Here is a 42,988-nt window from a genome sequence, read left to right on the forward strand (position 1 = left end):
GCACACCGCCAGCTCGGGCAGCACCACCAGATCGGCGCCTCGACCGGCCGCCTCGCGCACGGCGGCGACGAGAGGACCGTGATCGTTCGTGCCGATCGACGCGGGGATCTGGCAGGCCGCCACGACCACCACCGGGCTCAGTCGTCCTCGGTCGCCGTGCCGAGCACCGCGGCCGGTGCGACGTAGCCGTTCGGGTCGATGACCCGGCCGGCCGCTCGGGCTGCGGCCACCACCGCGGGATCCCACTCCAGCACCGCGCGGTGGTCGCCACCGGTGACCACGAGCAGTTCCCCGGCACCCTCCAGCAGGGTCACCGACCGCCACGCGCCCGCGGGCACCGAGAGCGAGTCGAGCTCGCCGAGCTCCACGGTCACCTCCTCGGCACCCGTGTTGACGTGCACCGCCCACCGGCCTCCCTTGGCCGTGAGCACCTGGGTCTCGTCGTGGCGGTGCCGCAGCACGCCCTCCCCCGGTGTCGCCCGCAGCCACGCCACGGAGAACCCGTGCGGTTCGTGCAGACGCGGTGCGGCCTGGCGGTTCTCACTGAGCCCGTACCCGATGACGAGGCTCAGCTCGGCTCCGCCACCGGGCAGCAGGGAGCAGAGGAACGGCTCGTGCGTCCACACCCGGTCGGACGGGTGCGTGACGCGGGTGCGGAACTGCTCGACCGAGAACTCGTCGAGATCGTCGATCTCGGCCTGGCTGATCGGGGTCACCAGCGCGACGTCGTCCGGGAGCTCGTCGCCCGCGACCGTGTCGATCAGCCGGTTGTCGGCGGTGAGGTGCAGTCCGTGCCCGGCGGCCTCGCGGAGCACCGAGGGACCCCAGATGATGCCGCCGGTGTCGTCGCGGCCGAGCACGGTCAGCAGGATGCCGTCGTCGGCGCCGACGTTGGTGAACCCGCGGAAGATCCACGGGGGAACGGAGATGACGTCCCCGTCGGCCGATCGGTACTCGCCCTGCTGACCGTCGGCGCCCCAGCGCAGCTGGAACTCGCCTCCGAAGTTGATGAACACCTCGGCGGTGAAGTGCAGGTGCAGGCTGTTGGTGACGCCGTTCGGCATGCCCGCCGCGCCGAGGTTGAAGCCGTGCGGCTCGCGCAGGTTCACGAACTGGTTGGCGCTCTGCGAGACGCCGGGACCGATGAACGAGTAGTTGTCCTTGAGGTCCGAGCCGGGGGTCCGGCAGTCGATGAACGCCGCTTTGCAGGGAACCCAGTCGGATCGCCGGACCGTGCGCCGGGAGATCTCCTCCGGTGGGACGACGGTGTTGCCCATGAGACCTGTCCTCATCTGCTCAGTAGATGTTGGCTTCGGCGGACGGGCCGTCGCCGCGGGTGCCGTTGATCTGGGCGCGCAGCGCGATCTCGTCGTACACGCGCATCTCGCGCACGATCCGCCCGTTCTGCACGAGGAACTGCGAGGCGCCGAGCAGCGTGATCGGTGCCCCGGTGACGGGCCCGAAGGCGGGGGTGCCGTGGTACGTGCCGGTCATCGTCCACATCACCGCGATGCGCAGGCCCGCGTACCGCTCGGCGTGGTTGGTCTGGACGTCGCGCACCTCGAAGCGCGCGTTGGGGAACGGCGCCACCAGCGACAGCAGGTCGCGCTGGTACCCGTCGGGGCGGACGATCGTCTGGTCGCCGACCGTGTGCAGGAACAGGTCTCTCACCGCGAACTCCGGGAGCTTGTGCAGCCGGCGCTGGTTCCAGACCTCGTCGACGAACTCCAGCACCATCTCGCACTCCGGGCGGAAGTCGTCCGGCCGCGGCCCGCTGTCGCCCGCGGCGAGCACGTCGGCGGGAGCGGGATCGAGCATCGAACCCTGGTACTTGCGGAACACCACGGCGCGGGCCGCCTCGTCGGGGTCCTGGCCGCGCTGCAGGCAGGTGGCCAGCTCGTCGCGCACCACCCACTCCTCGACCATCCGGCCCCGGCGGTAGAGGCAGTTCGCGATGGTGCGCCTGCGGACGCGGATCTGCCTGCCGTCCACCACGTGCGGATCGCTGGCGAACACCAGGTGCGAGCTGAGGAACGCGTCGTCGCCCCGCGCTTCCCACACGACGTCCTCGGCCTGGCCGACGTGCTGAGGGGTGCCCGCGATGCGCATCAGGCTGCCCTCGATGACCCCTTCCCGTCCGACGACGGTGCCCAGTCCACCGTGGACGATCGAGTCGGGCTCGTAGTTGTCGACGATGTAGGAGATGTCGCGCTGCACCCAGATCCGGTCGGTCACTTCGCGGATGAAGTCGTCCGGGTCCTCGTACGGGCGGTAGGCGACGGGGTCGAGCGGCATGAGCAGGTCCTCCCCTTGCGCGGAGCGGGCGATCCTGGACACCCGCGTGCGGACGCCTCGACTGTATACGTATGCATTGGCGGCCACAAGTGAGCGCCGTCGCACCGGAGGACGATCAGGCGTGGAGGATCAGGTGCGGGGACGCGACGTCGTCGACCGCGCGACGTAGCGCGACGGGTAGACGGCTTCCCGGAACGGCGCGTCGGGCTCCTCGACGCGCGCCACGATCAGGCGGGCCGCCTCCCGGGACATCCCGTCGAGGTCGTAGGCCACGGTGCTCAACCGGATCAACGGCCAGCCGGACGTCGGCAGGTCGTCGAATCCCACGATCGACACCTCGGCGGGCACGGCCACGCCCAGTTCGGCGGCGGAGTTCAGCGCGCCCAGGGCCACGACGTCGTTGCCGCACAGCACGAGCGTCGGCGGGTCGTCGCGGTCGAGCAGCTTGCGCGCGCCGTCGAAACCCGTCGCGAAGTCGAACGGGCCGTGCAGGACGTCGCGGTGGGCCAGCGCGATCCCGTGCTCGTCGAGCACCGAGCGGACGGTGTTCTCGCGCAGCTCACCGGTGCTCGTGTTGCGCGGACCGAAGATCGCGCCGATCCGCTGGTGCCCGCTGCCGAGCACGTCGAGCAGCAGCGCGCGGATGCCGGCCTCCGGGTCGACCGTGACGGAGTCGGCTCGGACGCTCTGCGCGGTGCGGTTGAAGTAGACGAACGGCACCCCGCGGTCGCGCAGCCTGGCCGGCAGCAGCGAGTCGACCGTCGTGGTCGCGAGCACGACCCCGCACAGGCCGTGCCCCATGATGTGCTCGGTCACGGGACCGCTGTCGGTCGACTCCGTGATGAGCACGAGCTCGTACCCCAGCCGTTCCAGCTCGCGGTGCAGCGGGGCGATCACGTACCCGTAGAACTGGTTCTCCAGGTCCGTCACGACGAGGCCGACCCTGGTCGACCGGCCGACGGCGAGCGCGCGGCCGATGGAGCTGGTCGAGTACCCGAGCGCGGACGCGGCGTCGCGCACCCGCTTCTTGGTGGCCTCCGAGACCTTGGGGTCGTCGCGCAGCGCGCGCGAGACCGTCGGCTGGGAAACACCGGCGAGCCTCGCCACGTCCCGACTGGTGATCATTCCCCCGCCTCCTTCAGACCGACGAAGCATAGTCGCAGGCCCACCTGCCGACATCGCCTTGACGGCGAGCCGACCACCCCGTTCAATGCCAGACATACGTATGTTATCGAAGGGAGTGGCATGGCGCACGAGCTGAAGAAGGCGGCGGCGACCTCCGCGCACGACCGGTCCGACCCCGCCGTCGGCGAGCGCGTGGCCGCGATCGTCGCCGACGTCCGGCACCGCGGCGACGCGGCGGTTCGCGAGTACTCCGCCCAGTTCGACGACTGGAGGCCCGACTCCTTCCGCCTCGACGAGAAGGCGGTGGCGGCGCTGGTGGCCTCCCTGCCCGAGCAGGTGATCGAGGACATCGCGTTCGTGCAGCAACAGGTGCGGCACTTCGCGACCGTCCAGCGCGAGGCGCTGCGCGACGTCGAGGTGGAGACGCTGCCCGGAGTCCACCTCGGGCACCGGCACGTCCCGGTCGGGTCTGCCGGCGCGTACGTGCCCGGCGGCCGGTATCCGCTCACCGCGTCGGCTCACATGACGATCGTGACCGCCAAGGCCGCCGGCGTGCCGCGGGTGATCGCGTGCACCCCGCCGATCCGCGGCGAGATCCCGGCCGCGACGGTCGCGGCGATGAGCATGGCGGGCGCCGACGAGATCTACCTGCTGGGCGGCGTGCAGGCGGTCGCGGCGATGGCACTGGGCACGGAGTCGATCGACGCGGTGGACCTCATCGCGGGTCCCGGCAACGCCTACGTCGCGGAGGCCAAGCGGCAGCTGTTCGGCGAGGTCGGCATCGACCTGTTCGCCGGCCCGACGGAGATCCTCGTCATCGCCGACGGGACGGCCGACCCGTTGACCGTGGCCGTGGACCTGTTGTCGCAGGCCGAACACGGCCCCGACTCCCCCGCCGTGCTCGTGACGACGTCGGCCGAGCTCGGCGCCGCGGTGCTGGACCTGGTGGAGCGTCTGCTGCCGGGCCTGGTGACCAACGACCTGGCGGGCCCCGCGTGGCGTGATCACGGCCGGATCATCGTGTGCGACGACGAGGACGAGATGTGGCGGATCGGCGACGCGCTCGCCTCCGAGCACGTCCAGGTGTTCACCGCGAACCCCCGTGTCGCGCTCGACCGGATGCGCAACTACGGCGCGTTGTTCCTCGGCGAGGGCACGTGCGTGTCCTACGGCGACAAGGTGATCGGCACCAACCACGTGCTGCCCACGATGGGCGCGGCCCGCTACACCGGTGGGCTCTGGGTCGGCAAGTACCTCAAGACCGTGACGTACCAGGAGGTCCGCGATCCGGCGAGCAGCGCCGAACTCGGCCGGGTGTGCGGGCGGGCGGCGCGGGTCGAGCTGTTCGAGGGACACGCCCGATCCGGAGACCTGCGCGCGTGGCGGCACGGCGGCGACCGTTTCGAGTGGATCGACGCGGTGCTGAGGTGACCGGCCCGCGCGGGCGAACCGCCCTGGTGACCGGGGGCGGCACCGGGCTGGGCGCGGCCATCGCGGCCCGTCTGGTGGCGGAGGGAGCGCGGGTCGTCCTCGCGGGCCGCCGCGCGGATCCGGTGCGCGCCACGGCCGAGCGGCTCGGGTCCGCCGCCCGCGCCGAGGTGTGCGACGTCGCGGACCCGGACTCCGTGACCGCGCTCGCGGACCGGCTGCGCGACGAGGAGATCTCGGTGCTGGTCAACAACGCCGGGGTGGCCGGGCCCGTCTCCCCGCTGGTCGAGGTCGAGCCCGGCGAGTGGGACGCGGTGTTCGCCGTGAACGTGCGCGGCACCTACCTCGTGTGCCGCGCGTTCCTGCCGGACATGATCGCGCGGGGCCACGGGGACGTCATCAACGTGGCGTCGGTGTCGGGCAAACGTCCGCTGGCCCGCCGCACGCCGTACTGCGCGTCGAAGATGGCGGTGCTCGGCCTGACCTCCACTCTCGCGTTCGAGGTGGGCCCGCTCGGCGTCCGGGTGAACACGCTGTCGCCCGGTCCGGTGCACGGCGACCGCATGGACCGCAACTTCAGGCTGGAGGCCGAGCGCACGGGCACGTCGGTCGACGAGGCACGGGCCGAGTTCGTCCAGCGGGCCGCGCTCGGCCGGATGATCACCGAGGACGAGGTGGGCGCGGCGGTCGTCGCGATGCTCTCGATGCCGGGCCTGTGCGGCTCCGACGTCGACCTGTCGGCGGGGATGGTCGCCTGATGACCACCTCGCTCAAGGAACGGCTGCGCGCGGGCGACAAGCTCGCGGGTGCGCTGGTGCGCATGCCGTCGGAGGACGTCGTCGAGATGCTCGCGGTCGCGGGACTGGACTTCGTGCTCGTCGACTGCGAGCACGGCCCCGCCGACGTCGGATCGCTGCGGCACCACATCGCCCTGGCGCAGGTGCACGGCATGCCCGTGCTGGTGCGCATCGGCGAGGGCGAGCACCACCTCGCGGCCCGTGCGCTCGACCAAGGGGCACAAGGGATCGTCGCCCCGCACGTCGAGTCGGCGGCCGAGGCCGAGGCGCTGGTGCGCGCCGTGCACTTCCCCCCGCTGGGCACACGGGGGTTCGCCACGTATCCACGGGCGGGCCGGTTCGGGACGGTGACCGCCGCCGGCCACCGCGCCGCGGCGGAACGGTCCACGCTGGTGATCGCGATGCTGGAGTCGCCGGCGGCGATCGCCGGTGCGGCGGAGATCGTGTCCGTCGCCGGGATCGACGGCTACCTGGTGGGCACCGCCGACCTGGCCGCGTCGCGCCGCGACGACGACCCGTCGGTGGCGGAACTGCTGGCGGCGGTCCGCGCGGACAGGGGTACCGCGTCGGTCGCCCGTGTCGATCTCGTGTCCGGAGTGGACGGAGCGGCCGCGGCGTTCGGCGGCGGCGCGCAGGTGGTCGTCCACAACGTCGCGGACGTGGTGATGCGGACGTTCCGCGAGCTCAGCCTGCACTGAACCACCGCTCGAGGACCTCGCCGACCCCGGCGGGGTCCTCGAGCGGCGCCAGGTGCCCGATCCCCTCCAGCACGACCAGCCGTGAACCCGGCACCAGAGCGTGGATCTCCTCGTGCCGCGCGACCGGACAGAGACGATCGCGGGCGGCGGACACCACGAGGGTCGGCACGCGAATCGCGGCCAGACCCGGTCGTTCGTCGACGCGGGTGGCCTGCAGCGCCAGCTGCCGGTCGAGCGTCTCCTCCCCCACCTCGGAGGCCATCGTCAGCGCGAGCTCGTCGAGGGCCGACGTGCGAGTGTGCAGGAGTACCGGCAGCAGAGCGCGCTGCACCTCACGCGCTGTGGTCCCGGCGGCGAGGGCCTCACGCTGAGTCGCCCACGCTTCCCGCTGCTGCTCGGTGGGCCCGCGGGCGTTGGTCGACATCAGGCACAACCTGGTCACGCGCGACGGGGCCCTTCTCACGAGCGCCATCGCGACGATCCCGCCCAGGCTCAGCCCGGCGAGGGCGAACCGGTCGGGCAGGTCGTCCAGCAACGCGTCGACGCAGCCGTCGAGGGTCGGCCGGTCCAGACGCCCGTGGACCGCCGGCAGAGGCGGCCACAGCCGCGGCGAGCAGTTCATGCCGGGCAGGAGCACCAGGGGCTCCGCCGGGCTCACCCCTTGACCGAGCCGCTGTTGAGGCCCGCCACCAGGTAGCGCTGCGCGATGAACGCGAACGCGACGACCGGCAGCGTCAGCAGCATCGCCGCCGCCCCCGCCTGTTGCAGCATCGGCAACGTCTGGCCCAGCTGCGTCGCGATGAAGACGGGAACCGTCCTGGCGGCCACGTCCGTGAGGATGTTCGCCGTCAGGTACTCCTGGAACGCGAACAGGAACACGAAGATCCCCGCGGTCAGGATGCCCGGACCCATCAGCGGGATCATCACCTTGCGCAGCGTCGCGAGCCGGCTGCACCCGTCGAGCATCGCCGCCTCGTCGAGCTCCTTGGGGATCTCCGCGAAGAAGTTGCGCAGCAACCAGATGCTGAACGGCTGGTTGATCGCCACCAGCGCGGCCGCCACGGCGAACGTCGTGTCGTAGACGCCGAGCGCGCGGGACAGGTCGTACATCGGCAGCACGACCGCCAGGCGCGGCAACGCCCGGAAGACCAGTGCCAGCACCAGCAGCGCGGCGCTGACCCAGCTGGGGAAGCGGGACAGCGCGTACGCCGCGGGCAGCCCGATCAGCAGCGCCGCGATCGTGCTCAGCACGGCGACCACGAGGGTGTTGACGAGGTAGTCGGCGAACAGCGTGGTCTGCCAGAGGTCGACGAACGCCGTCGCCGTGGGTTCGTAGGTGAAGACCGGCGGGTTGAGGAACGCCACGTCGGTCGGCTTGGTGACCGACATGGCCGTCCACACCACCGGGCTCACCATCGCCCAGCAGACCAGCACCAGCACGCCACCGATCAGGTACTTCGTGGCGGACCTGCGCGGGCGGCGGGTGGCGGCGGCGCGCGGTGCACCGTCCGGTGTGGACGGTTCGGCCCTGGTTCCTTGCTCTCGCAGTGTGGTCATGCTCGCGTGGCCTCCTTGGCGATGCCGCGGATGAAGGGGTAGAGCATGATCACGATGAGCAGGATCAGCAGGACGCTGATGGCGCTGCCGAGCCCGAGCTGCTGGCCGCCGTCCTGGAACGCGACGTTGTAGATGTAGAGCATGATCGACTCGTTGCCGAGCTGGGTCGCCTGCGGCGACAGCGGAATCAGCTGGTCGAACGTCCGCAGCACGTCCATGATCGAGATGATGCCGACGAACCCGAGCACGCCCCGGATGCTCGGGATGATCACGCTCCAATGTGTCCGGAACGTGGACGCCCCGTCGATCCGGGACGCCTCGATGACCTCGCTGGGCACGCCCTGCAGGCCGGCGATGATCACCAGCATCGAGAACGGGAGCAGGAACCAGACCGTGGCGAGCGCGATCACCACCCGGTTCGGCCACGTCTCGACGAACCAGAGCACCTCGTGACCGGTCAACGCCGACACGACGTAGTTGACCACGCCGCCGAAGTTCGCGTCGAACAGCCAGGAGAACATCGTCGCGCCGACGATGTTGGGCACCACGTAGGAGATCAGCAGGAAGCCGAGCACGAACGGTTTGCTCCGCCCCAGCCCGTTGACCATCACCGCCAGCAGGTAGCCGCCCACGATCAGCGCGACCACCACGACGGCGGTCAGGCCGACGGTGAACAGCACCGCCCGGCCCAGCCGCGGGTCCGACAACGCCGCGGCGTAGTTGTCGAACCCGACGAAGGTGCCCGTCTCGCCGTAGTTCACCCGTTGCAGGCTCCACTCCACCGTCCGGTAGAGCGGGAGGAGCAGCAGTCCTCCCATCACCAGCACGCTCGGAGCGACCAGCCCCAGGAACTCTCGTCTGCGCATGACGGACACCTCGCTGCCGGATTCGCTACTTCTTGTACTCGGCCAGGATCTTCGCTGCGATCTGCTGCATCTGCGCGGTGCCGTCGGCGACCGAGGTCTTGCCGAGCACGACGTCCGCGACCACGGACCGGGTGTCGTTGCTGATGCGGGAGGTCCACGGGTGGGGTTCGGCGGGCGGAGCCTTGCCGATCGACACCTGGGCCGCCTCCGCGTACGGGCTGCTGGCCGCGGTGACGATGCCGTCGCGCGCCGGGTACGCGGCGGGCACGGAGGCCTTCGACGCGTCGGCGCTCACCGAGGCGGCGATCATCTCGAACAGCATCGACGGGTCGGCCGCGGAGTTGACCGGGATCGACCAGCCGTCCACCGAGAGCGTGTTGTAGAGGACGTCGCCGCCCGCGACGGACGGCGGTGGGGCGAACGCGAACTGCTGGGAGAACCTGCTGTTGGACGCCTGCGTCAGGTCGTTCATCCGCCCGGAGAACATGATCGCGATCGCCGCCGACCCGTTGTACATCTGCTGCTGGACGCGCGGCTGGTCGAACGTGGTGACCTGCGGGTCCATGAACGGGAGCAGGGCGCGGAGCTCCTCGAACGCCTTGGCCGCCTGGGGTTTGTCGAAGTTCGGCGTCATGGTGGCCGTGTCGACGTAGTTGACGCCCAGGGAGCCGAGCGCGGCGTCGTAGGCGACGCCGATGTCGTTGCTCGCGAGCAGCGGCAGCGCGACCGGGTACTTGATCTGCCCCGCCTGCTGGATCTTGCCCGCGGCGTCGCGCAGCTCGGCGAACGTGGTCGGCGGCTTGAGGCCCAGCGACTGGAAGACGTCCTTGCGGTAGGCCATGACGTACATCTGGGCCTGCATCGGCAGGCCGTAGAGCTTGCCGTCGTAGGACATCGCCTGCCGCATGGCCTTGCTGATCTCACCCAGCCCGTACTTCTGCTCGAACTGGGCCACCAGGTCGTCCAGCGGGCGCAGCTTCTGCTGCTGGGCGTACTTCGGGATGACGAACCCGTAGGTCTCGACGATGTCGTAGGTGCCGGTGTCACCCGCCAGCGTCGCGGTCGTCTTCTGCACCTGGCCGGCGAAGTCGATCGGCTCGTGCTTGACGGTCACCTGGTTCTTCGAGCAGCTCTTCACCATCGTGTTGGTGAACGGGTCGATGGCCGAGGAGTTGTAGGCCAGCACGTTCACGGACATGGCCTTCGAGGGTGCCGGGAAGTCGCACTCGACCTGCGTCGCGGTCGAGGACGACGTCCGGGATCCCGCGCCACATGCCGTCAGCAGCAGTACGCCGGAGATCGTCGTGGCGAACGCTCTCACCACGGTGCTGCGGGGTTTGGCCATCGCTGAGCTCCTAGCATCGGGGGATGAGGTAATACGTATGCACTACTGCGTGGCGATCAGGTCCAGTCTGAGCTGCGCGCTGTCGCGGTGCGCGACGAGCGCCTCGAAGTCGGACACCGCGACGGTGGGCTCCGCCTGCGCGCGGGTCGACTCCCGCGTCGCGCGCTGGTAGGTCACCTGCTTCAGGAAGCCCGCGACCGACAGGCCGCCGGTGTACCGCGCGCCCCGCGCGGTGGGCAGCACGTGGTTGGTCCCCGACATCCCCTTGTCGGCGTAGGCGACCGTGGACCAGGTCCCCAGGAACAGCGATCCGTAGCTGCGCAGCGACTCCAGCCACCAGTCCAGGTCCTCCGCCAGCACCTGCAGGTGCTCCGGCGCCAGGACGTTCATGACCCGCGCGGCCGTCTCGCGGTCCTCGACGAGGTAGACCGAACCGTGGTCGCGCCACGCCGCGCCCGCGATCGCACTGGTGGCGAGCGTGGCCAGCTGCTTCTCGACCTCGTGCGGCACCTCCCGCGCGAGCCGCTCGGACGTGGTGACGAGGCACGCCGGCGAGGTGGGGCCGTGCTCGGCCTGCGCGAGCAGGTCGGCGGCGACCATCGCGGCGTCGGCGGTGTCGTCGGCGATCACCGCCACCTCGGACGGCCCGGCCAGCACGTCGATGCCGACCCTGCCGTAGAGCTGGCGCTTCGCCTCGGCGACGTAGGCGTTGCCGGCGCCGACCACGACGTCCGCGGGCTCGCCGTCGAGCAGGCCGAACGCCATGGCGGCCAGCGCCTGCACCCCGCCCACCGCGTAGACGGAGTCCGCGCCGGTGATGCGTGCGGCGTAGAGCACCGCCGGGTGCGGACGCCCGTTCAGCGACGGCGGCGTCGCCGACACGATGTTCCGGACACCGGCGACGCGGGCCACCCCGACGGTCATGAAAGCGCTGGCCAGCAACGGGAACCTGCCCGCGGGCAGGTAGGCACCGACGTTGTCGACGGGAACGAAGCGCTGCCCGCACACCACCCCGGGCACGACCTCGTCCTCGAAGTCGACCAGGCGGGCGCGTTGCATCCCGGCGAACCGCCGCGTCCGCTCCGCGCCGGCGTCCAGCGCCTCGCGCACGCCGGCCGGCAGGTGGTCCGCCGCGCGAGCCAGCTCCACGGCCGGCACCTCGAGCGACCGGCCCTCGTACCCGTCGAGCTCGGCGGCGTAGCGCAGGACCGCGTCGAGCCCCTCGCGCTCGATCCGGCTCAGCATCCCGGACACCGTCGCGACCACCTCGGGATCGCGCCGGACGGGGTCGCCGGAGCCCGCCGGCTCCTTGACGACCACGAGGCCGCCGCCCAGCCGCGCTGTGTCCACTGTGCTCAAGTGCATACGCATACATTAGATGTCGGCGCTGCTGGAGGCAATACGGACGTGCCGCCGGAGCAACGGCCGCCTCCCCAGTCGACGGACGTCAGCGGGTGCGCGGCTCCGGCCCCACGGGAGTCGCGCGGCACCAAGCCTCGATGGCGCAGCAGGCGGCTGGCCGCGATCCCCGCAGTGCACGCCGGGTGCTCGTGCCGCCCCGACTCGTCCACCAGTCCCGGTGCCACTTTCGCAACTCCCCCGCAATTCGAGTAAACGCAGTCGACCCGCCGAACAGGGAACAGCAATACCGGCCCCGGCGACGCCACCGCGAAATCATTGACGATGCGAGCAGATCGATTGTCCGTGCGCGCACGCCGATCAGCAGAACGCGGACTCGCGCACGGCGGCAGAGATAGCGTCGCATGCGCATTGTTTTGTCTTGGCGTCGTGACAGAAACAGTCACCGACGCTTCCAGAAAGTGAGCACCGGATTCGAATGACCTCACGTCCGTCCCTTCTCAGGCGATCCGCCGCCTCCTCCCTGGCGCTGGTCGTCCTGACGACGATCTACTTCGGCCCGTCGATGCCCACCGCGCGGGCGTCGGCGACGCGGTTCAAAGCGATCGCCGTCTCCCTGCTGAGAGGCGTGGTCGAACGCGGCGACGTCTCGGTCGTCGACCGCCACGTGCGGCCCGCGCTCGTCCAGCACGACCCCGCACTGCCCGACGGCTCCCAGGCCCTCAAGGACCTCGCCGTGTCCCTGCACCGTGATCACCCGCGCGCCAGGCTGAGCGTGGCGCGCGTGCTCGCCGAACGGGATCTGGTGCTGGTCCACAGCAACGTCGTGCTGACCCCGGGCACGCGCGGAACGGCCGTGGCCGACCTCTTCCGCTTCCAGGACGGCAAGATCGCCGAGCACTGGAACACGGTCCAGGACGTTCCCGCGACCACTGTCAGCGGCCACGACATGTTCTCGACGCTGAGCTCGCCGCGGACGACCCTGCCGGGCCCGGCCTGCGCCACGGAGGCCAGCAGGAACCTGACACTCGGCTTCTTCGACGAGGTCCTGGTCGGCCACGACGTCGCCGCGTCGGACAGGTACGTGTCCGCGGACACCTACTACCAGCACAACCCCGGTTTCGGCGACGGCCGCGAAGCTTTCAAGACGGGCACGGCCGAGTACTTCCGGCAGTTCCCGAACGCGGTCACCCTGCCGAAGCGCGTCATCGCCGACGGCGATCTCGTCGCCGTCCACAACAACGACAAGACCGACCCGGCGGAGCGGGGAAATGCGGTCGTGGACATCTTCCGCGTGCGCAACGGGAAAATCGTCGAGCACTGGGACGTGACCCAGGCCGTGCCGGAGACTTCCGCGAACGGCAACACGATGTTCTGATTCCTCACCCGGCCCCCGGTTCCCGCGACGCGGAACCGGGGGCCGGGTGTTCGGCGTCTGTATCCTGCTGGCGACGGACGAACCCTTCGGCGGAACAGATCGGTGACCGTGAAATCCAGCAACGCGAACGCACGCGCGAATGACGCGGCGGCGGGTCGGCGGGAACTGCTTCGCGCGACGACGCGGGTCGTGGCCGCCGGTGGCCTGAGGGCGTTGACGTACCGATCCGTCGCGGCGGAGGCCGGTGTGTCCCACAGCCTCGTCCAGCACCACTTCGGCACGCTCGACAAGCTGATCAGCGAAACGATGCGCGACGTGCTCGACCGGGTCATCGAAGCCGGCGGTCTGCGGTCGCCGTCCTCGGACATCGCGGACTTCTCCGCGGAGCTCGACGCGTCGGTCGAGGCCGAGTCGGACTCGCAGCGCTTCCTGTCGGAGATGATCGTGGAGGCCGCCCGCCGGCCCGAGCTCCGCCCGTTGATCGGAGAGCTGTACGCCGAGCTGCGCCGGTCGACCCTGGCGCAGCTCGAACAGCGCGGCATCGCCGCGGACCCCGGCCTCGTCGACCTCGTGGTCGCCGCGCTCGACGGCCTGGTCTTCCACCAGCTCGCGTTCCACGACCGCGACACCACGCGCCGGGCTCTCGCCCGGCTGCGCGAACTGCTGGCGGCCCTGACCGCCGATCACGGCTGACGCTTCGACGCCCGGTCCGGCGGGTAGCGGACCACGGCCGGCACCCGGCCCGGCAGGTGCGGTGTGCCTCCCTGCGCCGCGGACTTCTTGTACGCCAGGGCGGAGAGCGTCTCGAACACGATCCGATGGGCGTTGTTGATCGTGACGTCCGCGTGGTCGTACGGCGGAGCCACCTCCATGACGTCCAGGGCGACCAGCGGCGTCTCCAGCGCGATGCGCCGCACCGCGTACAGCAGGTCCGCCGGCGTCATGCCGCCCGGTTCGGGAGTTCCGGTTCCGGGTGCGTACCCCGGATCGAGGATGTCGATGTCGATCGACAGGTAGACGGCGCGGCAGTTGTCGACCATCCGCTCGATCGTCTCGTCCAGCACCGCGGCGATGCCGCGCTCGCGCACGTCCTCCATCAGGTGCCACCGGCCTCCCTTCGACGCGACGAACTCGAAGTCCTCGGGAGGCGGCCAGTACCCGCGCAGGCCGATCTGCTCGAAGTGCCCCGGCTTCAACGCCCCCGACTCCAGCAGGTGCCGCATCGGCGTGGCGTGCGAGGCGAGGTTGCCGTCCATGCCGGTCGCCGCGTCGGCGTGCGCGTCGAAGTGGATCATCCCGAGCTCTCCCCACCCGTACGTCTGGGCGACCGCCTCGCCGGCGGGCCACGTGATGGAGTGGTCGCCGCCGAGGAACACGGAGAACGGGGCGTGTGCCGCGACCTGTTCCGCGGCGAGCCGGGCGTTGCTGTGGGAGATGTCGGTCAGCCCGTGCGGGCAGTGCACGTCGCCCGCGTCGACGATCGTGAGCCACTCGTTGATGTCGACGCCGAGCAGCAGGTGGTGAAAGCCGGCGGTGAACGCCTGGCTGCGGAGGGCACGGGGCCCGAACCGGCAACCGGAGCGGTTCGCCACCGAGTTGTCGTAGGGCACGCCGAGGATCGCGACGTCGACATCGTTCCCGCTCAGCTCCGGCCAGGGAACGTGACGGAATCCGCCGAACGTGGGCACGCCCTCGTAAGGGGTGAGACCGTCGACATAGCCGGCGGGCAGTTCTGCCATTGTCACATGACCTCTCGACTGAGTTCGGCAAGCGCGCGGGGATTGAGCGATCGCTTGCGCAACGAATAGACGACGACCCCCAGGAGGAACGCGACGATCACCGTGGACGCGATCAGCAGCGCGGTGGTCCTCGTGGTCGCGATGAGGACCTCGAAGTTGGCGATGATCAGACAAAGAAGAAGAACCATCACCACGGCGGACGCCGCCGGCGCGACCAGTGTTCGCCACACGGAAACGTCGGCCTGAGGATTTCGGCGGAAGTGGACGAGAATGGCGATCGCCACGAGGACGTAAAGGCACACGAGCCCGACGACGGCCACTCCCGATCCCCAGAAGAAGATCACCAGCACGGGGTCGCTGCCCAGCGCGAAGCAGATTCCGAGCAGCACGAGCACCGTGGCCGTCTGCAGGAACGACGAGAGGTGCGGCGATCCGTGCCTGTTCGTCCGCGCCAGGAACTGCGGGAGCACCCTGTCGCGCGCCAGCGCGAACGAGTAGCGGGAGATCCCGTTGTGGAACGCGAGGCAGCAGGCGAACATCGACGTGATCACGAAGATGGTCATCACGTGGGGCGCCCAGGCCCCGAGGTAGTTCTCGCCCGCGCGGAAGACGTACTGCGCCGGGTCCCCGCTGTTCACCGCTTCGAGTGCCGCGTCGATCGCGTGGGCCGGGCCGTAGCCCACGATCAGCATCCAGCTGGTGAAGCCGAAGAAACCGGTGATCATCAGGATCGAGATGATCGAGGCGCGCGGCACCGACTTCCTGGGATCGCGCACTTCCTCGCCGTAGATGGCGGCGTTCTCGAAACCGGCCATCGAGGCGATGGCCCACATGATCGCGACACCGGCGCCGGCCCCGACCAGGTGACTCGGTGACCAGACGCCGGCGGCGGCGAACCCCTGGCCCGCGCCTCCCCTGACGAGGATGACCGCGGCCATCAGGAGCATGATCGACCACTCGCAGGCCATCACGACGATCAGCACCCAGGCGCCGATCTCGATCTTCAGGTAGCCGAACACCTGCACCAGCGCCACCAGGCACAGCGTGGCCAGCCACCAGGGGATCTGCACTCCCCACCACTGCTTGAACGCGCCGGTCAGCACGGTGCCGAAGAACCCGTAGACCGCGATCTGCAGCATCGTGTACGCCCACACCGCGAGGCCGGCGGCGCCCAGCCCCATCCGCAGTCCGAGGCCCCGGCCGACGTAGGCGTACATCGCACCGCCGTTGACGACCTGCCGCGACATGGCGACGAACCCGACCGAGAACAGCAGCAGGATCGCGCCGACGGCGAGGTACGCCAGCGGGACGCCGAGTCCGTTGCCCGTCACCATGGCGCTGGGCACCGAGCCGGTGAGACCGATCAGCGGACTGCCGACCGACAGCACCAGGACGACGATCCCCAGCGTGGAGATCGAGTTTCGTTTGAGGCTTCCCCCGGAAGAGGCTTCAGCCTCATCGACGGCCATTGTCAGTCCCGCGACGAGTTGCACTCAGTACCCAAGTCATGTGCGGCAGGCTATACAGATGTACAGTGGCTGGTCAAGGCGCTGACAAGCGACGTCGGCGCGTCTTGTTTCGCAGTGCACGAAGTTTGTCGTTGACCGCTCGCACACGGTCAACAGAACGGTAGGACAAATGGAAGAAGTTGGTTACCGTGCAGATGACCAACGCGACGTGAGGTGATCCATGAACACCACGACCACCCTGATCGCCCACGATTTCACGGAGTTCCGTGCAGCCGTGTCGCAGTCGTTCGTGCCGTTGCACGTCTCGTCGAGTTTCCGGGACGGCTTCCGCGGCCGCATCCGTTCCTCCGCGGCCGACGAGGTGCGGATCTCCGAGATCAGCGCGTCGGCCCACCTCGTCGAACGCACCCCGGACCTGATCGCGCGCACCGAGCGCCGGTACTACAAGCTGAGCCTGATCCTGTCCGGCACCGGAATGCTCGTGCAGGACGACCGCCAGGCGGTGCTGCGCGCCGGCGACGTCGCGCTGTACGACACGCACCGGCCGTACTCGCTCGTCTTCGAGGAGAGCTTCCGCAGCCTCGTGCTGATGTTCCCGCACCGGTTGCTGGACATGCCGGACGAACCGATGCGGCAGCTCACCGCCGTGCGGATGTCCGGCAAGGAGGGCGTCGGCAAGGTCGTGGTGCCGTTCCTCGCGCAGCTGGGCAGCAACCTCGACCAGCTCGGCGGACCGGCCGGCACCAGGCTCGCGCACAGCGCCGTCGACCTGCTCGGCACGCTCGTCGCCGCCGAGCTCGACCTCGCGCGTGGCGGCGCCGACCCGCACCACGAGCTGATGAACCGCATCCGCGCGCACATCGAGACGAACCTGCACTCCTGCGACCTCACGCCCGCGCGGATCGCCGCGGAGCACTTCATCTCGACGCGGCACCTGCACGGCCTGTTCCAGGAGCAGGGCACGACCGTCGCGAGCTGGATCCGGGTGCGCAGGCTGGAGCACTGCCGCCGCGACCTGCTCGACCCGGTGCACGCCGGGCGGCCGGTCGCGGCCATCGCGGCACGCTGGGGTTTCGTCGACGCCGCGCACTTCAGCCGGGTGTTCAAGACGGCGTTCGGGAAGGCTCCGAGCGAGCTGCGCCGCACCTAGAGCCGGTCGAAGGCCAGCGTCGGCACGTCCACGACGTGCGCACCGCCGTCCGCGACCAGCACGGCACCGGTGACGTACGACGACTCGGCCGACCCGAGGAACCGCACCACTGAGGCGATCTCGTCAGGTTCGGCCGGGCGACGCAACGGCACGTCCGCCGTCACCGTCGCGTAGGCCTCCTCGACGGAAACCCCGGCGAGCGCGGTCATCTCCTCGTCGGCCATCGGCGTGCGGACCCAGCCGGGGCACACGGCGTTGGCGCGCACGCCCAGCGGGCCGTAGTCGCGGGCGAGCGACCGGGTCAGGCCGATCACCGCGTGCTTGGCGGTCGTGTAGCCGGCGACGGCCGGCCCGGCGAAGAGCCCGGCGAGCGACGACACGACGACGATCCGCCCGCGCGTCTCGACCAGGTGGGGCAACGCGGCTCGGGTGAACACGAACGCGCTGGTCAGGTTCGACCGCAGGGCCGCGTCCCATTCGTCGTCGCCCGTGTCGAGCACGGAGGAACTGCCAGACCCGCCGGCGTTCGCCACCGCCACGTCGAGCCGTCCGAACGCCTCGACGACTTCGGTGACCGCGCGGTCCGCCTCGGCCCGCACGCTCACGTCCGCGACGACCACCAGCGCGCCCGTCTCCGCGGCGACCTCCTCCAGCGGCTCACGACGGCGCCCGATCACGGCCACCCGCGCGCCCTCGGCCGCGTACCGGCGTGCCGTGGCGGCGCCGATTCCGGTGCCACCACCGGTGATCGCGATCGATTCCACTGTGGACTCCTAGGCGGGGAAGGCGGATCGCGACGACAGGCCGAAGTCGGCGAGCAGCGCCTGGCCGTTGACCGGACGGGACAGCGGCGACGCGAGGTAGAGCACCTGCCGGGCGACGTCCTCCGCCGACTGCACCGGGAAGGCCGGCGCGGCGAACGCGAGGTCACCGAGATCGGCGCGCGCCATCGGGGTGTCCACAACGGACGGACAGACGCAGTTCACCCGCGTGCCGGGCAGTTCCACCGCCAGCGCCCGCGTCAACGCCACCACGGCGCCCTTGGACGCGCAGTAGGGCACCATGCCCGGTGCCGCGGTGAACGCCGAGTCGCTGCCGAGCAGCACGATCGACGCGTCGTCGGCCAGGTACGGCTGCGCCTGCTTCACCAGGAGGAGCTGCCCGGTCACGTTCACCGCGAGCACCTCGGCGATCTCGGCGGCCGGCGTCTGCGCGAGCGGCGTGCCGACGGGTCCGGAGATGCCCGCGCACCCGACGACCGCGGCGAGCCGGCCGAACCGCTGCACGACGGTGCCGAGCGCCGCGCCCAGCTCGCGCTCGTCAGTGACGTCGGCCCGCACGGCCACCACGTCGCCGTCGAGGTGCGGGATCGGCGCCCGGTCGACCAGGCCGACCCTGGCCCCCTCCGCGAGGAACGCGTGCGCGCAGGCGAGCCCGATCCCGGAGGCCGCCCCGGTGATCACGACGGTCCGGCCGCCGAGCTGACTTCGCATGCCCCGATCCTGGCGGCGGGCGCGCCAGGGGTGGTTGGCCGCGAGCGCATCCTTCTTGACCACCGCCGCACGGACGGTTCCAGCACGAACGACCCCGGACACAGACTGGCGGTGCACCCGACCGGAGGGATCCCCGTGAGCACTGCGCACCCACTCGACCCGCTCACCGCCGCCGAGCTGTCCGCGGGCAGCGCGGTGCTCGCCGACGCGGGCCTCGCGGGCGGCACTATCCGGTTTCCCCAGGTGCTGCTGGTCGAACCGGCCAAGGACGTGATCCGCGCGGGCGCGGCCACCGACCGCCGGATCCGCTACACGCTGCTCGACACCGCCACCGGACGCTCCGGCGAGGCCGTGGTGTCGGTCAGCCGGCACGAGCTGGTGTCGTGGGACGACTGGGCGGAGCGGGAGGGCCAACCGTCGTACCTGTTCGAGGAGTACGAACGGGCCGAGGAGATCACCAAGGCCGACCCCCGGTGGCAGGCCGCGATGACACGGCGCGGGCTCGCGGACCGGGCCGCTCTCGCGTTCTGCGCGCCTCTGGCCCCCGGCCACTTCGGGCGCGCGGACGAGACCGGCCGGGTCATCCGCACGCTGACGTTCCTGCGCGAGGACGCCGACGACAGCCCGTGGGCGCACCCGGTCGAGGGCCTGATCACGCACATCGACCTCACGGCGGGCAGCGTGCTGCGGGTCGAGGACCACGGCGACGTCCCGGTGCCGCCCGAGCACGGCCGCTACACCGGCGTCGAGCCCAGGACGTCGCTCAGACCCGTGGAGATCACCCAGCCCGAGGGCCCGAGCTTCGCCGTCGAGGGATCGGTCATCACGTGGGAGGGCTGGCGGGTCCGGGTCGGCTTCAACGCGCGAGAAGGCCTGACGCTGCACCAGCTCACGTTCCAGGAACGCCCGGTCGTGCACCGCGCGTCCGTCGCGGAGATGGTCGTGCCCTACGGCGACACCGCGCCGGGCCGGTTCTGGATCAGCTACTTCGACGCGGGCGAGTACCAGTTCGGCAAGAACGCCAACGACCTGCGCAACGGCTGCGACTGCCTCGGGGTGATCCACTACTTCCCGGCGTGGGTCGCGGACGACCACGGCGCGCCCGTCGAGATCCCGCAGGCGATCTGCCTGCACGAGGAGGACGACGGCATCTTCTGGAAGCACACCGACCTCGACCGCAGGCCGCAGGTGCGGCGCTCCCGCCGGCTCGTCATCTCGTCGATCTCCACGATCGGCAACTACGACTACGGCTACTACTGGTACCTCTACCTCGACGGCTCGATCGAGCTGGAGGCCAAGGCCACCGGCATCGTGTTCTGCGGCGCGGGCGCCGAGGGTTCATCGAACCCGCACGCGACAGAGATCGCGCCGGGCCTGTTCGCACCGGTGCACCAGCACCTGTTCTGCGCCCGGCTGGACGTCGAGGTCGACGGCGAGCGCAACAGCCTGCACGAGGTCGACGTCGTCGGCGTGCCGACCGGCCCGGACAACCCGCACGGCAACGCCTTCACGTGGCGGAGCACTCCCCTGCGCACCGAACGGGAGGCGCAGCGGATGGCCGATCCGGCACGGGCGCGCGTCTGGGAGATCCGCAGCGCCGACCGCGTGAACCGGCTCGGCAGGCCGACCGCCTACCAGCTCGTGCCCCAGGCGTGCGCCACGCTGATGGCCCAGCCGGAGGCCACCGTCCGCGCCCGCGCGCAGTTCGCGACGAAACACCTGTGGGCCACGCCGTTCCGCGAGGACGAGCGCTATCCGGGTGGCGAACGCCCGAACGCCCACCCCGGCGGGGACGGGTTACCCGCGTGGACCGCCGCGGACCGCGATCTCGTCGACACCGACCTCGTGCTGTGGCACGTGTTCGGGCCTACCCACGTGCCGCGGCCCGAGGACTGGCCGGTGATGCCGGTCGACCGGTCCGGCTTCCTGTTGCGGCCCCACGGCTTCTGCGACCGCAACCCCGGCCTCGACCTCCCGTCCGGTTCTCACCACTGCGCCCCTGGGGAAGCCCCGTGACCATGCTCTCCGACACCTCGACCTGGCTGCCGCTCGACGAGCTCGCGGTCGGGTTCGACGCCTACAAGCCCGCTCCGGCACCAGATCTGGACGGCCGCGCGTTCGACCTGGGCGCCCACCGCGCCGAGTTCGGCGGCGCCCGCGTCACCTGGAACGGCGAGAGCGCCGACGCCGAGGTCTTCCTGGTGGACGAGGACCTGTACTACGCGCAGTTCCAGTCCGCTGCAAGGGAAGCGTCGTCGCTCGTGCTCGACGTCCGCCACGGACGCGCGCTGGTGATCACCACTCGGGTCAACGACTCCGGCACCCCGCGCGTCACCCAGGCGTTCGAGTTCACCACCGTCGCGGGCGTCCCCGTGACCGGATCCCCCATCGCACCGAGCACGTCGCTGATCGGCCGCCGTGCGCTGTGGAGGTACAGCGCGCAGCACGTGTACGAGCACGTCTACCTGACGCCGCACTGGTACACGTGGCAGTGCCTGAGCGGTCCCGAACGCGGTCTCGCCGACACCGACGAGAACTCCGTGCTGCAGATCCGTCCCGGCATCTTCGTGTTCGCCTGGCGGGAGAAGGTCATCCCCTGCGCCGCCGTCACGATCGCCGACCACCGGGACGCCCGGAACCTGCGTTCGCACGGCGCCCTCTTCGGGCTCGACCGGGGCGGCGACGACACCGAGCACTTCACGTTCGGCGCGCACGGGCACCTCCTCGGCATCACGACCCACCCCGACGACCTCGATCCCGCCCACTCGTGACGCGCAAGGAGAACCCGATGGCGACGCGCCTGTTCATCGACGGTCAGTGGGCCGAGGCCGGGGGTGCGAGCATCCCGACGCTCGACCCGGCGACCGGCCGGGTGATCGAGGAGGTCGGCACCGCGAGCCGGGCCGACGTGGACGCGGCCGTGGCGGCGGCCCGCCGTGCGCTGACCGCACCGGCGTGGCGCGGACTGCCGCCCGTGAAACGGGCCGCGCTGCTGTTCCGGCTGGCCGACCTGATCGACCGGCACCACGAGGAACTGGCCGCGCTGGAGACCCGCGACCAGGGCCAGCCGATCGGCATCTCGCGCCAGGTCAGCGTGACCGGCGCGGCCGAGCACTTCCGCTACTTCGCCGGCTGGGTCACGAAGATCCAGGGCACCACGAACCCGGTGTCGTTCCCGGACACCCTGCACTACACCCGCCGCGAACCGGTCGGCGTCAACGCCCTGATCACGCCCTGGAACTTCCCGTTGATGATCCTCGCCTGGAAGCTCGCCCCGGCGCTCGCGACCGGCAACACGGTGGTGATCAAGCCCAGCGAGGTCACCCCGCTGACGAGCATCCGGCTCGTGGAACTGGTGCGGGAGGCCGGGATCCCGGACGGCGTCGTCAACCTCGTCACCGGCGACGGCGCGGTCGGCGCGATGCTGAGCGAGCACCCCGGCGTGGACCACCTGTCCTACACCGGATCCACGGCGGTCGGGCGGCTGATCACGGCGGCGAGCGCGGCGTCGAACCTCAAGCGGCTCACCCTCGAACTGGGCGGCAAGGCGCCGAGCATCATCGCGGCCGACGCCGACGTGGACGCCGCCGTCGCGGGCAACCTCGCGGGTTCCACCCTCAACTCCGGCCAGGTGTGCGCGGCCTACACGCGGTTCTTCGTGGACCGCAAGCGCGAGCAGGAGTTCGTGGAGAAGATGGCCGCGGGCCTCGGCGCGTTGCGGCTCGGGCCCGGCAGCGACGAGTCCACCCAGCTCGGGCCGCTCGTCTCGGCCAGGCACCGCGACCACGTCGACGCCCTGGTGCGCACCGGGCGGGCGGAGGGCGCGGACCTCGTCACCGGCGGCGGTCCGCTCGACGGCGACGGCTACTTCTACCGCCCCACGCTGTTCGCGGGCGTCACCGACGACATGACGATCATGCGCGAGGAGATCTTCGGGCCGGTGCTCGCCGTGACGTCCTACGACGGCGAGGACGAGCTGATCGGCCGCGCCAACGACACCGAGTACGGCCTGGCCGCGACGGTGTGGACCAACGACATCCGCACCGCGCAGGTCTACGCCGACGGCATCCGGGCGGGCGCGGTGTTCGTGAACATGCCGCCGATCCCGGACATGACCGCGCCCTGGGGCGGGTACAAGGCGTCGGGCTGGGGCCGCGAGATGGGTCCGTGGGCGATCGACGCCTACACCGAGACGAAGTCGGTCTGGCTGCACTACGGACGTCCCGCGTGAGCGCCCTGCCGCAGCGGCCGGGCAAGATCGTCGCGCTGCACCTCAACTACCCCTCCCGCGCGGCGCAGCGCGGGAAGCTGCCGCAGCACCCGTCGTACTTCCTCAAGCCGTCCACCTCGGTGGCGCGCAGCGGTGACGCTGTCGAACGCCCGGCAGGCACCGAACTCCTCGGCTTCGAGGGCGAGATCGCCCTCGTCATCGGCCGCACCGCGCGGCGGGTCTCCCCCGCCGACGGCTGGTCGTTCGTGTCGGGCGTGACGGCGGCGAACGACCTGGGGCTCTACGACCTGCGGTACGCGGACGGCGGCGGCAACGTGCGGGCGAAGGGCGGCGACGGGTTCACCCCGCTCGGCCCCGAGGTGCTCGATGCGTCGTCACTGGACCCGGCCGGGCTGCGGGTGCGGACGTGGCTGAACGGCGCCCTCGTGCAGGAGGACACCACGGTGAGCCTGCTGTTCGGCTTCGGCCGGCTCGTCGCGGACCTCTCCCAGCTGATCACCCTGGAACCCGGTGACGTGATCCTGACCGGAACCCCGGCGGGCGCGTCGGTGGCCGTGCCCGGTGACGTCGTCGAGGTCGAGGTGGACGACACCGCCGGCCGCTCGACCGGGCGCCTGGTCACGCACGTCACCGCGGGCACCGTCCCTTTCGGACCCTTCGGCGCGCAACCCCGTGCCGACGAACGACAACGCGCCGAGGCGTACGGGACGAGCACGCCCGCGTTCGCGTTGACACCCGAACTGCGGCAACGGATCGAGTCGGTGAGCACCGCGACCCTGTCGTCGTTGCTGCGCAAGCGCGGCCACGAGGCGATGTCGATCGACGGCCTCACCTCGACCCGGCCCGGCACCCGGCTGACCGGACTCGCCCGGACGCTGCGGTACCTGCCGTACCGCGAGGACCTGTTCCGCCTGCACGGCAACGGGTACAACGCGCAGAAGCTCGCGGTCGACGCGCTCGGCCCCGGCGACGTGCTGGTGATCGAGGCCAGGGGCGAACGCGGGTCCGGCACGATCGGCGACGTCCTCGCGCTGCGGGCCCAGGTCGCCGGCGCGGCCGGGATCGTGACGGACGGCGGTGTCCGCGACCTGTGCGCCGTGGCCGCGCTGGACATCCCGGCCTACCACGCGGGACCTCACCCGGCGGTGCTCGGCCGCAGGCACGTCCCGTGGGACACCGACGTCGCGATCTCCTGCGGTGGCGCGGCGATCTGCCCCGGCGACGTGATCGTCGGGGACTCCGACGGCGTGCTCGTCATCCCGCCGGACCTGGTGGAGGACCTGGTCGACGCGGCCCTCGAGCAGGAGCGGCAGGAGCGGTTCATCGCCGGGCAGGTCGCGGCGGGAGAACGCGTCGAGGGCCTCTACCCGATGAACGAGCACTGGCTGGCCCGATACCGCGCGACCCAGGAAGGACGTCCATGCGATTCCGCTCCGACCCGAGCCTGATCCGGGGGTCGATCGCACCGCTGATGACCCCGTTCACCGAAGGCGGCGCCGTCGACCACGACAGCCTCGCGAACCTGGTGCGCTGGCAGCTCGCCGCCGGGTCGCACGGCATCTCGATCGGCGGCTCCACCGGGGAACCCGGCGCGCAGACGGTGGCCGAACGGGCCGACGCGATCCGCACCGTGGCCGCCGCGGTCGGCAGGCGGGTGCCGTTCGTCCCCGGCACGGGCACGGCGAAGCTCGACGAGACGCTGACGCTCACGGCCGCGGCCCGCGACGCGGGCGCCGACGCCGCCCTGGTGATCACGCCGTACTACGCCCGTCCTACGCAGGAGGCGCTCTACGCCTGGTACGCGACGGTCGCGAAGGAGTTCCCCGACCTCCCGATCGTCGCCTACAACGTGCCGAGCCGCACCGCGGTCGACATCGCGCCGGAGACGGTCTTCCGGTTGTTCTCCGACTTCGAGAACTTCGTCGGCGTCAAGGAGACGACGAAGGACTTCGAGCACTTCTCGCGCGTGCTGCACCTGTGCGGACGGTCGCTGCTGGTGTGGTCGGGCATCGAGCTGCTCTGCCTGCCGCTGCTGGCGCTGGGCGGCGCGGGGTTCGTGAGCGCGACGGCGAACATCGCGCCCGCCGCGTGCGCCGAGATGTACACGGCGTGGGAGTCCGGCGACCACGAACGGGCGCGGGAGATCCACTACGGCCTGCATCCCCTGGTGGACCTGCTCTTCGTCGAGACGAACCCGGCGCCCGGCAAGTGGGTGCTGGCGCAGCGCGGGCTGATCGCGTCCGGGCACGTCCGGCCGCCGCTCATCCCGCCCACCGAGCCCGGACTGGAGAGGATCAAGGCGTTCCAGGAGCAGGGCTCGTCCTACCTCAGCCCGGTCGGGGGCTTCGCACTGGGAGACACGCGATGACGACCCACCACGTCCCGGCGAACCTGCCGGCCACGTTGCAGCACCACATCGGCGGCGCGCCCGCGGACAGCCTGTCGGGCAAGACGTTCGACGTGCTCGACCCCGTGACGAACGAGCCCTACGCGACCGCCGCCGCCGGACAGGCCGAGGACGTCGACCGCGCCGTGGCCGCCGCCCGCAAGGCCTTCGTGGACGGTCCGTGGCCGCACCTGGCACCGCGGGCGAGGGCCAAGATCCTGAACCGGATCGCGGACGCGGTGGAACGGCAGGACGCGCGGCTCGCCGAGCTGGAGACGTTCGACACCGGCCTGCCGATCACCCAGGCGCTCGGCCAGGCGCAGCGCGCCGCGGAGAACTTCCGGTTCTTCGCGGACCTCGTCGTGGCGCAGTCCGACGACACCTACCAGGTGCCCGGCCGGCAGCTGAACTACGTGCACCGCAAGCCCATCGGCGTCGCCGGGCTGATCACGCCGTGGAACACCCCGTTCATGCTGGAGAGCTGGAAGCTCGCCCCCGCACTGGCCGCGGGCTGCACGGTCGTGCTGAAGCCGGCCGAGTTCACGCCGCTGTCCGCGTCGCTCTGGGCGGAGATCTTCGCCGGCGCCGGCCTGCCGGACGGCGTCTTCAACCTGGTCAACGGCTTCGGCGAGGAGGCCGGCGACGCGCTGGTCAAGCACCCCGACGTGCCGCTGATCTCGTTCACCGGGGAGAGCACCACCGGGCAGACGATCTTCCGCAACTGCGCGGCCGGGCTCAAGGGCATGTCGATGGAGCTCGGCGGCAAGTCACCCGCCGTCGTCTTCGCCGACGCGGACCTCGACGCCGCGCTCGACTCGACGTTGTTCGGCGTGTTCTCCCTCAACGGCGAGCGCTGCACGGCGGGCAGCAGGATCCTGGTCGAACGGCCGGTCTACGAGGAGTTCTGCTCGCGCTTCGCCGAACGGGCGCGGAAGATCGTCGTCGGCGACCCGCACGACCCGGCCACCGAGGTCGGCGCGCTCGTGCATCCCGAGCACCACGCCAAGGTGATGAGCTACGTCGAGCTCGGCAGGTCCGAGGGCACGCTGCTCGCGGGCGGCGGACGCCCGGAAGGCCTGCCGCACGGCAACTACGTGGCGCCGACGGTGTTCGCCGACGTCGCACCGGACGCCCGGATCTTCCAGGAGGAGATCTTCGGCCCGGTGGTGGCGCTGACCCCGTTCGACACCGAGGACGAGGCGCTGGCCCTCGCGAACAACACCCGCTACGGCCTCGCCGCCTACCTCTGGACGTCGAACCTGGAGCGCGCGCACCGGTTCGCGCAGTCGGTCGAGGCGGGCATGGTCTGGCTCAACTCCCACAACGTCCGCGACCTGCGCACCCCGTTCGGCGGGGTGAAGGCGTCCGGCCTCGGCCAGGAGGGCGGCTACCGGTCGCTCGACTTCTACAGCCACCAGCAGGCCGTCCACGTCACTCTCGGACCCGTGCACACCACCCGCTTCGGAACAGTCCAGAAGGGACAGTCATGACCGCCACTCCCCCCGACGTCCTCCGCTGCGCCTACGCGGAGCTCGTCGTCACCGACCTGGCCGCCTCCCGCGCGTTCTACGTCGACATCCTGGGGCTCGTCGTGACGCACGAGGACGAGGACGCGTTGTACCTGCGGGCGTTCGAGGAGTACCTGCACCACTCGGTGGTGCTGCGCAAGGGTTCCGTGCCCGCGCTCGCGGCCATCGCCTACCGGGTGCGTTCCCCGCGCGACCTGGACCTGGCGTTCGAGTACTACCAGGCCCTCGGCGTCCGCGTCGAGCGCCGGGCGGCCGGCGCCACCCGCGGCATCGGTGAGGCCGTGCGCGTCGAGGACCCGCTGGGCTTCCCGATCGAGTTCTTCCACGAGGCCGAGCACACCGAGCGGTTCACGCAGCGCTACGACCTGCACGGCGCGGGCGCACTGGCGCGGCTCGACCACTTCAACCTGTCCACTCCGGACGTTCCCGCCGCCCGCGAGTACTACGAAGGACTGGGTTTCCGGGTCTCCGAGGACATCCAGGACGAGGAGGGCACCGTCTACGCGGCGTGGATGTTCCGCAAGCCGACGGTCCACGACGTGGCGCTGACCGGCGGCGACGGCCCGCGCCTGCACCACATCGCGTTCGCGGCGCAGGAACGCGCGCAGATCCTCCACGTCTGCGACCACCTGGGCGCCGTGCGCAGGTCGGACATGATCGAACGCGGCCCCGGCCGCCACGGCGTGTCCAACGCGTTCTACCTCTACCTGCGCGACCCGGACGGCCACCGGATCGAGCTGTACACGCACGACTACTACACAGGTGACCCGGACAACCCCACGATCACCTGGGACGTGCACGACAACCAGCGCCGCGACTGGTGGGGCAACGCCGTCGTGCCGTCCTGGTACGCCGAGGCCTCCACCGTGCTGGACCTCGACGGCAAGCCGAGGCCGGTGGTGGAACGCACCGACACCCGCGAGTCCGACGTGACCATCGGCGCGGACGGCTTCTCCTACACCACCGGGCAGGCCGGGGAGTTCAAGCTCGGCGAACAAGTCTAGAGCCTCGGGTCGCGGCTGCCGATCCGTCCGTTACCGGACGGGTGCTCGCCCCACGCCCTGACAGCGCGGGGCGAGCGCCCGTCGACGACTCGACCGGGAAGGTCAGTCCTCGGTGGCGAGCAGGTCCTGCAGCTCGGTGATGGCCTCACCGAGGTAGGTCGCGAACCTGTGCATCTCCTCGGCGACCGGCCGCGGCGTGCTCAGGTAGAGGTTGAAGCGGTCCGGCAGCAGCACGTACGCGACGCCGATGCACTTGGCGCTGGTCGAGCCGAACCCGAAGTACTGGATGTGCTCCGACGGCGCCGAGCTGGTGCTCAGGTAGTCGTCGCGCATGATCGTCCAGCCCGGCGTGTCGTACAGCGGCAGCGGTTCCGTGCCGCCGCGGCGCTTGTGGATCAGCTGCAGCTCCCACAGGTGCTGCTCGGGCGCCGACCCCGCCTGGCACTCCTTGGCGCGCCGGACGTGTGCGTCCGCCGCCGCCCGGAACGCCGCGCGGCGGTCGGCCCGCGAGGACGACGCATCCTCCACAGTGGACACGAACGCGATCGCTTCCGGCGTCACCACGCGCATCGCCTCGGTCCGGCCGTTCTGGAACTGCCGGGTGCCGATCGACTCGTACGTCGCACCCTGCAGGCCCTTCGACCGCTGGTGCGCGAGCTGGTACGCCATCTGCACGAACGCGTCCGGCGAGATCTTCAGCTCCTTCGCGCGCCGCTTGCCGAAGTCCTCGAACGACAGCGTCACGGTCGCCGTGTCCGCGCCGTACTGGGCGAACGACGCCGCGGCCGCCACCGAGTCCTCGCACAGCTCCTCGGAGAGCACGAACTCGACCGGCTCGGTCGCGGGCAGCCCCTGGGCGGCAGCGCCGGACACGCGGAGGTGTTCCTCGGTCGGCACGCTCAGCATCGCGTCGGTGAACGCGAGGATGGTGGTGCCGTCCAGCTCGCAGTGCTCGACGTTGATGCCCGCCCGGCCGTCCGCGAAGACGACGAACGTCACCGCCTTGTCGAACCACCGGTTCGCGCTGTCGCCGTGCAGCAGCTGGTCGCACGCGGCGAGCGTGTCGGCGGGCGCGAAGTCCTCCAGCGCCACGCAGAACAACGCCGTCTCGATCGTCTCCAGCGCGGCGGCGTTGTCCACCAGCAGCGCCTCGCGGCTGTGCGCCCACGCCGCCCGCGCCTTCGTGGTCAGTGGCCCGGCCGAGAACTCCGCCCGGTCCGCCTTCATGATCGCCTGCAGGCCGCCGGTCAGGTCGCCGAGGTCGTGCGGGACGCCGTCCGGCCCGACCACGTCCATCCTGAAGGCGTTGCCGCGGAAGAAGACCACGACGTGCCGCGCGTCCGACGGGAACGTCGTGCGCGCGGTGTCCTGCTGCTCGTGCGGGATCCGGGTGGCGGAGAACAGGAACTTGTTCTGCACCATGGACTGCGGTTCGCCGCGCAGCACGACCGGAGGGATCGCCTCGGCGTCGAGCCGCACCTTGTAGGCGACGGCGGCGGAGATCAGCGCCGCGGCCCGCTGCTCCTGCGTCTCCTCGACGTCGCGGAACAGGAAGAAGAAGTTCGCGTTCAACGCGATCCGGTCGCGGCGGCCGAGGTAGCGGGTCGGCCAGAAGAGGTCGAGCCAGCTGCGGACGCCCTCGGTGCCGTCGAACTCCTCCAGCGCGGCGTGCAGTGACCGGGCCGTGCTGTCCGGCGCGAGGAACTGCTCGACCGCGGCCTCGGTGGACGCCAGTTCGGCGTCCGTCAGCAGCGGGGCGCACCACTCGAGGAACCGCGCGCAGGTCTCCTCCAGCGTCGGCAGGGGCACCCGCGGCAGCTGGTCCTCGTAGCTGAACGTCTTGCCGTCGCTCACAATCACCTCAGGTGCGCTCGATAGGTCGTTTGGACAGGTAGAGCTGAGCGTAGAACCAGCCGCCGTCCTCCAGGCCGCTCGGGTCCACGCCCACGTCGGCCAGCGTGCCGAGCACCCGCGACTGCTCCTCGGCCGAGATGAACCGCCGCTGCCGGAACAGCCCGTCCGCCCGCACGGTCTCGTAGCCGAGCTGAGCGAGACTCGCCTCGATCTCGTCGAACGGGAACATCCGCAGGACGAAGTGGGCCATCCAGGGCGCCCCGCTCGCCTGCACCACGCGCGCCAGCGTGGGCGCGCCGACGTAGCCGAGGCTGCCGGTCGAGATCACCAGGTCGACGTCCGCGAGCTTGCGCCGCTGCTCCGGGGTGGGCTCGTTGCGTTCGAGGTCAGCGAGCACGGCGTCGTCGAGGAACCCGGTGGCGGTCGCGTAACTCAACGCCGGCGAGGAGATGTCCAGGCCGACGAACCGCGCCGGGATCGCCTTCCCGCGTTCGCGCACGAGCTCCTGGTCGTCGGCCAGCACCTCGGCGGACGACCGCGCGTCCATGTCGTAGCGGTCGTACAGGTCGTCCATCGTCAGGTCGCATCGCAGCAGCGCCGCGTTGATGCCGTACGAGCTGCCGACGTCGAGCACGGTCGGGGTGTCGATCCCCGTCGTGGCCCGGTACTCCTCGACCAGCGCCGTGAAGTGCGGCTTGGCCAGCTGCGGGATCTGGTATTCGAGCCCCCGCAACGACGAGAAGTACGAGCGCGGGTCGGGCTGGGTGTAGATGTGGTCGAGCTCGACTTTGCCGGTCGCGTCGAATCGCACGTGTCTCCCTCAGGCCAGTCGCTCGTCCACGCGCACGCCGCCGCCCTCGGCCGCCACGTGTTCGGGCAGGACCCTGCCGAACAGCTGCCGCGTCCGCGCCACCGTTCCGACCACGCCGGGCCGCAGGCTGTAGGCGAAGATCGCCGTGTGCCGCTGCCGGTCGCCCTGGACCGTGCTGACCTGGTGCAGCGAGTAGCGACCCTTGAACAGCTGGAGGTCGCCGACGCGCAACGTCAGCCGCTGCACGAGCCGGTCGTCGCCCGCGAGCACCGCGCGGACGTCGTCGAAGTTCTCCTCCTCCGCCGACCGGATGTTCGGGCAGTACTGGAACTCACCGCCGCCCTCGGGTGCCTGGGTCAGCATGCTGACGGTGAACTCGTTGGTGTCGAAGTGCCACGGGTGCGCGCGGCCGGGCGGGATCACGTTCAGCACCAGGCCGGACAGCGGGTCGGCCAGCTCGTGCAGCTCCGGGAGTTCGAAGCACGCGGCGACGAACCGCTGGAACACCTCGCTGGTGTAGAGCTGGTGGATGATCGCGTCGCGCGGGACGACGTCGCGGGCGACGAACGCGTTGCCGCGCTCCATCGTCGTGCGGCCGGGGTGGTCCGGCGGCAGCGGGGTGTCGACGTCGATGTTGTAGGCGTTGACGGTCTCGACGTCGTAGTAGGCGTGCGGGGCGATCTCGGCGCCCTCCCGCCGCAGGTCCTCGTGCAGCGCGGGTCTGATGAAGTCGGGCAGCACGCTGCACCCGACCGCGTGCAGGTCGTGGTGGGTGCGTTCGACGACCTCCCGCCACGCCGCGCCGTCCGGTTCGGCCAGCGGGTAGTCCGCGGTGTTCACGACCTGTTCGAGCAATCCCGCTTCCATCCGGTCAGTGTCACGGTGGCGATCACGGTCGCCAAGACCCTTGTGAGATTGTCCGTGCCACGCATTCGGCGGTACCCGATCACCACCGCGGCGGCCGAACGGCGCCCTGTCGGCGGGCCCGGCCCGCTAGTAGCGTCCCGGGTATGAGACGACTGCTCACCGTCGCGTTGTCGTTCCTCCCCGCGTCCGCCGCCCAGCCTGCCGCTGCTTCCGGCGTCACCTGATCGTTCTTCCCCGCCGGTCGGGGATTCCCCCGAGTTCCGCGTGGCACGAACCTTCGTGCCCGCGTGGGCGATGACAACGTTGTCTCGCCTGTGTCCGAGAGAGGAAGGTCCATGTTCGGCTCCCTGCACCGACGTGCCAGACGCTCACTCCCCCTGATGGTCGCCGGTCTGCTCACCGCAGGCCTCTTCACCGCCACCCCCGCCCTCGCCGCGCCGATCCCGCTGACCCAGCACGTGAACCCGTTCATCGGCACCGACAACTCGAACTCGCCCAACCCCGTCCCCGGCGGCGCGGGCGGCAGCACCTACCCCGGCGCCGTGGTGCCGTTCGGCATGGTGCAGCTCAGCCCGGACACCCCGACCGCCTCGCCGTCCGGCTACCGCTACAGCGACACCAAGATCGAGGAGTTCAGCCTCACCCACTTCAACGGCGCGGGCTGCCCCAACAACGAGGACCTCGGCATCCTCCCGATCACCACGGGCTTCCCCACCTCCCCCGGCACGAACTGGACCAGCTACGCCGGCAACTACACGAAGGCGAACGAGTCGGCCGCGCCCGGCTACTACAAGAACCGCCTCGACAACTACGGCACCGGCGTCGAACTGACCGCCACCAAGCGCTCCGGGTTCATGAAGCTCACCTACCCGGCGACCACCACCGCACGGGTGCTGGTCAACAGCAGCCGCAGCGCGACCGGCAACCGCTCGGGGTCGATCGCGATCAACGGCAGCCAGCTCACCGGCACGTTCACCGGCGGCGGCTTCTGCGGCTCGTCCAAGACCTACCAGCTCTTCTACGCCATCCAGTTCGACCGCGCGCCAACGGGTTTCGGCACGTGGCTGGGCGGGACGGTGAACGCCGGGTCCGCGAGCACCAGCGGCGTGAACTCCGGCGGCTACGTCACGTTCGACACGTCGTCGAACCCTGTGGTGCAGCTGAAGATCGGCGTCTCGTTCGTCAGCGTGGCGGGCGCGCAGGCCAACCTGGCGGCCGAGAACCCCGGGTTCGACTTCGCCGGCGTGCGCACCGCCGCCGACGGAGCGTGGAACGACGTGCTGAACAAGGCGCAGGTGTCGGGAGGGTCGGCGGCGGACCTCCAGAAGTTCTACACGGCGCTCTACCACGTGTTCCAGAACCCGAACATCGCCAGCGACGTCAACGGCCAGTACCGCGGCTTCGACCAGACCGTCCGCACGGCGTCGCACACCGTCTACCAGAACTACTCGGGCTGGGACATCTACCGCTCTTGGGCGTCGCTGATCGCGTTGCTCGCACCCGCGGAATCCAGTGACATAGCCAAGTCGATGGTGCTGGACGGGCAACAGGGCGGGTTGCTGCCGAAGTGGTCGCACAACAGCAACGAGCACTTCGTGATGACCGGAGACCCCGGTCCGATCGTCGTGTCGAGCCTCTACGCGTTCGGCGTGCGCGGCTTCGACACCGCCGCCGCGCTGGCGTTGATGGACAAGAGCTCCAACGGCGGCACCACCCAGGGCCAGCCGACGCGCGGCCGTCAGGCGGGCTACCTCAGCCGGCACTACGTCACCGAGGACCCGTCGGACTCGCTGGAGTACTCGGCGTCCGACTTCGCCATCGCCCAGTTCGCGCGGGCCGTCGGCGACACGGCGAAGTACAACACCTACATGACGCGCGCCCAGTGGTGGCAGAACGTCTACAACCCCGAGTCGGGCTACGTGCAGAAGCGCAACGCCGACGGCTCGTGGGCCTGGCCGGTCGCGCCGGCGAGCCCGTCCGGCTACACCGAGGGCAACGCGTCGCAGTACACGTGGATGGTGCCCTACAACTTCGGCGGCCTGATCAACCTGATGGGAGGCCCGCGCACCGCGATCCAGCGCCTGGACCACCACTTCACCCAGCTCAACGGCGGCCTGAGCCTGCCGTACTTCTACATCGGCAACGAACCCGAGCACGGCGTGCCGTGGGCGTACAACTACGCGGCCTACCCACAGGGCACGAGCGCGGCGGTGCGGCGCGTGATGACCGAGTCGTTCACGACGGCGGCAGGCGGCCTGCCCGGCAACGACGACCTGGGCGCCACCTCCGCGTGGTACGTCTGGGCGGCGCTCGGCATGTACCCGCCCACCCCGGGTTCGGACGTGCTCGCCCTGCACGGCCCGCTGTTCCCGTCCGTGACGATCACCAGGCCCTCCGCGGTGCTGCAGATCAACGCCTCCGGAGCAGGCGCGCAGTACGTGCAGTCGTTCAGCCGCAACGGGGTCGCGTCCTCCCGCTCCTGGCTGCGGTACGGCGACATCGCGGGCAACACGACCCTGAACTACGCGATGGGCTCGTCGCCCAGCTCGTGGGGAACCGCCGCCACGGACGTGCCGCCGTCCTTCAACGACGGCTTCACTCCCCCGCCGGCGGCTCCCGCCCTGGGCGCCAACCTGGCCCAGGGCAAGCCCGCCACCGCGTCCGCGGCCTGCAACTCGGCCGAGGAGGCGGCGAAGGCGTTCGACGGCAGCCTGTCCGGCAAGTGGTGCTCGCTGGCGTCCGGCACGAAGTTCCTGCAGGTCGACCTGGGGTCGACGCAGAACGTCGGGTCGTTCGTGCTGAAACACGCGGGGCTCGGCGGCGAGACCACCGGGTACAACACGGGTGCGTACACCATCCAGACGTCGGTTGACGGAAACACCTGGACGAACGCCGTGACCGTGTCGTCGGTGCGGGCGAGCCGGTCGTACCACCCGATCACGCAACGGCAGGCGCGGTACGTGAAGCTCAACGTGACCACGCCGGCGAACAACGGCAACACGGCCGCGCGGATCTACGAGTTCGAGGTCTACGCGGGCTCGTAGCGGGTCTCGGGCGGCGCACCGGGACAGCACGTCCCGGTGCGCCGCGCCGGGCTCGCCGCACGGTCCGATGTGGACCGTGGGGAACGACTGACGCGCGTCCTCCGGGACGTCTGCCCGCAGTCCTGGTAGGAAGGATCACTGTGGGTACACGACGACCTCGGTTCGACCTCGCCGGCAGGACGGCCGGGCTGCTCGCGCAGCGGCTGCTGAAGCTTCCTCCGGCCACCTCGCGCAACGTCACCGTGGAACGGGATCTGCGGATCCCCACCCACGACGGCCAGACTCTGATGGCGAACCATTGGGCACCGGACGAGAGCACGTCGCCCAACGCGCCGACGGCCGTGGTGCGCACGCCGTACGGGCGCAGTGGGCCGTTGGACTGGTTGTACGGGCGCGCGCTTGCGGAACGCGGTTTGCACGTGTTGACCGTCAGTTGTCGTGGCACGTTCGGCTCGGACGGCGACTTTCGCGCGATGCGGCACGAACGTGAGGACGGCCTGTCCGTGCTGCGGTGGCACGCGGATCAGTCTTGGGGCAACGACGTGCTGCTGACCGGCAGCAGCTACCTGGGCTACACCCAGTGGGCCATCGCGGCCGAGGCGCCGCCGCAGGTCAAGGCGATGGTGCCGCACGTGACGTCGGCGCGGCTGGCGCTGGCGTTCCTGCGGCCTGGGCGCACCGAGATGGAGACGCTGCTCGGGTGGTCCGTCAGCACGGCGACCCAGGAACGTCCGGGTGGTATCTGGCGGGCGCTGCTGGGTGTCGGCCGCAAGCGCGTCGAGGACGCCATGGACACGCTGCCGCTGGTCGACGCGGACACCGCCGCGCTGGGCCATCAGTGGCCGTTCTACCAGGATTGCGTGCATCACGACCAGAACGACCCTTACTGGAAGAACGAGGACCACTCGCCCACGGTCGGCGACGTGACGGTTCCCGTCAGCTCGATCGCGGGCTGGTACGACATCTTCCTCGCCGACCAGCTTCGCGACTTCCAGGTGCTCAGGGCCGCCGGCCGGGACGCGCACCTGACGGTCGGACCTTGGTGGCACGCGCACACCGGCGGGATGGCCGCGGTGCTCGGGGACACGGTCGGGTGGGCCGCCGCCCACGCCAGAGGGGTCGAGCCGCCGCGCAAGCCGCCGGTGCGTCTCTTTGTCATGGGCGTGGGCGAGTGGCGGGACTTCGACCAGTGGCCGCCTGCCGGGTACGCCCCGCAGCGCTGGCATCTCGCGCCCGGCGAACTCCGGTCCGCACCGGTCGCCGAGGCGGCGCCGACGTCGTTCACCTACGACCCGGCCGATCCGACGCCGTCGCTGGGCGGGCCGAAGCTGGAGAGCCGGGGTGCCGGGCCGGTGGACAACCGGAAGCTGGAGGCACGCGCGGACGTGCTGGTCTTCACCTCCGAGGTGCTGGACGCCGACGTGGAGGTGATCGGCGAGGTCAGCGCCGAGGTGTGGCTGCGCGCGGATCGCCCGTCCTGCGACCTGTTCGTGCGTCTGTGCGATGTGGACGGACGCGGCAGGTCACTCAACATCTGCGACGACCTGGTGAAGGTGCGGCCGGACGGGATCACGAAGGTGACGGTCGACCTGTCGCCGACCGCGCACGTGTTCCGGCGCGGGCACCGGATCCGGATGCAGGTGTCGGCCGGGGCGCATCCGCGGTTCGCCCGCAACCTCGGCGACGGCGGACCGCCGCAGACCGCGGTGCGACCGCTCGCGACGAAGGTGGAGATCTTCCACGACGCCGAGCGGCCGTCCGCGATCCTGTTGCCGCGCAAGTAGGTGCCGCTTGCCGTGCTGCGCCATCACGCGATCGTGGTGGCGCAGCTCATCGCGTCTGTCAGCGGAGTACCGCCGTTGGTGCGCGCGAGATGGGTTTCACCCCACACGCGCACACCTTCGACCACGGGCAGAACCGTTGTGCCGTAAGGCGTGAGCCGGTAGATGACCGGCGCGGGCACCGGCCCGGTCTCCACGCGGTCGACGAGTCCGTCGGCTTCGAGTTCGCGCAGCTGCTCGGCCAGCACCTTGGGCGTGATCGGCGTGCATCGGCGGCGCAGACCCGCGAAGTGCGACTCGCCGTGCGCCAGCCAGTACAGGATCGTCAGCTTCCACTTGCCGCCGATCGCGGCGAAGGCGGCGGCCATCGGGCAGCCGGGCAACGGGTTGGGGCGGGAGGGGTTACCCGCAGGTGCCTTCTTGTCCACGGCCTCGCTCCGCTCGGATAGTCAGGCCATGACCTTGCCACACAAGAGAATCCTCGTCGCCGTCCTGTCCGTGCTCGTGATGGCCGCGACGACGGCGTCGGGCACCGCGGCTCCCGGCGGCCAGCGCGACTTCGACTGGGAGATCGGCAGCTGGCGCACCAGTGTGCGGGTGCTCGCCGAGCCGCTGTCGGAGTCGCCGGACCAGTGGTTGCAGTTCACGGGGACCAGCGTCGTCCGTCCGCTCATGGACCGGCGGGCGAACGTCGTCGAGCTCCAGGTCGCCGGGGACAGCGGCCGCATCGAGGGCATGAACCTGCGGCTGTACGAACCGCAGGCCCAGAGGTGGAGTCTCACCTTCGTCAGCATGCGCGACGGACTGCTCACGCCCGCGGTGTTCGGCGGCTTCCGCAACGGCACCGGCGAGTTCTACGGCGACGACCAGCTCGGTGGGCGGCCGATCCGGGTGCGGTTCCTCATCACGCGGCAAGGGCCCGACCAGGCGCGGTTCGAGCAGGCCTTCTCGGCTGACGGCGGCAGGACGTGGGAGACGAACTGGATCGCTGTCGACCTGCGCGGCTGAGCAGGACACCAGGTGGTTCGACGCCGTGCAGGGGTCAGATCAGGACCCTGCCGGTGGCCACCGCCGCGGAGCCGGGGGACGCGAACTGCACGTCTCGCTGCGGTGCGAGATGAGCAGGCGTCGAGGTCGGCTTCTGCTTGGTGACGAAGGCGTGACGCCTGGCGGCGAATCCGCGACGGTCGTCGAAGATGTCCCGGCACATCTCGGCGAGCTCCATCGTCCGGTACGTCTCCAGCGGCCGGTGACGTTCGTCTTCGGCGCGCCGCACTCGCTTGCCGTGCAACAGCTCTTCGTAACTCTCGTCCGCGGCGAGGTCCTCTGCGTACCGGAGGACCTCTGCCTCGAACTCCACCGGGTCGCCCCCGCGCACCTCGTCGGCGAGACCGGTCTCGAACGCGGTCGCCGCGCTCATCGGCAGGCAGCTCTCGGTCATCGACCAGGCCTGGAGTTCGCCCACCCGGCGCGGCAGGACGTACGTCCAGTACTCCGAACCGAACAGCCCCATCGTGCGGTAGTGCGGGTTCAGCACGACCCCGTCGCGCACCACCACGCGGTCGGCGCCGAGCGCCAGCATCACGCCTCCCGCGCCCGCATTGCCGGCGACCGACGCCACCACCAGCTGGCTCGTGCAGGTGATGATGGTCCTGCACACGTCGTCGATGGCGTTGATGTTCCGCCACGCCTCGCCCGCCGGATCCTCCGCGGTCTCGATGACGTTGAGGTTCAGCCCGTTCGAGAAGGCGTCTCCCCCGCGGAGCACCAGGACCTTGGTGTCCTGGTCCCGTGCGTGCCGCAGGGCGGCGACCAGCCGCAGGCACTGCGTGGTCGACATCGCTCCGTTGTAGCAGCCGAAGCTCACGACACCGACGTCGCCGACGCGCTGGTAGCGGATGTCCCCGTCCGTGTCGGTCTCGGACCAGAGCGGTTCCGCCGACGCCGGCGGGATGTCGACCCCGTGCTGTGCCAACGCCGTGGCGGCAGGCAGCTTCACGCTTCCCCGGACGCGCACGTGCCCGATCCACACCGCTCCGTCGCCGGTGCGGACGAGCACCGCGTCCTGACGGCGTTCCACGATCGTGCCGGGCTCGCCGGCCGCCGAGACCCCGGGCCGGGCGTCGAAGATCGCCACGTCGACGCCCGCGAGCGCGGTGCGCACGCCGGGTGAACCGTCGGCGGCCTGCACGCGGCGCAGGATCTCCTCGGTGGAGTCCGACCAGGAGAACCCGCGGTCCGCCTGTCTCATCGCGGGTCTCAGCCTCCCCCACGCGTCGGTCCTGTGGTGGAGAGGTGTCGGGCTGAACGCCGGATCGGCGGCCTTGCGCACCACCTCGAGTGCCAGTTCGACCGCGGCGTCCGCGACCGGACCGTTGTACAGAGCGCTCTTGCGGGGCGGACTCGCCGGGATCGCGAACGTGCGGGTGCCCCAGACCGGGCCGGCGTCCATCTCCTCCTCGGCCTGGAGCGCGGTCATCCCCCAGATCGGTTCCGCCTCCGTGATGGCCCAGTCCAGCGACGACGGGCCCCGATCACCCACCGGGCCGGGATGCAGGACGACCGTGCGGTGCCGGCTCCAGATGTCGGCGGGGATCCGTTCGCGCAGGAACGGACAGAGGATCAGGTCCGGATCGACCAACTCGACCGCGGAGCGCATCAGCTCCTCGCTGATCGCGAACTCGACGCTCACCTCGTGCCCGGCCTCCCGGAGCGCGAGCCACACCCGCTGGCACAGACTGTTGAAAGCAGAACACAGAAGCAAGATCCGCAACGGTACCCCTCCGCGATTTCGATCTAGACGAGGATTCGCGCCGAAACTCATCGCGTGACCAAAGATGAGCCGTCCTCGGAATGCTCTGCCGCGAGTGTTCGAAAAGGACTCACAACCCCCGCAATGGCAACCCTTTCACCGCAGCAGAACGACCGGCTGGCGGAGCCTACGTGCGGATCCTCACCTGCACAACAGGTCCGGAAAGGACACACGCGAATCCATGCGAATACATGAGCACGAAGTGTGAAAGATCGATCGCACTCAGTTTCACCACCACTCTGAGTAGACCGGCTCCGATGGCGATTTCCACAATTCCCTTCGAAGCGATTCGCAATCGCCGCTCCGGCGAATGGCCGCGGCCGCGGTTCTCGATCTTGACACCGGTCTCCGCGCGGTGATCGTCTACAGCACCTACCGGTACGTGACTACCGAACGGACGTGGTGCATCAGTGAGCGTGGATTCCGCCGGCACGCCAGCAGCCGGCACGAACCTCGTGGACGTGGTGTTAGCGAAAGAACCGCACTTGCGCGCCCTGGTTCCCGATCCGGCGATCACCCGGAGGATCCAGGAACCGGGCCTCGCGCTGGGGACGACGGTGGAGCGGCTGATGACCGGCTACGCCGACCGTCCAGCGGTGGCCGTGCGGGAGGCCGAGGTCGTGACCGACCCGGCGACCGGCCGTCGCACCCGGCGCCTGCTGCCCGGCTTCGTCACCCGCACCTACGGTGAGCTGTGGGCCGACGCGGGCGCGCTCGCGGCGGAGTGGGCCGCCCAGGGCATCGGGGCGGGCGACTTCGTGGCGACGATCGGCTTCACCAGCGGCGAGTACCAGACGGTGGACCTGGCGGCGATCAGGCTCGGCGCGGTGGCGGTGCCGCTGCAGCCGAACGCGCCGGTCGCACAGCTGCGGGAGATCCTGGCCGAGACCCGTCCCCGGATCCTCGCCACCAGCGTCGAACACCTCCCCAAGGCGGCCACGCTGCTGCGCGAGGCCGACGGGGCGCGGTTCGCCCTCGTCTTCGACCTGCACCCCGACGTCGACGACGAACGCGACGCCTGCGCCGAGTTCTCGGAGGCCTTGGCGGGCACCGGTGTCGAGGTGACGACCTTCGCGCAGGTGCTCGGCCAGGGCCGGGCGCGTCCTGCCCTGCCGGTGTACGTGCCGGAGCCCGGTGAGGACCCGCTGGCCGCGCTGATCTACACCTCCGGCAGCACGGGCAGCCCCAAGGGGGCGATCTACACCCAGCAGTCGGTGCGCAAGCTGTGGACCGGCGGCAAACGACCCGCGGCCGTCTTCCCGGTGATGACGGTCAGCTACATGCCGATGAGCCACGCGTTCGGCCGGACGATCATCAGCGGGACGTTCGGCAACGGGGGCACCGTCCACTTCTCCGCCCGCAGCGACCTCTCCACGCTCTTCGAGGACATCGCCCTGGCCAGGCCGACGCAGCTGATGGCCGTCCCGCGCGTCTTCGACATGCTCTTCCACGAGTACCAGGGTCTGCTGGAGCTGCGCGCCGGTGAGTTCGCCGACGAACGCGAACGGGACGCCGCGGTCAAGGAGGACCTGCGCACCCGAGTCCTCGGCGGCCGGATCGTGGAGGCGCTGGTCGGCAGCGCGCCGATCTCCGCGGAGATGAGGCGGTTCGCGGAGGACTGCCTCGGTGGTCCCCTGACCGTGGGCTACGGCGCCACGGAGTTCGGGACGGTCCTGCGCAACGGCAAGCTGCTGCGCCCGCCGGTGGTCGACTTCCGCCTGGTCGACGTGCCCGAGCTCGGCTACTTCCAGACCGACCGGCCCCACCCGCGCGGCGAGCTGCTGCTCAAGGCGGAGTCGATGTTCCCCGGCTACTTCGAGCGGCCGGAGCTGACCGCGTCGGTGTTCGACGCGGAAGGCTTCTACCGCACCGGCGACATCATGGCCCTGACCGGACCGGACGAGCTGCGCTACGTCGACCGCCGCAACAACGTGCAGAAGCTGTCGCAGGGCGAGTTCGTCACCCTCTCCAAGCTCGAAGCGGACTACACGGCCGATCCGCTGATCAGGCAGATCTACGTCTACGGCAGCAGTGCGCGGCCCTTTCTGCTGGCGGTGATCGTGCCCACCGACGCCGCGGTGCGGGAGGCGGGCGACGCGGACGCGCTGCGGGAGGCACTCGCCGAGGCGGTGCGGCGGACCGCGCTGAGAGCCGGGCTCGAGCCGTACGAGATCCCCCGTGACTTCCTCGTCGAGACCGAGCCGTTCAGCGCGGAGAACGGTCTGCTGTCCGATGTGCGCAAGCTGCTGTTGCCGCGGCTGCGCGAGCGCTACGGCGAGAGGCTGGAGGCGCTCTACGCGGATCTGGCGCGCGGCGAGGCGGACGAGCTGCGCGCGTTGCGGCGCGGCGGACCGGATCAACCGGTCGCCGCGACGGTCGCGAGAGCGGCACGGGCCATGCTCGGCCGCGGCCACGCGGAACTGGACGACGAGGCGCGCTTCACCGAACTCGGAGGCGACTCGCTGTCCGCGGTCTCGTTCGCCTCCCTGCTCGGCGAGATCTACCGGATCGAGGTCCCGGTGGGCGTGCTGCTCGGTCCGTCGGGCACGTTGCGGGGCATCGCCGCGTACGTGGCGGAACAGCGCGCGACCGGCGGCACCAGGCCCACCTTCGCGTCGATCCACGACGCGGAGACGACCGAGGTCCGGGCCGCCGACCTGACCCTCGACCGGTTCCTCGACCCGGCGGTGATCGCCGCGGCCGCCGCCCTGCCGCGCCCGAGCGGACCTCCGCGAGTGGTGCTGCTGACCGGGGCGACGGGGTACCTGGGCCGGTTCCTCTGCCTCGACTGGCTCGAACGCCTGTCCCGCACCGGAGGGAAGCTCGTGTGCGTCGTGCGCGGTGCCGATGACAAGGCCGCCCGCGCACGGCTCGACGCCACGTTCGACACAGGCGACGCCGCGCTGCTCGACCTCTACCGCGAGCTGGCCGAGGAACACCTCGAGGTGCTCGCGGGCGACCTGGCGGAGCCGTCGCTCGGGCTCGACGCCCGGACCTGGCGGCGACTCGCCGGCGAGGTCGACGCCGTCGTGCACCCCGGCGCCCTCGTCAACCACGTGCTGCCCTACGAGCACCTGTTCGGCCCGAACGTGGCCGGGACCGCCGAACTGATCCGGTTCGCGATCACGGACAGGATCAAACCGTTCACGAACGTGTCGACGACCGGCGTGCGAAGCCAGGTCGCTCCGGAGGAGTTCACGGAGGCCGCCGACGTCCGCACGATGGGCGCGGTGCGCCATCGCAACGACGACTACGCCAACGGCTACTCGCTGAGCAAGTGGGCCGGCGAGGTGCTGCTGCGCGATGCCCACGAACGGTGCGGGTTGCCGGTCGCGGTGTTCCGGTCGGACATGATCCTCACGCACAGCCGCTTCACCGGTCAGCTGAACGTGCCGGACATGTTCACCCGTCTCGTCTTCAGCCTGGTCGCCACCGGTCTCGCCCCGGCGACGTTCTACCGCAGCGCGGACGGCACCCCGCCCAGAGCTCACTACGACGGTCTTCCCGTGGACTTCATCGCGGAGGCCGTGAGCGTCCTGGGCACCCGTGAGACCGAGGGCTACCGCACCTATCACGTGTTCAACCCGCACGACGACGGCATCTCCCTGGACACCTTCGTGGACTGGCTGGTCGAGGCCGGTCATCGGATCACGCGGGTCGAGGACTACGAGGAGTGGCACCGGCGCTTCGAGTCCGCGCTGCGCGATCTGCCGGACGCGCAGCGCCAGCACTCGTTGCTGCCCCTTCTGCACTCCTACCGCGCACCGGCCGATCCCGCGGGCGACGACGAGTCGCTCACCCGCCGGTTCCGGGACGCCGTGCGGGAGGCGAAGATCGGCGAGTCCGGGGAAGTCCCGCACATCACCCGGGAGCTGGTTCTCAAGTACGTCAGCGATCTGCGGCAGCTGCGAGTGCTGTAGACCCCCGCGTCGTCGAGCCGCGAGACGCGCTTGCCGGTCACGGCCCGTCC

General features: G+C 70.7%; 35 protein-coding genes (1 of these 35 only partly in view). 17 read left to right on the forward strand and 18 right to left on the reverse strand.

Annotated elements, in window-relative coordinates:
- The 4 genes from ACFWNN_RS03095 to ACFWNN_RS03110 form a co-directional block, all read right to left on the reverse strand.
- A protein-coding gene (locus ACFWNN_RS03095; RefSeq protein ID WP_382438154.1) for a nitrilase-related carbon-nitrogen hydrolase crosses the window boundary here: on the reverse strand, nt 1–132 show its beginning. Its footprint begins 684 nt before the window's first position; only the first 132 of its 816 coding nucleotides appear in the window; the start codon lies at nt 130–132; its stop codon lies off the left edge, out of view.
- A gap of 5 nt (nt 133–137) precedes the next feature.
- Nucleotides 138–1,292 carry a hypothetical protein gene (locus tag ACFWNN_RS03100; RefSeq protein WP_382438155.1) on the reverse strand — a complete coding sequence of 385 codons (1,155 nt, stop codon included), beginning with the start codon at nt 1,290–1,292 and terminating at the stop codon, nt 138–140.
- A 4-nt stretch (nt 1,293–1,296) separates the two neighbouring features.
- Nucleotides 1,297–2,337, reverse strand: a complete 1,041-nt coding sequence (locus ACFWNN_RS03105; RefSeq protein ID WP_382438156.1) for an ester cyclase — start codon at nt 2,335–2,337, stop codon at nt 1,297–1,299.
- An 87-nt stretch (nt 2,338–2,424) separates the two neighbouring features.
- Nucleotides 2,425–3,420, reverse strand: a complete 996-nt coding sequence (locus tag ACFWNN_RS03110) for a LacI family DNA-binding transcriptional regulator (protein ID WP_382438157.1) — start codon at nt 3,418–3,420, stop codon at nt 2,425–2,427.
- A gap of 120 nt (nt 3,421–3,540) precedes the next feature.
- Here ACFWNN_RS03110 and hisD (ACFWNN_RS03115) point away from each other — a divergent pair, with 120 nt between their 5' ends.
- Genes hisD (ACFWNN_RS03115) through ACFWNN_RS03125 form a run of 3 tightly spaced genes read left to right on the forward strand, consistent with a single transcriptional unit; the run spans nt 3,541 to nt 6,343 of the window.
- Nucleotides 3,541–4,851 (forward strand): histidinol dehydrogenase, encoded by a 1,311-nt coding sequence (hisD, locus tag ACFWNN_RS03115; RefSeq protein WP_382438158.1) that lies wholly within the window; start codon nt 3,541–3,543, stop codon nt 4,849–4,851.
- A complete protein-coding gene (locus tag ACFWNN_RS03120; protein ID WP_382438159.1) occupies nt 4,848–5,606 on the forward strand; it encodes an SDR family NAD(P)-dependent oxidoreductase in 759 nt (252 codons plus the stop codon). Before hisD (ACFWNN_RS03115) ends, ACFWNN_RS03120 begins: the two co-directional genes overlap by 4 nt.
- On the forward strand, nt 5,606–6,343 hold the full coding sequence (locus ACFWNN_RS03125; protein WP_382438160.1) for an HpcH/HpaI aldolase/citrate lyase family protein: 738 nt from the start codon (nt 5,606–5,608) through the stop codon (nt 6,341–6,343). The genes ACFWNN_RS03120 and ACFWNN_RS03125 overlap by 1 nt, the downstream gene beginning before the upstream one ends.
- On the opposite strand, the gene ACFWNN_RS03130 is transcribed toward ACFWNN_RS03125, so the two are convergent.
- From ACFWNN_RS03130 to hisD (ACFWNN_RS03150), 5 genes are read right to left on the reverse strand one after another with little or no spacing between them, the layout of a single operon-like run.
- Nucleotides 6,330–7,001 (reverse strand): alpha/beta fold hydrolase, encoded by a 672-nt coding sequence (locus ACFWNN_RS03130; RefSeq protein ID WP_382438161.1) that lies wholly within the window; start codon nt 6,999–7,001, stop codon nt 6,330–6,332. The two genes, ACFWNN_RS03125 and ACFWNN_RS03130, sit on opposite strands and share 14 nt — an antisense overlap.
- Complete coding sequence (locus ACFWNN_RS03135; RefSeq protein WP_382438162.1) at nt 6,998–7,900, reverse strand: carbohydrate ABC transporter permease; 903 nt, start codon at nt 7,898–7,900, stop codon at nt 6,998–7,000. The genes ACFWNN_RS03130 and ACFWNN_RS03135 overlap by 4 nt, the downstream gene beginning before the upstream one ends.
- A complete protein-coding gene (locus ACFWNN_RS03140; RefSeq protein WP_382438163.1) occupies nt 7,897–8,766 on the reverse strand; it encodes a carbohydrate ABC transporter permease in 870 nt (289 codons plus the stop codon). Before ACFWNN_RS03140 ends, ACFWNN_RS03135 begins: the two co-directional genes overlap by 4 nt.
- A 25-nt stretch (nt 8,767–8,791) precedes the next feature.
- Nucleotides 8,792–10,111: an ABC transporter substrate-binding protein gene (locus ACFWNN_RS03145; RefSeq protein WP_382438164.1), complete on the reverse strand. Its 1,320-nt coding sequence runs from the start codon at nt 10,109–10,111 to the stop codon at nt 8,792–8,794.
- A gap of 42 nt (nt 10,112–10,153) precedes the next feature.
- Nucleotides 10,154–11,476, reverse strand: a complete 1,323-nt coding sequence (gene hisD / locus ACFWNN_RS03150) for a histidinol dehydrogenase (protein WP_382438165.1) — start codon at nt 11,474–11,476, stop codon at nt 10,154–10,156.
- Nucleotides 11,477–11,948: 472 nt separating this feature from the next.
- Between hisD (ACFWNN_RS03150) and ACFWNN_RS03155 the strand changes: the two genes are divergently transcribed.
- The gene (locus ACFWNN_RS03155) at nt 11,949–12,848 is read left to right on the forward strand and encodes a nuclear transport factor 2 family protein (protein ID WP_382438166.1); all 900 of its coding nucleotides are present in this window, start codon (nt 11,949–11,951) and stop codon (nt 12,846–12,848) included.
- 102 nt (nt 12,849–12,950) lie between these two features.
- The gene (locus ACFWNN_RS03160) at nt 12,951–13,541 is read left to right on the forward strand and encodes a TetR/AcrR family transcriptional regulator (RefSeq protein ID WP_382438167.1); all 591 of its coding nucleotides are present in this window, start codon (nt 12,951–12,953) and stop codon (nt 13,539–13,541) included.
- Here the strand turns inward: ACFWNN_RS03160 and speB are convergent.
- Complete coding sequence (speB, locus tag ACFWNN_RS03165) at nt 13,532–14,587, reverse strand: agmatinase (RefSeq protein WP_382438168.1); 1,056 nt, start codon at nt 14,585–14,587, stop codon at nt 13,532–13,534. The genes ACFWNN_RS03160 and speB overlap by 10 nt on opposite strands.
- Nucleotides 14,588–14,589: 2 nt before the next feature.
- On the reverse strand, nt 14,590–16,056 hold the full coding sequence (locus tag ACFWNN_RS03170; protein ID WP_382438169.1) for an APC family permease: 1,467 nt from the start codon (nt 16,054–16,056) through the stop codon (nt 14,590–14,592).
- A gap of 220 nt (nt 16,057–16,276) precedes the next feature.
- Here ACFWNN_RS03170 and ACFWNN_RS03175 point away from each other — a divergent pair, with 220 nt between their 5' ends.
- Nucleotides 16,277–17,206: a helix-turn-helix domain-containing protein gene (locus tag ACFWNN_RS03175; protein ID WP_382438170.1), complete on the forward strand. Its 930-nt coding sequence runs from the start codon at nt 16,277–16,279 to the stop codon at nt 17,204–17,206.
- On the opposite strand, the gene ACFWNN_RS03180 is transcribed toward ACFWNN_RS03175, so the two are convergent.
- Nucleotides 17,203–17,970, reverse strand: coding sequence for an SDR family NAD(P)-dependent oxidoreductase (locus ACFWNN_RS03180; protein ID WP_382438171.1), 768 nt, complete (start codon nt 17,968–17,970; stop codon nt 17,203–17,205). The genes ACFWNN_RS03175 and ACFWNN_RS03180 overlap by 4 nt on opposite strands.
- Nucleotides 17,971–17,979: 9 nt before the next feature.
- The gene (locus tag ACFWNN_RS03185) at nt 17,980–18,699 is read right to left on the reverse strand and encodes an SDR family NAD(P)-dependent oxidoreductase (protein ID WP_382438172.1); all 720 of its coding nucleotides are present in this window, start codon (nt 18,697–18,699) and stop codon (nt 17,980–17,982) included.
- Between the two features lie 135 nt (nt 18,700–18,834).
- Here ACFWNN_RS03185 and ACFWNN_RS03190 point away from each other — a divergent pair, with 135 nt between their 5' ends.
- From ACFWNN_RS03190 to hpaD, 7 genes are read left to right on the forward strand one after another with little or no spacing between them, the layout of a single operon-like run.
- Nucleotides 18,835–20,715 carry a primary-amine oxidase gene (locus ACFWNN_RS03190; protein ID WP_382438173.1) on the forward strand — a complete coding sequence of 627 codons (1,881 nt, stop codon included), beginning with the start codon at nt 18,835–18,837 and terminating at the stop codon, nt 20,713–20,715.
- A 2-nt stretch (nt 20,716–20,717) separates the two neighbouring features.
- Nucleotides 20,718–21,470, forward strand: a complete 753-nt coding sequence (locus ACFWNN_RS03195) for a MoaF C-terminal domain-containing protein (protein ID WP_382438402.1) — start codon at nt 20,718–20,720, stop codon at nt 21,468–21,470.
- 17 nt (nt 21,471–21,487) lie between these two features.
- On the forward strand, nt 21,488–22,930 hold the full coding sequence (locus tag ACFWNN_RS03200) for an aldehyde dehydrogenase family protein (protein ID WP_382438174.1): 1,443 nt from the start codon (nt 21,488–21,490) through the stop codon (nt 22,928–22,930).
- Nucleotides 22,927–24,378 carry a fumarylacetoacetate hydrolase family protein gene (locus ACFWNN_RS03205; RefSeq protein WP_382438175.1) on the forward strand — a complete coding sequence of 484 codons (1,452 nt, stop codon included), beginning with the start codon at nt 22,927–22,929 and terminating at the stop codon, nt 24,376–24,378. The genes ACFWNN_RS03200 and ACFWNN_RS03205 overlap by 4 nt, the downstream gene beginning before the upstream one ends.
- Nucleotides 24,351–25,298, forward strand: a complete 948-nt coding sequence (gene dapA / locus ACFWNN_RS03210; protein WP_382438176.1) for a 4-hydroxy-tetrahydrodipicolinate synthase — start codon at nt 24,351–24,353, stop codon at nt 25,296–25,298. The genes ACFWNN_RS03205 and dapA overlap by 28 nt, the downstream gene beginning before the upstream one ends.
- On the forward strand, nt 25,295–26,806 hold the full coding sequence (gene hpaE / locus ACFWNN_RS03215; RefSeq protein WP_382438177.1) for a 5-carboxymethyl-2-hydroxymuconate semialdehyde dehydrogenase: 1,512 nt from the start codon (nt 25,295–25,297) through the stop codon (nt 26,804–26,806). The genes dapA and hpaE overlap by 4 nt, the downstream gene beginning before the upstream one ends.
- Nucleotides 26,803–27,849, forward strand: coding sequence for a 3,4-dihydroxyphenylacetate 2,3-dioxygenase (gene hpaD, locus ACFWNN_RS03220; RefSeq protein ID WP_382438178.1), 1,047 nt, complete (start codon nt 26,803–26,805; stop codon nt 27,847–27,849). Before hpaE ends, hpaD begins: the two co-directional genes overlap by 4 nt.
- A 102-nt stretch (nt 27,850–27,951) precedes the next feature.
- On the opposite strand, the gene ACFWNN_RS03225 is transcribed toward hpaD, so the two are convergent.
- The 3 genes from ACFWNN_RS03225 to ACFWNN_RS03235 are packed head-to-tail and all read right to left on the reverse strand — an operon-like array spanning nt 27,952 to nt 31,381.
- Nucleotides 27,952–29,709: a choline/carnitine O-acyltransferase gene (locus tag ACFWNN_RS03225; protein WP_382438179.1), complete on the reverse strand. Its 1,758-nt coding sequence runs from the start codon at nt 29,707–29,709 to the stop codon at nt 27,952–27,954.
- A gap of 1 nt (nt 29,710) precedes the next feature.
- A complete protein-coding gene (locus tag ACFWNN_RS03230) occupies nt 29,711–30,514 on the reverse strand; it encodes a class I SAM-dependent methyltransferase (protein WP_382438180.1) in 804 nt (267 codons plus the stop codon).
- Between the two features lie 9 nt (nt 30,515–30,523).
- Nucleotides 30,524–31,381 (reverse strand): arpA protein, encoded by an 858-nt coding sequence (locus tag ACFWNN_RS03235; protein WP_382438181.1) that lies wholly within the window; start codon nt 31,379–31,381, stop codon nt 30,524–30,526.
- Between the two features lie 335 nt (nt 31,382–31,716).
- On the opposite strand from ACFWNN_RS03235, the gene ACFWNN_RS03240 reads away from it, so the two are divergent.
- On the forward strand, nt 31,717–34,425 hold the full coding sequence (locus ACFWNN_RS03240) for a GH92 family glycosyl hydrolase (protein ID WP_382438182.1): 2,709 nt from the start codon (nt 31,717–31,719) through the stop codon (nt 34,423–34,425).
- A 140-nt stretch (nt 34,426–34,565) separates the two neighbouring features.
- Entirely contained in the window at nt 34,566–36,209 is a 1,644-nt protein-coding gene (locus ACFWNN_RS03245) for a CocE/NonD family hydrolase (RefSeq protein ID WP_382438183.1), read from the forward strand.
- A 23-nt stretch (nt 36,210–36,232) separates the two neighbouring features.
- On the opposite strand, the gene ACFWNN_RS03250 is transcribed toward ACFWNN_RS03245, so the two are convergent.
- The gene (locus ACFWNN_RS03250; RefSeq protein ID WP_382438184.1) at nt 36,233–36,634 is read right to left on the reverse strand and encodes a winged helix-turn-helix transcriptional regulator; all 402 of its coding nucleotides are present in this window, start codon (nt 36,632–36,634) and stop codon (nt 36,233–36,235) included.
- A 28-nt stretch (nt 36,635–36,662) separates the two neighbouring features.
- Here ACFWNN_RS03250 and ACFWNN_RS03255 point away from each other — a divergent pair, with 28 nt between their 5' ends.
- Nucleotides 36,663–37,214, forward strand: a complete 552-nt coding sequence (locus ACFWNN_RS03255) for a hypothetical protein (RefSeq protein WP_382438185.1) — start codon at nt 36,663–36,665, stop codon at nt 37,212–37,214.
- 34 nt (nt 37,215–37,248) lie between these two features.
- Here the strand turns inward: ACFWNN_RS03255 and ACFWNN_RS03260 are convergent, their stop codons facing one another.
- Complete coding sequence (locus ACFWNN_RS03260) at nt 37,249–38,931, reverse strand: enoyl-CoA hydratase-related protein (protein WP_382438186.1); 1,683 nt, start codon at nt 38,929–38,931, stop codon at nt 37,249–37,251.
- Nucleotides 38,932–39,428: 497 nt separating this feature from the next.
- Here ACFWNN_RS03260 and car point away from each other — a divergent pair, with 497 nt between their 5' ends.
- On the forward strand, nt 39,429–42,938 hold the full coding sequence (gene car / locus ACFWNN_RS03265; protein ID WP_382438187.1) for a carboxylic acid reductase: 3,510 nt from the start codon (nt 39,429–39,431) through the stop codon (nt 42,936–42,938).
- Nucleotides 42,939–42,988: the final 50 nt, after the last annotated feature.

Origin of the sequence: Lentzea sp. NPDC058450 (assembly GCF_042721395.1) — a bacterium.
Taxonomy (GTDB): domain Bacteria; phylum Actinomycetota; class Actinomycetes; order Mycobacteriales; family Pseudonocardiaceae; genus Lentzea.

Bases quoted from the DNA above. Each gene is read 5' to 3' on its own strand.
- ACFWNN_RS03100 (WP_382438155.1), bottom strand. From the start codon at position 1,292: ATGAGGACAGGTCTCATGGGCAACACCGTCGTCCCACCGGAGGAGATC.
- ACFWNN_RS03110 (WP_382438157.1), bottom strand. From the start codon at position 3,420: ATGATCACCAGTCGGGACGTGGCGAGGCTCGCCGGTGTTTCCCAGCCG.
- hisD (WP_382438158.1), top strand. From the start codon at position 3,541: ATGGCGCACGAGCTGAAGAAGGCGGCGGCGACCTCCGCGCACGACCGG.
- ACFWNN_RS03125 (WP_382438160.1), top strand. From the start codon at position 5,606: ATGACCACCTCGCTCAAGGAACGGCTGCGCGCGGGCGACAAGCTCGCG.
- ACFWNN_RS03135 (WP_382438162.1), bottom strand. From the start codon at position 7,900: ATGACCACACTGCGAGAGCAAGGAACCAGGGCCGAACCGTCCACACCG.
- ACFWNN_RS03140 (WP_382438163.1), bottom strand. From the start codon at position 8,766: ATGCGCAGACGAGAGTTCCTGGGGCTGGTCGCTCCGAGCGTGCTGGTG.
- ACFWNN_RS03145 (WP_382438164.1), bottom strand. From the start codon at position 10,111: ATGGCCAAACCCCGCAGCACCGTGGTGAGAGCGTTCGCCACGACGATC.
- hisD (WP_382438165.1), bottom strand. From the start codon at position 11,476: ATGCACTTGAGCACAGTGGACACAGCGCGGCTGGGCGGCGGCCTCGTG.
- ACFWNN_RS03155 (WP_382438166.1), top strand. From the start codon at position 11,949: ATGACCTCACGTCCGTCCCTTCTCAGGCGATCCGCCGCCTCCTCCCTG.
- speB (WP_382438168.1), bottom strand. From the start codon at position 14,587: ATGGCAGAACTGCCCGCCGGCTATGTCGACGGTCTCACCCCTTACGAG.
- ACFWNN_RS03170 (WP_382438169.1), bottom strand. From the start codon at position 16,056: ATGGCCGTCGATGAGGCTGAAGCCTCTTCCGGGGGAAGCCTCAAACGA.
- ACFWNN_RS03175 (WP_382438170.1), top strand. From the start codon at position 16,277: ATGAACACCACGACCACCCTGATCGCCCACGATTTCACGGAGTTCCGT.
- ACFWNN_RS03185 (WP_382438172.1), bottom strand. From the start codon at position 18,699: ATGCGAAGTCAGCTCGGCGGCCGGACCGTCGTGATCACCGGGGCGGCC.
- ACFWNN_RS03195 (WP_382438402.1), top strand. From the start codon at position 20,718: ATGCTCTCCGACACCTCGACCTGGCTGCCGCTCGACGAGCTCGCGGTC.
- ACFWNN_RS03200 (WP_382438174.1), top strand. From the start codon at position 21,488: ATGGCGACGCGCCTGTTCATCGACGGTCAGTGGGCCGAGGCCGGGGGT.
- dapA (WP_382438176.1), top strand. From the start codon at position 24,351: ATGCGATTCCGCTCCGACCCGAGCCTGATCCGGGGGTCGATCGCACCG.
- hpaE (WP_382438177.1), top strand. From the start codon at position 25,295: ATGACGACCCACCACGTCCCGGCGAACCTGCCGGCCACGTTGCAGCAC.
- hpaD (WP_382438178.1), top strand. From the start codon at position 26,803: ATGACCGCCACTCCCCCCGACGTCCTCCGCTGCGCCTACGCGGAGCTC.
- ACFWNN_RS03235 (WP_382438181.1), bottom strand. From the start codon at position 31,381: ATGGAAGCGGGATTGCTCGAACAGGTCGTGAACACCGCGGACTACCCG.
- ACFWNN_RS03240 (WP_382438182.1), top strand. From the start codon at position 31,717: ATGTTCGGCTCCCTGCACCGACGTGCCAGACGCTCACTCCCCCTGATG.
- ACFWNN_RS03255 (WP_382438185.1), top strand. From the start codon at position 36,663: ATGACCTTGCCACACAAGAGAATCCTCGTCGCCGTCCTGTCCGTGCTC.